Origin of the sequence: uncultured Algibacter sp., assembly GCF_963976535.1 — a bacterium.
Classification (GTDB): domain Bacteria; phylum Bacteroidota; class Bacteroidia; order Flavobacteriales; family Flavobacteriaceae; genus Algibacter_B.
Window position 1 is genome coordinate 1 of record NZ_CAXBLF010000019.1, and the last position, 53799, is coordinate 53799.

Here is a 53799-nt window from a genome sequence, read left to right on the forward strand (position 1 = left end):
CATTAATTGCTGGACGAACACCAGAGTTAAATAAATCTCCATCTAAGAAAATTTGCCCATCTGTAATAGAGATTACATTTGTTGGAATATATGCAGAAACGTCTCCTGCTTGTGTTTCAATAATCGGTAACGCTGTTAAAGACCCGCCACCTTTCACTAATGGTTTTAATGAATCTGGTAAGTCGTTCATGTCTTTAGCAATATCATCATCATTGATAACTTTTGCAGAACGCTCTAATAATCTAGAGTGAAGATAGAAAACATCTCCAGGATATGCTTCACGTCCTGGTGGACGACGTAATAATAAAGATACCTCACGATAAGCAACTGCTTGCTTAGATAAATCGTCATAGATAATTAAAGCTGGACGACCAGTGTCTCTAAAATACTCCCCAATAGCCGCTCCTGCAAACGGTGCGTATACCTGCATTGGTGCAGGGTCTGATGCATTTGCAGCTACTATTGTGGTGTAAGCTAAAGCGCCTTTTTCTTCTAAATTTTTAGCAATTAAAGCTACTGTTGAAGCCTTTTGACCTATAGCAACATATATACAGAATACAGGCTCACCTGCATCGTAAAATTCTTTTTGATTTATAATGGTATCAATACAAACGGCCGTTTTACCAGTTTGACGGTCACCAATTACCAACTCACGTTGACCACGACCTATAGGAATCATAGCATCGATAGATTTGATACCCGTTTGTAATGGCTCAGTTACTGGCTCACGGAAAATAACTCCTGGTGCTTTACGTTCCAAAGGCATTTCATAAGTTTTACCAGCAATTGGTCCTTTACCGTCGATGGGGTTACCTAAAGTGTCCACAACACGACCAACAATACCTTCACCAACATTAATAGAAGCAATACGTTCCGTACGTTTTACAATAGATCCTTCTCTAACACCTACAGAAGGGCCTAACAATACGATACCAACGTTATCTTCTTCAAGGTTAAGTACGATTCCTTCTAATCCGCCTTCGAATTCTACTAACTCGCCATATTGCGCATTAGCTAATCCGTAAGCACGAACAATACCATCACCTACAGTTAATACAGTTCCTACTTCATCCAATGAAGCGCTAGCCTCAAAACCAGAAAGTTGTTGTTTTAAGATTGCTGATATTTCAGCTGGTTTTACTTCTGCCATCTCTTTTAAGTATTTAGACTCTAGACTCTAGACGTTAGAAACGTCATAGAAGAAAAGTCTTTTTTAATTTAATGTAAATTCTCGTTTTAGTTTATTTAATTGATTTGCAACACTAGCGTTGTACTGCACATCTCCTATTCTTAAAATGAAACCACCTAAAATGCTTTCATCAATATTATTTTCTACTTCAACATCTTTTCCTGTAAGTGCTTTAGCTTTTGCTAAAACTTTTTTCTTTAAATCTGCTGTTAAAACTACTGCTGTTGTAACAGTTGCTACCTCAATACCTTTAGACTCATCAAATAACTGATTGTATTTTGAAGCCACATGGCCTAAAATATCAATTCGGCTATTAGTAATTAAAGTATTTATTAAGCTATTGGTTATTTCATCAGAATTTTTAAAAACTTCTAATAAGGTCGCCTTTTTTATTGAAGAAGGGATTACAGGACTTTGAAGTGCTTCGCTTAAATCTTTACTTTCTGCTAAAGTATTAGCGATTAGCTTCAAATCATTATTTACAACCTCAGCTAAATTTTGATCTGATGCTAAACTTAATAATGCTTTTGCATAACGTATTGCTGCTCTTGCTCCTGCCATTTTTTAATGGTATAAATTTTTTCCTTTTTTCTCCCTTTTGGGGAGATTAAGAGGGGATTAGTTTAATGATTTTTCACCTAACATAGTTTCAACCAATTGTAATTGTTTGTCTTTGTTAGATAATTCAGTACGTACTACTTTTTCAGCAATCTCTAAAGATAAGCTTGCTACGTGATTTTTAAGTTCAGCCATAGCTGCTTTCTTTTCACTTTCAATAGCTGCCTGTGCTTGCTCAATAATTTTGCTAGCTTGTGCTTGTGCTTCATCTTTGGCAGTAGTAATCATTTTGTTTTTTATATCACGTGCTTCTTTCAACATGGTTTCACGTTCTGCGCGTGCTTCTTTTAAAATACGCTCATTATCTGCATGAAGGTTTTCCATCTCTTTACGAGCTTCTTCTGCAGATGCTAATGCATTTTTAATTCCATCTTCTCTTTCTTCAACCGCTCCTAAAATAGGTTTCCAAGCAAACTTTCTTAAGATTAATAATAAGAACAAGAACGTTACTAGCGTCCAAAATACCAATCCTAAACCAGGTGTAATTAAATCCATTTTGTTTCTGTTTTAAATAACTTAAATTTTAAAAAGCACTGAAATAACCAACCGTTACTTCAGTGTTTTTAGGTTTTTTACCCTTGTAAGAAAGCAACAACAACACCAAATAGTGCTACTGCCTCTACGAAGGCTGCTAAAATTAATGCAGACGATTGAATTTTTCCGTGCATTTCAGGTTGACGCGCCATAGCTTCCATAGCAGATCCACCAATCTTACCAATACCAATACCAGCTCCAATGGCTGCTAAACCAGCTCCAAGAGCTGCAATTCCAGTAATAGTCATAATATAAAATTTAAATTAATTAATGATGTTCTTCTTCTGTTGCCATGCCAAAATAAAGGGCCGACAATATTGTAAATATATATGCTTGTATTGCTGTAACAATAATTTCAATGACTGTAATAAACAATGAGAATGCTACAGATACTGGTGCAATTGCATAAGACTTAAATACAAATATTAATGACATTAATGCTAATATGATTACGTGACCCGCAGTAATATTAGCAAACAAACGTATCATTAATGATAGTGGTTTTACAAACATACCTATAATCTCAATTGGCATTAAAAATATTTTCATTGGTACAGGCACTCCTGGCATCCAAAAGATGTGTTTCCAGTAGTTTTTGTTACCACTAAAAGTGGTTATGATAAAAGTAATAGTGGCAAGTGTAAATGTGAACGCAATATTACCACTCACGTTTGCTTCATTTAAAAATGGAATCAACCCAAAAATATTATTGACCCATATAAAGAAAAAGATAGTCAGTAAATATGGCATATATCTTTTATACTTGTGCTCACCAATCATTGGAATGCCAATTTCATCACGTACAAAAATAACTAAAGGCTCTACAAAGCTTGCGATACCAGATGGCACAAAATTCTCTGACTTCTTGTATCGACGTGCAGCGGATAAAAATATTAAAAGCAATACCGCAATAGAAACCCACATCATAAAGACGTTTCTTGTAATAGACAAATCTAAAGTTGGCCTGTGTGCATTTGTTGGATGATGCTCGGCATCATAAGTTACAGCCGTTGCGCCTTCATCTAATATGTACATTTTTTCATGTACATTAACAAAACGTAGGCCGTCTTTCTCTACGATGACTTCACCACTATAATCATGTTGAAATTCTGAAGAGGAAAACGTTGTGAAACCATTACCTGTATATGCTATAATAGGCAGTGGGATTGAAACAACGTGACCATCCCAATCAAATAAATGCATTCCGTAAGCATCCTTAACGTGATGTAAAATCATCTCTTTAGGATCAAATTTCTTATCATCTCCGCCCTCTTTAGCGTCCTTGGCAAAACCCAAGCTAAATACTGATAAAAACAGAACGGTAAATACTGTACGTTTAATGGTGTTTAATGTCATTATTTGCGGCTTTAAAATACCTTGCTTTAAATTCGGTGCAAATGTACACACATAAAATGAAATGACAAATAATAATTTAATGATTATTTAGTAGTATGTTTTTAAATATAGTGTGATGATAAAATTGTTACTTTTTTTGAAGAATTCTGGTCACAGAGTACACTTCAAAAGCAAGAAAAATAAAATAAGGAACAAAAAAGTTAGTAAGATCGTAACCTTTTTGTTCTGGTTTAGATAAGATCCACGGCAACAAGAATACTATAATTAATACCATTTTTAAAAGCATTCCTAATATAAAGGCATTGAATACTTCTGTTTTACCAACAGACTCTCGGTAGTTAATTAGTGTATAAATTAGAATAACAGTAATTACATGAAACCCATAGATGTGCCACAACGGAAAAAACAAAATCACTTCTTTAGCAAAATGAAAGCTTAGATAGCTATGAATACTAAATAACAGAACACTTAAAGCAATGAGTTGAATGAGAAAGTTAGACTCTCTCTTTTTAAAAATATTATTCATTTATTGATCTTCATTTGAAGTTGCAATAATACGTCTAATTACATATACAATAGAAATAATTACAGAACTTAAAGTCAAAATTAATGTGAATAAATCGAGCTTATTAGGAAACTTTTCATCTAGCTTAACACCAATAAAAGTGCCTACTGCAATAATAGCAATCATTTGGAAGGCAATACCAGAAAGACGCGCGTAAGTATTAAGCTGTTTTCCCGGTTTCTGGTTTTCTTTGTTGTTGTTGTGGTTGTCCGCCATTATTCATTTCTTTTACGGTGCCCTTCATAACACACGTTACATTAAATGTGGCTCCTGGTTCAACGGCTAATTTACCAACTACTACTTCGCCTTCAATATGTGCAGATGATTTTAAAGTTAATGTTCCTGACAAAGCTAGTTTTCCAGAAAATTTACCTTCAAAATAAGCATCAGTTCCGTGTAAAGTGCCTTTAACTAAGCCTGCTTTACCAACAACCACTTTTCCTGAGGTTTTAATATTTCCTTCAATAGTTCCGTCAATTCTAAAATCGCCTTCGCTGTTAAAATCGCCAACCATTTTAGTGCCTTGGGCAATAATGTTTTGGCTTGATGTACCTTCTGTCATTTGTTTTTCTTTTTTGTTTTCAGAGAACATAATGTGTTAAGTTTAATTATTATCGATATTCAAATAAGCATCCAAATTTTTATGGATTTGAATGATTTGATAATTTGTAGATGATGCTACAAAATAAGGGACTTTTATTTTCTTTTGATCCTTTTCATTTAATAATTGATTAAAGGTTTTTGCTACTTGCGATGTTTTTAACCCATGAACCACTACAAATTTTGTATTCGGATTATAAACATCTATTGAGGCATTCAATTTATAATACCTTACATTTTCCAAAACGGTATCTAAGGTTTCTTTGAAACTTGAAATAGCCTCTGGTTGTGGGTCTTTAAATTGAAATATAACTTTATAATTATCAGAAATACTATCTGTATCTACAACAAATTCTTTAAGTGCTAATTTAGGTAAAATATTAGCTTCAATATTTTGTGCCTGCTTACCTTCAGGCGTATTTGCATAGGTAATTGCTAAATAATTAACCGCTTTTTGGTAAGCTTCATAACCATATAATCGACCTGTAGCTGTAGCTTTTAATAGTTCAAACTTTGGCACCATCGATTCGCCATCAAACGTTTTTATGTACTCCTCACTTTTTGAGACTACATCAACATATTCTTGATTTTCATGCTGAATATACAAGGCTTCATATAAACTTTCAGGACTGTTCTCGTCTCTTTCCGTAACTAATTCCGGATTATTTAATATGGTTGCATATCTAGATTCTGGATATTCACTGATAATATCATTCTTGGCAATTGAGGCTTCATCGTTTTCGCCTAACAATTCATAAATTTTATACAAGTTGTATTTTGAAGGCAATATTAATCTTTCCTCAGGATTACTATTTAATAAATTTTGAAATTTACTTTTTGACAATTGGTATTCCTTAAATTTCTCCTTGTATATCAATCCTAATTGGTAATAAGCATAATTACGTTCTTTAGAAATGCTGTCTATTTCTTTTTCTTCGGAAGGAATTTTAGATATATAAAATTGAGGGTCGAAACGTTCTTCATCTGAAGCAGAGGCAACAATATCAATTGTAGTATTATTATTTGCTCCACTTGAAATGTCTTTGCTAGACCACCTCCAGTTATCTTCTAAAGACCTATCACCCCATTTTTTTACAAATTCGTTTTTTCCGTAAGCTACAGTCGTTGGATTGTAAAAATAAAATACAGTGGATTGGGTTTGATCTCCAACTCTATTTGGTTGCGCACCAAAAGTGTTAACGGTTGCCAAACCAGTATTACGTTCAGCAGCTTCTTGCTTTTCTATTTCTTTTTCGGCTTCAGCTTTTAAGTCTTCAACAAAAGATTCAAAATAAGCCAACTTTTCCGCTTCTGGTAAATTCACCAATCTTAAAACACTATCATTTACTTTGGCAATAGACTCATAAAATATAACGTCTTTTAAGTTATCACGTTTACGTTTTATAACGCGATAAGGTTTCGAGTTAAGCACCAAATTACTCATGGTGCTATCATAATACTCTCCCGCATCGGCGTAAACAGAAGCATCAAAATTCATGTCGCCTAAAGTTTCATAATTCTTAGCCTTTAAGAGCTTATCTCGCGTATTCGTTCGCAAAGATTTATTGTAATATGCTACAGCCAACGAGTCTGAACCATTTTGTAAATGGTACGCCCCTATTTGGTGATAAATTTTATCTAAATATGGGCGGTTTTCTCTATTTTCTTCAAGTTCAGCAAGCAACTCCGTAACTTCCAGCTTATTTCCATTGTCAAAGTCGAAGTTTTTAACTTTTTCCAAATAGGCAGAAATCATATAGATTCTAGGTGTTTTTCTGTTAAGCTCAATCACTTTATCAAAAACGATATTGGCACTGTCTTTATAACCTAGTACATTATACAATTGGCCCTGAATAAAACGGTAACGCCCGCGCTCATCATTGTTTTTTGTGGCATTTGATGCGATTTCTAACTGTGTAATTGCAGTGTCAACAGATTTAGTGTTTAAATAAGCTTGCGCAAGTATAGACGTTGCATCAGCTAAATCTTGACCTTCTAGATCTTCTTGTTTTAAAAGTCGTTTTAGATTTTCTATCGCTAATTCGTTATTATCTAGCCTAATATTTGCTTTTTCTCGCCACACCTTAGCTTGATTAATCTTATCGCTTGCTGGGTATTTATAAAGAATATAGTTAAGTGCTTCTAATGCGGGCACAAAACGCTGATCGAAATATCTAGCTTTACCTAAAAGCAAGTAAGCTTCATCCATTTGCGGATTATTCTCCTTTCCATCAATATTCATATTGTGCTTTTGAATCGCTTTTGCAGCCTTCTCTTCAGCTCTAGTAAAATTTTCGTTTTTAGATTGACCAGGAAGTACTATATCTTCAAAAATTTGCATGCGTTCTATGGGTAAAACTTCCCAATAGTTATCAAAATACGCATCATTAAGATTGCTTTTACCTTGCTCTAAAGCATTGTAACCATTATAAAGCGCATTGAATTCTGCAGTAACCGCATGAAAATTTCTATTTATAAATTTATCCTTTTTCCTAGAACAACTTATTGCAAGAAAAGTTAAGAATACAACTAGTAGTATGGTTTTAGAAGGTGTTTTCATTTACTTAAAAATTTTTATTTCTAAATGGAATAAAATAAAAATTTCCTGCGTAAATCAACCGTTTCGCTTTGTCACAAAAAATTATATTTTTTATGAAATTAAACAAAAAAATAAATTTATTTGTGCTCATTTCAATGCTGGTGTTTTAGTCTAAATAATAACTATAAATGCTTGATATTATTATATAGAATGGTAAAAATAAGCATCTTTTTGTATTTACCTAAAAAACGGATAGAGAAAATGGTCTCGCAAAGACGCTAAGACGCAAAGTTTACACTGGGTTTAAAAGGAATTTCGCTGAGATGCACAGACTTTTCACAGAGATTCGCAGAGAGAAACTAACTAGATTTGAGAGTTAAAATATCTCAAGTTAGAGTTTTATCTGCGTTAAAGAAACAATGCTGGCGGTTAGGTGCGCAAGGGATTGAGGCATTTGTTGAAGCTCTTTTTGTGTTGTTGCACCTATGCAACACAAAAAAGCGACTGCCGAAAGCCCTACCCTAAAGGGATGCGCCCAAAATAAAATATTACAAAACCGTTTCTGAACCAGAAAAATGCGCCTCAAGTTCTTTTAAAGTAGCTGCGCTTGTAGCTAAGTCTTTTACCACTTCGCCTTTTTCTAAAACCACTATGCGCTCGCAAACATCGGTAACATGCGTTAAATCATGACTTGAAATTAATACTGTAACACCTTGTTTTTCAGCTAATTCTTTAATAATATTTTTAAGTCGGATTTGAGTTGTTGGATCTAGGTTTGCAAAAGGTTCATCTAAAACAATAACTTCTGGGTTTCCAATTAGCGCTGCTACAATACCAGCTTTCTTTTGGTTGCCTTTACTTAAATCGCGCAAGTACTTCTTTTGCCCAATTATTTCACCATGGAAAAAGTCTTCAAACTTTGACACAAGTGCGTTAACGTCTGCTTTATTTTGTCCACGTAATTCCCCAATAAAGTAAAAATACTCTTCGGGCGTTAAGTAGCCAATTAAAAAGCTTTCGTCTATAAATGCAGAAGTAAATGGTTTCCAGTCTTCACTTTTATTTACCTGCACATCATTATTCTTTATATAGCCAGTTGTAGGTTGAATTAAATCTAAAAGTAAGCTGAAATAGGTTGTTTTTCCAGCACCGTTATTGCCTACTAAACCGAAGCTTTGACCTTTAGGAATCTCTAAAGATTCAATATTCAAAACTTGGTTTCCGCTGTATTTTTTTGATAAATTAGAAGTTGTTATCATGATATAATCTATTAGTTATTTTGATCGAAAGCATCAATCATTTTATATTTTGAATCTAAATATTTCTGAGTTATTGATTTCATTAATTTCTGATGTAACACGATGCCTATCACTCCAAGAATGACTAAAACTAAACATGCTATTTCAAAGCCAATCAAAAAATAGAATCCTGCAAATAATCCCATTGGCAAAAGCAATAAAGGAATCCCAATTAGCCATTGTACTGCGCCTGTACCTTGGTAGTTAAATGCTGCTTTTTGACTTAAATCTATTTTTTTTCTGTTGAAAGACCCTCCAAGTAAAATAACATGGGTATTAACTCCAATATTGTAAATAGCTGCTGCAAAATGTGCCAATAGTATTTTCCATCCAAAGAATACATAAGGAATACCTAAAACAAACAAAATCATTACACTTACAGCCATTAAAGTGAATTTTGACTTTAAATATTGCTCATATTTTATGTTTTGACTCATTAACAGTTTGTAATAACCACTATCCCAAGCAGGAATAAACTGCCCAAAGTTAATTAGAAAGATACCTGTTGAAAACACACCAATAAAAACAAAAAACCAAGGCATATTTTGATACATAGGCTGCGGATAGAAAAATAAACCATACAATAGACCAATGGCTAACATCCAAACTGAAGATTTTGTACGTTTGTTACGCCAAATTAATTTTAAATCGAGCTGCATAAACGGAGCGATGTCTCCAAAGTTTTTAGTCCATTCCAAATTTGATGCATTTACTTCTTTAATTTTGGTTTTTAACCCACTATCTAAAAACAGCTTTTGTCTCAACAGTTTAAAATTGAACACATAACACAAAACGAGAAGCCCTAAAGGCACTATGATTAAAAAAGGATAGTTATAAATAGCATTGAAACCGCTTCCAATTATTTTATTAAAAGCAATTATATTAAAATGATTAAGTGCGTATAAACCCCCTACAATTAAAATTACTGGTAGAAAGGATAATTCTTTTTCTGCAGAAAAACTTTCAATGATGAAATTTAAAAAGTTTATAATGAGTACAACCAAAATTAACGCAAGCATCCATACCAAAACATTTGCCACTGGATAATCTTTAAATAGTAAGGTAATTCCAAACGGAATAATGGCAAATAGTGGTAAAAAGTTGAAAAATGACAACGCTGATTTACCGAGAACGTAATTTACCACTGTCCCTCTGTTTATTGGTAGTGTTAATAATGGCATTACACTCATTACAGGAAGTTTTTGGAAGAAAAAACGAAAAACTAAATCGGTTAAAATCCAATAAAAAAGAAAACTATTCACAATTAATAAGGGATCTTGATCTGGATAAACCTTCTTAAGACCAGGGAATAATAATAACCCCATACCTAAAAACATGGCGATAAAATACAAGCTTAAAAACCCCATGAAGATTTTAATGCCTAAACTTTTTCCAAAACTGGCAGACCTAAAAAAAGCCTTCCATTCTAAACTTAAAAAACGTTTTATCATATTTGATGGTTTTAGTTTTCTTAAAAGTAAGTGTTATTTAGTTTTAAAATGTTACACTTTTTAAATCATATTTATTGGTTCCATATTATTCATCGCGGAATTTAGGATTTACCAAAGCACGCATGTTTCTAATATAACTTTCTAATTCTGCAAGTTTTTCAACAGTTTCTTTTGTTCCGGCTTCCGTTAATTGGTAGTACTTACGAACCCTGTTACCAACTTTAACAACTTCAACACCCAATAAACCTTGAGCTTCTAATTTATGCAATGCTGGATATAAAGCACCTTCTGTTAATTGAAGCTCATTTTTTGTGATTTCTTTTACCTTTTGAGTTATTTCATATCCATACATTTTATCATTCTCGTTTAAGAGCTTTAAAATAATGGTTGTTAAGCTGCCTTTATATAAATTTGAAGGTTCCATAGTGGTTCAAATATATACATAAAATTCTTATGCATAAAATTACTATGTATTATTTTTTATAGAAAAAATGTGCTATTTTTTATAGGCTTCACTATTTTAGCCGAAAACTATTATATATGTCATCATTTCATAAACTTTCAGTAAAAAACATAAAAAGAGAAACCGATAAAGCCATTAGTATATCTTTTAATCTTCCTGAAAATTTAAAAGATCTTTTTGCCTTTAAAGCAGGACAGTATATTACTTTAAAAACTGCTATAGATGGCAATGAAGTACGTCGTGATTACTCCCTTTGTGTTTCTCCTAAAAGTGGTGAGTTAAAGATTGCGGTAAAAGAAGTAAATGATGGCACGTTTTCCGCTTATGCAAATAACACATTGAAAGTTGGCGATACTATTGAAGTTGCACCACCTAAAGGGCGATTTATATTTGAGCCAAACGATTCTAAAACTAAAAATATAGCGCTTTTTGCTGCAGGTAGTGGCATTACTCCTATTTTAAGTATTGTTAAATGTGCCTTAGAAGAAGAGGTATATAGCAAAGTTATATTGGTTTATGGTAATAAAACCACTGAAGACACCATGTTTCTAAATGAACTTTTGGAACTTCAACATGCGTATAAAGATCGATTTTCAATTCAATTCGTTTTTAGTCAACAAGATGAAGACGATTCTATTTTTGGAAGAATAGAAAAAAGCACTGTTAATTATGTGATGAAAAACAAGCACAAACATGTTGATGTTGATGCCTTTTACCTATGCGGTCCTGAAGCTATGATTCACACCGTTAAAGATGTTCTAACTGAACATGATATTGATGAAAATCGTATTCATTTTGAACTTTTTAAAGCTGCTAAACCCGCAGAAGTTAAAGAAGATGTTGTTACTAGTGGTAGTACACAAATTTCAATTACGGTAGATGATGAGACCACAACTTTTGAAATGTCTCAAAAGCAAACCATTCTTGAAGCCGCATTAGATGAGGATTTAGACGCCCCTTATTCTTGCCAAGGCGGTATTTGTAGCAGCTGTTTAGCTCGAGTTACTGAAGGCGAAGCTACGATGAGGCAAAATAATATTTTAACCGAAAGCGAAGTTGCTGAAGGTTTAATCTTAACGTGTCAAGCGCATCCAACGACGCCTACAATCACTATTGATTATGATGATGTTTAATCCCCTCTGCTCTTTGGGCATCTCCCCGAAGAGGAGAAATTAACCTCAGACCGCTTCGCTGTTAGATTATAGATTTGATTTTTTCAAGAACAGTCTCAGGTGTTATGCTACCCGAAGCTTCCTTATAATTTTCTGGATATTTATTTCCATAGATCGAAGTTGGTATTCGTGGAAACCTTTTTCTTTCAGCCATTAAAGCATGATTTTCGGGCTGATTAAAAGGTGTAAAACCAGCAAACGGATGTGTAACGCCCCAAATAGTAATTACTTTAACACCAAGCATTGCTGCAATATGTGCGTTTCCAGAATCCATAGAGAGCATTACATCAAGATTTGAAATCACATCCATTTCTTCATCAAGGGTGACTTTTCCTGCTAGATTGATTGTGTTGTCAAAGCTATCTTCAAATTTATTGAGAATTTCTGACTCATTTTCACCACCTCCAAATAAAAAAACTTTGTAATCTTTGGATAGGTTTTCAATAACATGCTTCATTAAGTTTAAAGGATATATTTTCCCTTCATGAGTTGCAAAAGGAGCGATTCCAATCATTCTTTTTGAATCATCCCCTATAAGTGTTTGAAGTTTTCTATTCAAATCTACTGGTTTTGGGAAACTAGGGGTAGCCAAATCAACTTTGTAACCTAATTTCTCAAATACATCAGCATATCTCTGATGCGTAGTTTTGAGTTGTTTAAATACTTTACCTGAAGTCAATAGACTTTTTTCTTTTCGCCCTTTATCAATCGTAACTAAACGTTTGCAACTAATGAACTTTTTTAGGATGTTACTCCTAAGAACATTGTGCAAGTCGGCAACTACATAAAACTTTTTTTTATTGAGTTCTCTCGCCAATTTATATAAACCAAAAATACCTTTATGCTCACCTTTAACATCTACAGGAAAAACTTCAACATTTTCTAAATTTCTGAAAAATGGTTTAAAAAAAGCTCGAGTTAAAACAGTTATTCTAAGTTCAGAATGTTGATGAGTAAGTGCACGTAAAACGGGGACTGTCATAGCGACATCTCCCATGGCTGAGAGACGAATTACCAAAATATGTTTAGTTTTTTTAGACATAAAAGTTATTATGTCATGTTGAGCGCAGTCGAAACATCTTTAAAGTGAGATTCTTCACTTCGATCAGAATGACATATTATTATTTCTGAGAACGAAGTACAGGATTCAGCTCATCATCATTATACATCTTCATCTGCTTGTACACCTTCATATACTTATCCCCTTTTTCAATATCACTTAAAAGTGTATCAATTGCAGTTGATAAGTCAACACGTTGTTCTAATAAAATATCTAATTTCGTCTGGCAAGCTGCCTTATGTTCCGCGGAAGCGTCATTACGAGTAGCTTCCTCATTCATATGATACACTTTTAAAGCCAAAATAGACAATCTATCTACGCCCCAAGCCGGACTTTCAGTATTAATAGTGGCATCAGTTTTTACAGAAGCATTCTTATATTTTTCTAGAAAATAACTATCAATGTACTCCACCATATCAGTTCTGTCTTGGTTAGAAGCATCTATTTGACGTTTCAATGTTAATGCAGCAACTGGATCAATTTGTGGGTCACGAATAATATCTTCATAATGCCATTGAACAGTATCTATCCAGCTTTTTCTGTATAATAAATGTTCTAGCAAATCGCTTTCTGGATAAGCGTTTTCAAAAGGCTGATCTACAGTGTTAATAACGTGGTATTTTTCAATAACTTCTTGGAAAATTTTATTGGCTTTATTTGTAAACATATTTGTGGAATTTTAAGGTACAAAAATACGTAAATTATATAAGAATATTGAACAAAACTACTGCTTGTAGCGAATGAAATATGTTTAAGAATAAATTATTACTTGGGTTTTATTAACTTTACTCTTCCTAATTTAGATTTAGACTCATGCACATTCATAATATATCACTTGAAAATTCCATATTGAACAATTTTATTTCTGAAATTAGACATGTTGAAATTCAAAAAGACAGTATGCGTTTTAGAAGAAATATTGAACGTATAGGAGAAATTTTAGGGTATGAAATGAGCAAAAGCTTAAGTTATAATACTGAACCTATTGAGACACCTTTAGGGACATGCGCTATTAATTTACCAGAAAACGAAATTGTACTATGCTCTATTTTAAGAGCAGGTGTGCCATTACATAATGGCTTGCTAAATTACTTTGATACAGCAGAAAATGCTTTTATTTCTGCTTATAGACATCATAAACATAACCCGGAAAGTTTTGAAATTATAGTAGAATATTTAGCCTGCCCTAATTTAGAAAACAAAACACTTGTTTTAGCAGACCCAATGTTAGCAACCGGACAATCTATGGTTGCAACTTTTGAAGCTTTAAAGCCTTTTGGAACTCCTAAAGAAATACACCTAATAAGTGTTATTGGAGCTCAAGAAGGCGTTGATTTTGTTAAACAAAACTTTGATGATAACACACATTTATGGATTGCTGCCATTGATGAAACCTTAAATGATAAAGGCTATATTATTCCTGGGCTTGGTGATGCTGGCGATTTAGCATTTGGTAAAAAACTACAGCAGTAATAACAAAAAAGGAGCAATAACTAATACTGCTAAAAAGATTTCTTTAAACCATTTTTCTTGGATAATATCAATGTAGTTCGCAATAATAATCGCTAAAGGAGCAAATAAAAATAAAAACTCACTTCCATTTTTATCTGGTGCTTGTATCACGATAAAAAAACCAATTATGGCTGCTAAAATGATGGTTTTAAACGATGCCCTAAACGCCTTTTTCTTCTTTTTTATGTTTTGCGAATAAAATATTGAAGACCAAATACCGAAGGATAGCAACAGTGTAATAGCAATTAAATATTGAACGGAATTGTAATTGCTGAAATCGTAACTAATTTCTGGAGACAGATTAATTATTTCGAAAAAACTATCATACAAAACCACTGAAACGCTAAAGGAAAGAATAAAAACAGCAAATACTCCTAAAAAAGGGATGATCCAATGCCTGATATTATTATCAGTATACAGAACAAGTGATAAGATTATTAAAATAAAAAATAGAATAGACCAGAAATAAAATAATGCTGCGATAGCTATCCAAAAAGCAGCATCAAAAAGTTTTTTCTTTGTGTTTTTTGGAGAGCGTAAACTAACAATTCTTCTCAACCCTATTAAAACAAAAAAGTTAGATAGCAATACGTTTGAATGATTTGTTGTTTGTGTAATGAATAATAAGAAGAGACTAAACAATACTATTTCATAGTTGCTTTTGTTAGTCAAACTGTTCTTATTAACAATAAAATTTAAAAGTAAAATAGAAGCAAAAATTATAAACAATAGTAAGGCTTGCTTTAGCACAAATTCGAGAGTTATCGTCTCATTTACTCTATTAATTCTGGCTACTATAAAAGCCAAAAGCGCAATAAAAAAAACAATAATAAAATATATTGGTCTAGATTTATTAAAAAAGCTTGTTATCATTAACTGTTTTTGTATTTTTGCTATGTAAATATACTAACTATATAATGGTTAGTGGATAATAAATAAACACAAAATGAAAGATTTCTTTTACGCTATACAAGATTTATTTGTTGATGTCCTTTTCGCACCTTTTGATGCTTTAAGAGCATTAGAACTTGAAAGTTGGTTTGGAGCAAACGTAGTTTCTTGGATTTTTTTAATTATTGGACTTGTTGCCTTTGTTTACTGGATGTTACAACTTAAAAGTTTCAACGACAACAATGAAGAAGATAAAAGTATTTCTTCTCACTCCTATTTGTAAAACTCCTTTGATTAATAATTTGTATAAAACGCTCTTTTTTGCTTAAAATTTTCAAATAAAAAATTTCTTGAAGCCAACTATCCCCGAGGTAAGCCATAGGGGTATTTCGCTGGTTTCATTTTGGCTCTGGGGACAAAAATTGAAATTTTATATTTTGCCCCACCCGGAATTGCGAAAAGGCAATTCTGACCTCCCCTAAGGGGATGTGAATTCGGAAACCCCGAGGCAGAACCATCGGGGAATTATTTAGATTAAAACAATAGATTTTCATTTTCTACTTGCCTAATATCTTATTCAAATTAGTTTAAATCGAATCCAATATCTTTACGATAATGCATCTTATCAAAATGTAGTTTTTCTATACTTTGGTAAGATTTTTTTATGGCTTCTTGGTACGTGTTTCCATAAGATGTAATAGCCATAACTCGACCTCCGGAAGTTACAATTTTTCCATTCTCATTTTGTGCACCTGCATGAAACGCAATAGAATCTTCAATAGTTTCAATACCAGTAATTTCTTTACCTTTTTCATACGCCTCAGGGTAACCACCTGAAACAGTCATTATTGTTGTAGCAGCGCGTTCATCAATTTCAATATCAATTTTATCTAAATCGCCATGAGCCATAGCTTGTAAGATTTCAACAAAATCATTTTTTAATCTTGGTAAAACTACTTCAGTTTCTGGATCGCCCATTCGCACATTATATTCAATCACTTTAGGGTCGTCACCAACTTTAATAATTCCAATAAATACAAAACCAACATAAGGTAAGTTGTCCTTTTTAAAACCATTAATTGTAGGTTTTACAATGCGCTCTTCAATTTTTTTAAGAAAGGCATCTGTAGCGAAAGGCACTGGAGAAACGGCTCCCATACCGCCTGTATTTAAACCTGTATCACCTTCACCTATACGTTTGTAATCTTTTGCAGTTGGTAAAATTTTATAGTTTGTACCATCCGTCAAAACAAAACAGCTTAGCTCAATACCATCCAAAAACTCCTCAATAACCACTTTTGTACTTGCTTCACCAAATTTAGCATCCACAAGCATGCTTTTTAGTTCCGCTTTAGCATCATCTAAATCCTTTAAAATAACAACACCCTTTCCTGCGGCCAACCCATCTGCCTTTAAAACGTAAGGCGCGTTTAAAGTTTCTAGAAAAGCATAGCCTTTTTTTAAAGTTGCTTTAGTGAAACTTTCATAAGCAGCTGTTGGAATATTATGTCGATATAAAAATTCTTTTGCAAATTCTTTACTTCCTTCTAACTCAGCAGCAGCTTTTTGCGGACCGATAACAGATACATGTTTAATAGCATTATCATTTAAAAAATAATCATGAACTCCTTGTACTAAAGGATCTTCTGGACCAACAACAACCAAATCAATATGCTTATCTATGACTAATTCTTTAATTGCTGGAAAGTCTGTAACGCCAATATTTATGTTTGTTGCAACTTGTGCTGTTCCAGAATTTCCTGGTGCTACAAATAGTTTTTTGCATTTTGGACTTTGTGCAATTTTCCAAGCAAAAGTGTGTTCTCTCCCACCAGAACCAAGTATTAAGATATTCATAGTTACCGTTGTTTCCGCAAAAATAAAATTAATGCCACGAATACACGAATTTTTTTTATTTACTTTACAAACAATCTATTTTTAAGGTGAATTTATTTGATTTGTCATTGCAATTAAACGGCTTTCCCATCAAGGAAGCCTCACGTGTGTTGAAAACAATTCAAAATACCAGTGAAACTAATTTTGAGGCTTATGTTGAAGACAAAAAGCGGGAGATTATTGCATATCACTTAAAAAATAATCCGTTTTATAAGTCATTTGCAAATAAAGTGGATCTTTCAGACTGGAATACCATTCCAATACTGACGAAAAAGGATTTACAAAAACCTTTAGAAGAACGCCTTTCAAAAGGGTTTAAAAAAAATGCTATTTACGTTAATAAAACCTCTGGTTCATCGGGCGACCCTTTTGTTTTTGCTAAAGACAAATTTAGTCATGCTTTAACTTGGGCGGTTATACAAAATCGCTTTGGCTGGCATTACTTAAATTTCAATAGCTCTAAACAAGCTCGATTTTATGGTATTCCTTTAGACAAAAAAGGCTATTATAAAGAACGTTTTAAGGATAAACTCAGCAGCCGATTTCGATTTTCTGTGTTTGATTTAAGTGATGCTGCTTTTGAAAAACATTTAAAAACATTTCAATCAACACCATTCGATTATATTAATGGTTACACAAGTTCTATTGTGCAGTTTGCTAAATTTCTTCTAATAAAAAATTGCGTTTTAAAAGATATTTGTCCTACTCTAAAAGCATGTGTAGTAACTTCTGAAATGCTTTTTGAAGACGACAAAGAGCTCATGAAAAAACAATTTGGCGTGCCTGTAATTAATGAATATGGCGCTTCAGAATTAGATTTAATCGCCTTTGAAAACCCGAACGGAAAGTGGCAAGTAAATAGTGAAACCTTATTTGTTGAAATTCTTGATGGACATAATAATGTTTTACCATACGGCGAAGAAGGACGCATCGTAATTACTTCACTTTACAATAAAGCGCACCCGTTTATTAGATATGACATTGGAGATATTGGAATCCTTTCAAAAGACAGTACCCTTAAAACACCGATTCTTGAAAAATTATTAGGACGTACTAACGATATTGCTATTTTACCAAGTGGCAAAAAAGCCGCAGGGTTAACGTTTTATTACATCACTAAAAGTATTATTGGAGATGATGGTAAAGTAAAAGAATTCGTTATTGAACAACTTAAACACGATACTTTTAAAATTATTTATGTAAGTTCTGAATCGCTTTCAGAAGAAAAAAAGAAGATAATTACAGCTGAAATGGAAAACTATCTTGAAAAAGGGCTTCAAATTAAATTTGAAAAACAAGACCAGTTGATTCGTTCAAAAAGTGGTAAATTGAAACAGTTTTCATCTTATATTCAAAACATATGAATATTACTATAGTTGCTGGGGCAAGACCAAATTTTATGAAAATTGCTCCTATTATTGATGCTATTCAAGAAAAGAAAAAGGAAGGTTTTAACCTAAATTATAGGCTTGTACATACTGGTCAGCATTACGATAAAAATTTAAGTGGTACTTTTTTTGAGGAGTTAAATATTCCGCTTCCCGATAGTAATTTAGAAGTAAAAAGTGGCACGCAGGCAGAACAAACGGCGGCCATAATGATTGGTTTCGAAAATGAATTGAAACAAAACCCGTGCGATTTGGTATTGGTTGTTGGTGATGTTACCTCAACTATGGCTTGTACTATAGTTGCTAAAAAAGCGCATATTAAAGTAGCCCATGTTGAAGCTGGAATTCGCTCTGGAGATATGCGAATGCCTGAGGAAATTAACAGAATTGTTACTGATAGTTTAACTGATTATTTCTTTACTACTTCAAATTATGCCAATGAAAATTTAATCAAATTAGGTGTTTCAAAATCAAATATCTTTTTTGTTGGTAATGTGATGATTGATACGTTACTTAAAAATGAAAATAGGCTTAAAAAACCATCACTTTGGGATGATTTAAACTTATCTAACAAAGAATATTTGGTCATGACGCTTCATAGACCAAGTAACGTAGATGAAGAACATCTATTAAAAAGATTGATTACTCAAATTGTGACATTAAGTAAAGATTATCCTATTATTTTTCCTGTTCACCCAAGAACGGAAAAACTTTTGCGTCACTTAAATTTAAATTTTGAGAATTTGCATTATGTAAATCCGTTGGGTTATTTAGAGTTTAATTATTTAGTAAAACATGCTTTAGCCGTAATAACTGATTCTGGTGGTATTACCGAAGAAACTACCGTTATGAACATACCTTGTATAACGTTACGTGATTCTACTGAACGCCCAGAAACATGTGATATAGGCACCAATATTTTAGTAGGGAGCGATTCTGAAAAAATTAAAAATGCTTTTAATATATTACTTTCGGGTACTTGGAAACAAGGTGAAATTCCAGAATTATGGGATGGAAACGCTGCAAAAAGAATTGTTCATCATTTAGCATCAATGAGACGTTAAAAATGAAAGACATTCTTATAATAACAAATTATTTTCCACCTGAAACTGGTGCGGCTTCAAATCGTATTTTTCATTTGGCTGAAGGACTTCAAAAGTATAATTTTAAAGTTTCGGTTATTACTCCTTTGCCAAATTATCCTAAAGGTAAAGTTCTTGAAGGCTATAGAGGCCGATTTAAGCACACTTCAACTGAAAACAACATAACCATAAGTCGGTTATGGATTTACGCTAGTAACTCTAAGAATAAATTGTTACGTCTTATTGCCATGTTATCGTATAGTTTTAGCTTAATTTGGTTTTTTGCTTGGAATAAAATCCCTAAAACGGTAATCATCCAATCACCTCCCTTGCTAGTTGCGTTTACCTCAGTATTTTTTCTACGTTCAAAAACACGAAAAACAATAGTGAATGTAAGTGATTTGTGGCCTCTTGCTGGACTAGAACTAGGTGCTTTTAAAAAGAATTTCAGTTACAAATTACTAGAAAAAATAGAGCATTTCAACTATAGACATGCAAATTTAGTTTTGGGACAAAGTGAAGAAATACTAACATATATAAAGTCTCTTTACCCTAAAAAGGAAACGTTCTTATATCGAAATTACCCAGATTTCAGTACGCCTTTACCAAATGCTGAAATACATAACGCCGAAAAGATAAAAATGGTTTATGCGGGTTTATTGGGTGTTGCTCAAGGGGTTTTAAAGCTCTGTGAGAAGTTAGATTACTCTAAAGTTCAATTTCACATTTATGGCGCTGGAGCAGAACAAAACGCCATTGAAAGTTTAATTAAAAATCAACCAGATTTAGATATTGTTTATCATGGTGAGGTCACAAGACAGTTATTACATCAAGTATTACCCGAATATGACATGACTATAATTCCATTACTTAATAGAATTTATGGCTCAGTGCCCTCAAAAATATTTGAATTTGCGCGCTTAGGAATACCCATGTTATATTTTGGCGGTGGCGAAGGCGAAACTATTATTAAAAAACATGGATTAGGATGGGTTGCAGAGGCAAGTAATTATGAAGATTTAAACACTGTAATTTCAAAATTAGACACTTCAAAATTACAATCAAAAAATAGAATTAGAATACAAGAAACAGCTTTTGAGAATTTTGGTTTTAGCAATCAATTAATTCAATTTATTAAGCTTCTTTAATACGCTTTTTCTTCACCTTTTAGAGCATTCATAAGTGTTTGAGAAATAATTTTTAAATCAAGCAATAGCGACCAGTTTTCAATATAGAAAATATCATATTTTACACGGCTTATTATATCATCATCTGTTTCAACCTCTCCTCTAAAGCCACTAACTTGAGCTAATCCCGTAATACCTGGTTTAACAAAGTGACGTACCATAAATTTATCGATTCTTTGGGCATATAAATTAGTATGACTTACCATGTGCGGTCTTGGGCCAACTACCGACATATCACCAAATAACACATTAAAAAACTGTGGTAATTCATCTATGCTCGTTTTTCTAATAAAAGCACCCATTTTAGTTATCCTTTGGTCACCTTTTTTAGCTTGAGTCAGGTGTGCATTTTTATTTGGAGTCATAGACCTAAATTTATAACAATCAAACTCCTGATAATTAAACCCATTTCTTGACTGCTTAAAGAAAACAGGTCCTTTGGATTCTAACTTAATCAGTATTGCTAAAATTGGAGTTAACCACGACAACACAAAAACGATGACGAATAAAGAAAATAAAATATCAAAAATCCTTTTTACAAATTGGTTTACCGATTCTTGAAGCGGAATAGCTCGTAATGATAAAATAGGGATATAGTCGTAATATTCATATTTAAGTTTCTTAGAATAAATTTCTTTATTGTCTGGAATAAATTTTAACTCACGTAAATTATTATCCGCGAAATCTATTAATTTATTTATCTGTTTATTAGATAGTTCGGCTACTGAAAAATAAATCTCATCGATATTATTTTCTATTATATAATCGAAACAATTTTCCAAATTAAAATCTGCGTCTTTTCCACTAAATTGAGCATGAAATTTATAACCAAAATCCAATCTTGTATTAAATGTTTTGATTAATTGTCTAGCTTTTTCATTACTGCCAATCACTATAACTTTTCTGATATTCCCTCTTAATATTATTCTATATTTTTTTAATAAAAAGATTGTTAGAAACTTAAATATACAAATTAGTAAAAAAACTAATAATAAGTAGCTCCCTAAAGCTAACCTACTAACATTAGGTTGTTTAAAAAATCCTATAAAAGCATAAAGCGCTATGGCGAAAAACACGATTTGCCTAAACAAAAGTGGAATCATTTGAATTAACCTTGTGTGCCGTTGTACTTCGTAAAAATGATTTTTAACAGCAATAATTATCCAAGAAATAGATACATATAAACAAAAAGCATAAACATTCTTTAAATTTATTTCAAAGTAAAACACAGCCATATTAATTATGACTAAGTCTGTAAAACCGAATAAGGGTTTTATTAAACTAGAATATCTTCCTTTTTTATAGTCCACTTATTTTTTTATATGTGCTTTAAAATCTTTATGAGCACTTTTATATAATTCGTCTTCAGATAAAGATTTAAAATAATCATAAGTTATCTTCATTCCTTCGGCTCTACTAATCTTTGGCTCCCAATTTAGTATTTTTTTTGCTAAACTTATGTCTGGCTGCCTTTGTAATGGATCATCTTGAGGTAATTTTTTATAAATTATCTTTTGATTAGTTCCTGTTAATTTTATAATTTCTTCAGCAAACTCTTTAATTGTTATTTCGTGAGGATTACCAATATTAACGGGGTTTGTATAATTGCTTAAAAGTAACCTATAAATCCCTTCAACTTGATCGTCAACATAACAAAAAGATCGTGTTTGTAATCCGTCACCAAAAACAGTTAAATCTTCTCCTCTAAGGGCTTGACCAATAAAAGCAGGAATCACTCTTCCGTCATTAAGCCGCATCCTTGGTCCGTAGGTATTAAATATACGTGCAATTCGGGTTTCCAATCCGTGAAACCTATGATATGCCATGGTTATGGATTCTTGAAAACGTTTAGCTTCGTCATAAACACCTCGAGGTCCAATGGTATTAACATTCCCGTAATAATCTTCTGATTGTGGGTGTACTAAAGGATCTCCGTAAACTTCTGATGTAGACGCAATAAGCATACGAGCATTTTTAGCTTTGGCCAATCCCAAAAGATTATGTGTGCCTAAAGCGCCTACTTTCAAGGTTTGTATTGGGATTTTTAAATAATCTATAGGGCTTGCAGGTGAAGCAAAATGTAAAATATAATCTAGGTTTCCTCTAAGTTCTATAAAATTGGTTACATCGTGAGCTACAAATTCAAAATGCTCTAAACCAAATAAATGTTCAATGTTTTTTTTATCACCCGTGATAAAATTATCCATAGCCACAACATGGTAGCCTTCTTTAATGAAGCGATCGCATAAATGGGAGCCCAAGAAGCCCGCTGCTCCCGTTATTAGTATTTTTTTCATTTTCTTTAATTCACTGAAAAAATATTAAACTAAATTTTATTTAGACCTATTGTTATAATTTTTGTTCAAATCATAGTAGTCTGATATTACTTTAATTGCTTAATAAGAATATTAAACCATTATAAGATTCGATTCTCATTAGATCTTTACGAATTTAAATATGCCCAATTAGAATTTTAAGCCTCAATTTTTTTATTCATTTAATAAAATATCATCTGCTTTAAATTACTGAAGACTCACTTGTATTATTTAAACCTTTCTTCCAAAACAATACTATAAAACATGCAAATTTAATACTATTAAAAAATAAATTCCACTATTATAACTCAATATATCATTATCACTCAAAATTCTTTTATACTCAGCTTTGTTTCCGATATAAAATATCCACTTATTAATACAAATAAAAGAGGTTGATTGGCATCTGACAAAAAACCACTAGAAAAAAAAGAAGTTAACCCCACAGAGGCTAAAATAAACAAATAGAATTTGCTAAAATTTGTAAATTGATATAATGTTTTAAAAAAAAGATAAAATGCATATATCCCAAAGCATCCAAATAAAAGATATAGATCTATCAGTCCAAATTCCGTTCTAATCTCATAGAATTTTGGTCCACCTAAAATATAATTAGGTAATCTCCATGAGTTTATTACATCAGCATATGTTTTAACCAACAATTGGTCTCTATATGAAGTAACACTAGTTAATAGTCCTTGATCATTATAAATATTTATAAATATTTGAAATTTTGATTCAAAAAAGAATTTTAATTTCAAGAAGAAAATAATAACGAAAATAATAATAACTGATATTAACGAATAAAATTTTAAGTTTTTAAATAGTTTAAATTTGAAAAAATGATACAAACACAATATTATCAAGAAAAAATATATTTTTTTAGTGCCAATCAAAAGAGAAATTAAAAGCACAAAACTAAATTCTAAATGATTTTTTAACTTAAAAAAAACTTTATAATAATAATAAAGTATAAATAATATAAAATAATAACTAGCTTGATTGCTTGTGTTATAAAACCCCATAAATCCAAACCTTTCAAAAGTAAAATAAGTTTTGAACAGATTAATGTTAAAAAAGAAGCTTAATAAAATAACAGCAGCATTTATAAAGAAAAGAATAGAAAAAAATCTTAGATGTTGATTTGAGTAATTACTTGATGTGATTAGAGGCAGAAATGTTATAATCGTAATTGGCCAGTATAAATATCTACTCAAAAACAAAAGATTACCTCTTATTAAGCTTAAAATATTAGAATTGGATTTTATAATAGTTTGACCAAGAAAAAAAACAATTAAAAGTCCAATACTAAAAACAATGAACTTTTTTGTGACCTCTAATTTAGTATACTCTTTTAGATAAACAAAAACAAAAACAATGTAAGTTATTAAAACTATTGTTTTAAAAACTCCCGTATACCTAATAAAATCAAGATTAAAATAAATAGAAGTTTTTCTTAAAACATCTCCTAGCAGAAACATAATTATTGTAAAATACAATAACATGCTTATCCTTTTTATAAAAATCAAGTTCATATATAATAATTAATTGATTGATTTTTTTATTTTTTAAGCATCCATGTTTTCAGAAATAAAAATAAAAATTTTGAATTGGTATAAAAATATCTTTTAGCCATTCTTCTAGGTTCTTGAATTAATCGATATAACCATTCAAACCCATATTTTTGAATCAAAACTGGAGCTCTTTTAACATCGCCAACATAGGTAGGTAAAGCGCCTCCTATTCCAAATAACATAGCGTTAATTTGCTTATAATGATTATGCATCCATTTTTCTTGTTTTGGACATCCTAATGCCACAAAAATAGCGTCTGTTTTAGTTGTATTTAATTCAATAATATATTGTTCATTATTCCATGCTTTACCAAATGGGGGGGAAATTAATGCAGTTACTGCAATATTAGGGTATTCTTCCTCAATTTTGTGTTTAAACTTATTTAGAACATCTTCTGTGGACCCAATGACCGCTATCCTGTATTTTTTGGTCTGACAAACTTCAAGGAAGTTTGGTAAAAAATCCATTCCTGCAATCCTTGGCTGATTTATTTTGTGTAAAAATTTAAAACTTTTTGCTATAGGAAAACCATCGGGGAAAGCAAATGTAGCTTCATTAACTACTTTTGCAAACTCTTTATCATTATGAGCTTCAACAAGCATATGAACGTTTGAAAAACAGACATATGAATTTACCTTTCTGTCAATTAAATCAATAATTTTGTTTTCATAAAAATCCTTATTTCCCTGATTGATATCAATACTTATTATTCTTTTCTTCATAATTTAATTCAACTTCGAATAGAGGTCTTTTAGGTTTTCAAAATTCTTCTGATGGGTATACATTTTCTCATATAGTTTCCTTGCGTTTATTCCATATTGTTTCGTTTCTTTATTAGAAAACTCAAGTACTTTTTCAACCAATTCAATAGGATTATTAGGAGAAAATGTTTCTCCGTTATACCCAGAGATTACGATATCATTAATATTATCAATATTTGAAGCAAGAACTGGAGTTCCTGCAGAAAAAGCTTCAATTAAAGTGTTAGGAAGACCCTCGTACCAAATTGATGGAAAAACCAAAGCTCTAGTTTGGCTAAGCATTTCAGAAATAAACGCTTTATCTTTTGCGCCATGAAATATAATATTTTTATTTGCAGTATTTTTTAGTTCATCAAACAACTCGCCATCACCGATAACATCAAGTTGAATATGAGAGATTTTATTGAAAGCTTCTATCAAAATATTTACTCCTTTTTCTTTAGATAATCTTCCTATAAATAAGTATTTGTTTTTTCTTTCTAAAATATTGACATTTAATAAATCATCTGTACTATTTGGTTTTACTACGATGTTAGTATCTTTAATTTTTAAACTTGAATCAACAATCAATTTTTTAATAAACGGTGTAAGAACAATAAATTTATTAATTGTATTAGACCAGGTTTTAGCTATCTTGTTATACCCAATAAACGACGCTAATAAAGCACTTTTCATATAAGAGTTTTGAAAGCACTTGTGTTTTATTCCATAGTACGGTATAGAAATATTTTTACACTTAGTACAGACCTTGGAATCTCTCAAAAACAGGGCCCCAGGGCACAATAACCTATAATTATGAAGAGTCATTACAACAGGTATATTCCTTTTTTTAGCAGCCTTCAGCACACTAGGTGAAGCTGAATAAAATATATTATGCACGTGGATTACATCTGGATTAAAATCATCTATTTTATTTAGAGTTGTTTGAAACGCTTCAGGACTATGAAAAAGGTTCGAAGGTGATATTTTTTCATTACTAAATAATAGTTGATTTACCTCAAAGCCATTATTTTTAAGAAGATTATATTCGTTATCTACAACAACATCCTCACCTCCATAGTGCCTATATTTATTGTGTATTTGAAGAATTTTCATATATCCGCGTGCTATAAATAAATAATAAAATTGTAAAAAATGAATATACTCTAATCCCCATATCTCTTTCCAAAAAAGATTCTGTTAACCCAGAAACTAAAAATAAGATAACAAAAAGGCAATGAATATAGTTTTTCTTATTAAACGATATTCTTATAATATAAATTAAACTGAACAAATATAAGCTAATTCCTAATATTCCTGTTGTAACAGCAATTTGTAATATATCATTATGTGTGTTATAATTCCTGTGTTTTAGTGCAGATGTCTCAGTATATTCTAAATAAGAAGCGTTTAGTTCTTTCTGTGCATCACCCACTCCAACACCGACAATAGGACTTTTTTTAAATGTGGTATATGAATACTCCCAAATAAGTTTTCTAACTGAGGTGCCTCCCCAACGTTTGTTGACATTATATTGGTTTTCATAATTAATAGCTTCTTTTATTTTTTCTTGTAACAAAGGATTAAAATAAATACTAGAAAAAACTATTATTAATATAGAAGTACTAAACAAAAAGAATTTCAAAATCATTTTGTTTTTTAAAAAATGGACGAGGGGAAATCCAATTATAACTAGCGTCGAAACAACCAAAGAATTACGACTGCCAAGCAAAATTAGAGTAAAAAATAATATTGATACTAGAAAGCTCTTTGTGCTAAATATTCTAATTTTATTTCCTTCATAAAACATTAAAAAAAGAAGAAAGAATATTGCAATAGTTATATATAAAGATAAATATAATTTATGATAAGAAATAAAAGTACTTGCTAAATTTTGATCTGAAGAGCAATATAGTAGAACACTTGGTTTATATGCATAACAGTTATACAACGCTAATAAAATAGAAATAACACAAACAAATGTTACTGAATAGGAGAACACATTCATTGCGTTAAAAACAGTCTTTGTTATTATTCTTTTTCTAAGAATAATAACAAAGACTGTGAGTATAAATATAGGAGATTTTTTATATACTTGGGTATAACCTACTTCTATGTCATCAGAATAAAGAAGACTGAAAGCATAAACAAAAAATAAAATAGAAAATAGAAAAATCCAAAATACAGAATGTGTTATATTTTTTAAAGTTTTATTTCTGTTTTTGATGGCATATATAGTAAGAAAAAACACCATTAATAACAAAGTAAGATTAGCCATTGCATGACCCAATGGTAATACTGCCGCATATAAAACAATTAAAATATTAATTATTTTATCAGAATTACAATAGTTAGCTATAAATTGTTTTAACATTAGAAGACTCTATTGATTTGTATATTATAATAATAAGCAATATGAACTCTGGATACTCAAAATAATTTTCTGTTAAAATGTTTAAGAAGAAGAAAACAAATAAAAACTGAATAAAAAATTTATAGTTGTCATTTTGAGCCTTTAGCCTCTTGTAACTATGCCATAACAAAAGGCATATTAATAGCGTTTGCAAAACACCATACTCTACTATTAATGCCAGTAAAGATGAGAACGGTTCATTTCTTGTGCCATCGTTATATTGAAATGTTATGTTTTTATTCCACAATGGATAAACATCTCTATCTGCATAAAAAGGTCTATTTCTAATATTCTTAAATAATTTGTTTCTTGTATACTCTCCATTTAATAAAAAAGAAACCCTTGAATTATATGTTCCAGGAGAAATTCCAAATAAAAAAAACGTAGGGTTGGTTATGACACCTAAGCCTCCCTCGAATACCATAATTTTCCGAGGTGTTTTAACGGTTTTAAACTTCTTAACATCTTTTAGCTCATTTTCATATGGTCGCTTATTGCTAATAGTATACAAGACTCTATCAATATTATTGTTCATGTATGAAAAAGCGGCGGGGTTTATTTTAGTTGTTATAAATATAACTAACCACACAGATAGAGGTAATAATATAATATACTTTACATACTTCTTTTTTAAATTAATTAAAAAGACAATCGCTAAAGCGCCTATAAAAAGTAAAAGTCCTAAACCGTAAAAACACATAAAACCAGATAACAAGAAAAATACTGCCTTTTTATAATTTTCCTTAGTAAAATAATAAATGCAGTAAATAAAATTAACCAAAGAAAAAGTATGCATGCTTAGTCCACTCCTTCCATAAAGACCATTAAAACCATCATCTAGCAGTCCATTTCCTGATATATATACATAAATAAGATTTATAAATGCAGTAATATTAACCAGTATTAGTACTTTTGAGGAAACACTCATCCATAGCTCTATTGAGACATATTGTCTTTTTGGTTTTAAAAGTAAAACTACAATAGGTAGATATAATAAAAGAATAGAAAAAATATTATTGACTAAATATATTTCATAAAAAAGGTAGTTAATAACTAAGCTAATCAACAACAAAGCGAATGAAAACAATATATTCTTAGTTGGTTTTAGTTTATAAATGTATACTAAAACTAACAGAAAAAAAGGAGCTACAATAATTAAAAAACCACGTAAGAACGTGAATAACATTACTGAAAAAAAAAGTAAAAATATTTTCCTGATCAAACAATTAATGTTTTAATTTTTTTTTGAAAAATCAACTATCTTATCAACATCAACTGATAAGATATTACAATAGTTTTTATCTTTAAACGATTCAAATAATCCACCAACCTTACCTAGTTCACCCGCAGTATAATCTAGTCCAAAAACTGGAATATTTAAACTCTTTAAAAATATACAAGCATGAAACCTCATACATAATCCAAAATCAAAATTCTTTAAAAACTTTATCTTGTCTCGAGCGTGTAACTCCCTACTAAAAACAAAATAATTTTCAATTCCTTTATCATCGCACAAATCCTTAATATCAAGCGCGGGCTCCATATCTGAGAAACCATAATGATCAGTATTAAAAGGAACGGAAACTACAGCAATATTTTTAGGTAGTTTTTCAAGCACCTCTATTACATTTTCATTTATAATTTTGTGCAACTTATCTATAGATAAATTGGATTTATTGTATTTCGACCACATAGGTCTTAAGTTTAATAAAAATAACTTTTCAAAACCCTTCTCTTTAATCTTTTCTATAAACTCGTTAGATTTATTTGCATTCCAATTCCATTCCTGGTCGTCTTTAAAATTTTGACTTAAATAGTCAAAAGCAGGATCTCTATTTACATCATGTTCAATTTCATTTAATTGGCTGTATTCATCTCGCATTTCCACATAGCTTGCACTTTTCAATACTTTTAATGCCAATTTTTTTGAATATTGGGTTTTGAAAGGTCCCCAACCACAACCTACAACTTCAAATTTTAGTTTGGCGACTTTAAAGGCTTTAATTGTGGTATAATGCTCTAATAAATCTATAGGCATTTCCATAATGGGTCCGCCAGCCCAAACAAGTATATCATTTTCACCAGCTACTACATGTTTCAACTCATTAGAGTCTAAAGTTGTAATTTTAACGTTTTGTTGCTCAAAATCTAAACCGTTTACCCAAAATTGAGTTCTATCTACACGTTTACTGTATACTAAAAACTCATCAATTAAATTATGTCTTTTTAGTAATCTTAAAATAACACCTCCTAAAATAGCTGAATCTCCAACATGTTCTCCTCCATAAGCCCCAATTATATGTATTCTTTTACTTCCGCCAAGTTTACTATCTATAGAAACCTTTTTCTTAGTTATATTTAAAAGGTTTTTAGCATTATCTAATCCAAATGTGGTTGTTTTACCTATTAAATCTAGAAACCCTAATTTAGAGGAGAGCTCCTCCTTTATTAAAGTTGTAGGATTCCATGAACCCGATTGATCGTGTATACATTTAGGACACTTATTTGTCATAAGGTCTTTTAATAGTTCAATACTTCTTTTATTGTAATAAATATCAAAAGGAGATTCCTTTCTACAATCACCCAAAATCTTATTATCTATAGAACAATGAAACATTTCGCCATGAGCAGAAATTAAAACACCATTATTTTGAAAATGACAAGGCGCATTTCTGTCCGAATTGGTAATTAAACGTTTTGATAAGTCTTTATAAAATAATTTACGAGCAGGGTTTTGCGTAATATTCTTTATACTTTCTGACCTTAAAAAATCTGCAAAAAAAGAATTTTCTGGGTTAGCAGTATAGAACTCATCCGTTATATCTTTGTTATATAGCCTTTCAATAGTAGTTGCTTTTCTAAATACAACATCTATATCTTTTTGCCTTGCATAGTGTAAAATCTCGTTTACCCCATAAATATTATGCTTGGATATTGTACTTTGAATCTGGAGTTTAATGCCTTTTTCTTTCACTATTTTTATGGTTTCTAATACTTTTTTCCAACCATTCTCAAAGCGCCTTACTTCTTCATGTAAATCACCAATACCATCAACACTTACATTAAGGCTAAAGTTAATTTGCCTTTCATTACACATGTCCTTTATTATGGGTAAAAGCCTATTCCATTTTGTAGGGTGAAATCCGTGAGTGGTAATCGATAAACTCTCCAATCCTTTTATGGACGTAATAATAGATTTAACACAATCTATAAGGTCTTTTCTAAGTGTAGGCTCGCCACCAGAAATGCCTAAATGTCTTGCATTACTAAAAAGTTTATCTGAAAACAACTTTTCAATCTCAGAAGGTGTTAGTTCATTTTCAGACTTATCCTTCCATACATTGCACATCTGACATTTTGAATTACAATTGTCTGTGATAGGGAAATTAACATGAGTTGGTAAAATATATTTTGCCTTCCCAAAACCTGGATTAATATAATATTGGTAGGAGTACTTAAGAGCCTTAGCTAGTGGCATTTATCAGAAGTTTTTAAGTTTAATAGAGCCCAAAGATAAAACATTAATTAGTTAAAACATATATGCTTACTCGCAATGTTTAAAATCATAAGAATTACTGAAAAATAGAGACTTTCATGGCCAATATTTAATAATATTTGATAAGAATTTAAAGTCAGAGAATAGTAATATTATGGCATACCATCTTTTAGCGCCTATTATTATGCTGTACTTAGTTTATTTTTCTCTTCTAAAATAACTTTTACCTTTATTGACTACAATTGCCGTCTATCAAGTTTTCAATAGAAAAGATTGTACTGGTTGACTTTAAAACAACATATTAACTCATTCGTTGTCTACACAAGTATTGGTAGTTTTATTAATTGGTTCTTCAACAGAATCATCATCTTTTTCACAAGCCAACAGCATTATAAGAAGTAGTGTGTAGATTATATGTTTTTACATCCAATTACGTATTTATTCTACTAAAAAGATACTTTTTAAATAATTTTTATAATGTATATTCGTTATAAGTTTAAAAAACAATTTTAATGAAAACTTTATTATTAAATTTAGCTTTACTAATATTACTTGTAGCTGTATCTTGTAAGAAAAAGCAGGAAACTAAGCCTGTTACTCATGAAGAAATTACCGAAAGCATCGTAAAACAAGATATTAGCATTGAATATACCCCTATTTATTTAAGTCCTAAAGCTAGACCTATAGTTGTTGCGTGGAAAGAGTATATAGATGTTCAAAACAAAGTATATGAACTTAAAAACACGGATACTGTAAAATTAGAGAAACAATTAAACGACTTAGATGATTTAATGATGAAACTATTAAATTCTGAGACTCCAGCAAAACTACAATCTCATTTGTTTGAAAGAAAGTTAGATCTTTTAGGTGAATCTGTAACTGATTTAAAAGTTTTGCTAGGAAAAGAATCTACACAACTTGAAGATATTAAAAAAGGAGTTTATAAAATACTACAAGGTTATGGTGTCTCTAAAAATCAAATAAATGCGATATATGGTGGCTAGTTGATATTGCTTATTTTAAAATGTAATAAATTGATAAAAATTGTTTTTTGATTAGAGGTCTCGTTTCTTTAAAAAAGAAATTTGAAAAGAAAGATGACACAGAATATGATATAAGTGTTGCCCAAGCTGCCCCTTTAATACCGTATCTAGGTATTAGTAAAAAATTAAGGATAATATTGGAAGTTAAGCCCATTAGTTCGCGTTTAAAAATAATGTCTTGCCTATTAATTTTTAAAATATATTTACTACTTGTAACTAACAAACTCATTAAAATAATACTCCATGCATGGATTTTTAAGATTTCAGAAGCTTGAATATATTCTTTTCCATACATAACTTCAATTATTATGTCTGAAAATGTAGAAATTATTAATACGCATATTATCGCAAGAATCAATACTATAGCAAACATTTGATATAGCATCTTATCTATATTTTCTTTAGTAAATGCTTTCATTATTTTAGGAAAAAACACATTTGATACTATTACAGGAATAGCATATAAAAACTCAGATATTCTTGCAGAAGCCGCATAAATACCTACATCATTATTATTGGTGAAAGATGCAATAAAAAGCTGATCAATTTTAAGATATAACGTTGTTGTTATTGCAGCTAACATTAAAGGCAACCCTTCTTTAAGAAGTGAAGGCGTTATTTTTTTTCTAATGTATGTTGAAGGTAATTTTAATTTATGATCTTCTTTTATTTTAATTATTATAAAAAATAGTAGATACTCTAATAATGTTAACAAAGCGAAATAAACAATATCTAAAGCCCATTGTATTGCTAATAGTTTTAAAATAAAAAAAAGCGTTAAAGAAATACTTCTTGCTATAACCGTTTTTCTATTTTGAAGATTAGCCTCGTTTTTTTGTATATAAATATTAGAATTCATTACAATTTGTGAACTGAATAATAAAATAATTACAAGAATCAAATCACTATTAAAATTGATATTTAATATAGTATAGGTAATGAAAAGAATAATAGCTGTAATAGTACCAGTAAACAATCTTAAATAAAATGAAATGGATAATATTTTATCTGATAAAAGAGGGTTGCTTTTTAAGCGCTTAATAATAATGTAATTTAAGCCTAATGACGCAACAGCTGGTAGTAATGAGGCAAATGAAATTATATAATTCCAAACACCAAAGGTTGTAGTACCAAAATAAGTTGCCAGTTTAGCATATATATACAACGTAAGTAGCGCACCATAGCCTTTGTCTAAAAAAAGCCAAAAAATGTTATTAAAAACAGGGTTATTAAGTAGCTTCTTCATTAATTCTGTAAATAAAAGGCTTATGAAACTTTAGTGTTTAAAGTATACCATTTGTATATCTTTTTAACGCCTTCCGCTAACTCAATTTTATGCTTCCAACCTAAGCTATTCAGTTTTGTCACGTCTGTCAGTTTTTGCATTGTTCCGTCTGGTTTTTCTGTATTGAAAAGTAGATTTCCTTGGAAACCAATAATTTTTTGTATGGTTTCGGCCAATTCTTTTATTGAAATATCTTTACCCGTACCAATATTAATATGCGTGTTTCTAATTTCTTTTTGGCTATCAAGATAAGTGTCCGAAAAATTTCTATTTTCCATAATAAACACACAAGCATCTGCCATGTCTTTACTCCACAGAAATTCACGTTTTGGTTTTCCAGACCCCCAGATTTCAACACTATTATCTGATACTCCAAACCTATTTAAATAGGCTTTAGCTTCCTCAATATTGTTAACACCTAAATCTTTAACGACTTCATCAAATTTAGACTCTGATAGCAATTTTGCTAAATGAATTTTGCGTATTAAAGCTGGTAAAACATGTGATTTTTCTAAATCAAAATTATCATTAGGCCCATACAGATTTGTTGGCATTACCGAAATAAAGTTTGTGCCGTATTGTAAATTATAACTCTCGCACATTTTAATTCCTGCAATTTTAGCGATAGCATAAGGTTCGTTAGTGTACTCTAAAGTATCTGTTAACAAACTATCCTCTTTCATCGGTTGCGGCGCATTTTTAGGATATATACAGGTGCTTCCTAAAAACAATAGCTTTTTTACCTTGTTTACATGGCTTTGATGAATCACATTATTTTGAATCATCATATTTTCATAAATAAAATCTGCTCTATACACATTGTTAGCTACAATTCCGCCAACTTTAGCTGCAGCCAGAAACACATATTCTGGTTTTTCAGTCCTGAAAAATTTAGCAACCTCCGATTGATTTGCTAAATCTAGTTCTTTATGTGTACGTGTAATAATATTAGAGTACCCTTTACTTTTTAGGTTTTCTAATATGGCACTTCCTACTAAACCTCTATGGCCAGCTAGATAGATTTTGGCATTTTTATCCATGAAATTTATTCGAAGTAATTCATAATTTTATAACCGCCTTCTTTTAGGAAACTATCTTTTTCCATCAATCTAATATCACTAGACATCATGTCATCCACTAAAGCTTGTAAATCATATTTAGGTACCCATCCTAATTTTTCTTTTGCTTTAGTTGCATCACCTATAAGTAATTCAACTTCTGTTGGTCTAAAATATTTTGGATCGACTGCAACAACTTCTTTCCCAATTTCTAATTGATACTTAGAGTTACTACAGCTTTTAATAAATCCTTTTTCATTCTCACCGGTTCCTTTGAACTCTAATTCTACGCCAACATGTGCGAAAGCCATTTTTACAAAATCTCTAACCGTGGTTGTTTTGTTTGTTGCAATGACCCAATCTTCTGGTTCATCAGCCTGAAGAATCATCCACATCATTCTAATATAGTCTTTAGCATGTCCCCAATCTCTTTGAGCATCAAGGTTGCCTAGATAAATCTTTTCTTGTAAACCCATTGCTATTTTAGATGTAGCTCTTGTGATTTTTCGAGTAACAAAAGTTTCTCCACGTATAGGGGATTCATGGTTAAACAATATCCCATTACAAGCAAACATCCCATAGGCTTCTCTGTAGTTTACCGTTATCCAATAGGCATACATTTTTGCAACCGCATAAGGGCTTCTTGGGTAAAACGGTGTGGTTTCTGTTTGTGGCACTTCTTGCACTTTACCATATAATTCTGAAGTTGAGGCTTGATATATTCTTGTTTTCTTTTCTAAACCAAGTAGCCTTAAAGCTTCTAACAATCTTAAAGTACCAATTCCATCTGCATTTGCCGTGTATTCTGGCATTTCAAAAGAGACATGTACATGACTCATTGCAGCTAGATTATAAATTTCATCAGGCTGAACTTCCTGAATAATTCTTGTTAAGTTAGTGCTATCCGTTAAATCGCCATAGTGTAAAAAGAAGTTTTGGTTTTCTATATGAGGGTCTTGATATAAATGATCTATTCTATCGGTATTAAACAATGATGATCGTCTTTTTACTCCATGAACTTCATATTCTTTTTTTAGAAGGAATTCACTTAAATAAGCACCGTCTTGTCCGGTAACTCCTGTTATTAATGCTACTTTTTTCTGCATATTAATTGATCCTATTTTTAATTAATACCTATGGTTTCAATTCTTTAAAACTGAGCTTTTAGGTCGCCTTGCAAAAGTACGATAATTGTTTGCTTTAACAAGATTTATATTATTAGAGAGGTTGTTTTCTATGAGTATCTGTTCAGCAAAATCATACCAAGTCATGACTTTTTCATCACAAAAATGAAAAAATCCAAAAACGGGACTGTTTTCTTGGATTAATTTAATAATAAATTTTGATAAATTAACAGTGTCTGTCGGACAACCTTTTTGTTCCGTAGTAATTGATAGTTGGTTCTCGGTTTTGGCCTTTTTGAGAATCGTTTTATAGAAATTATTACCGTGTTTTTTACTGTATAACCATGACGTTCTGATAACAAAATATTTAGTTAACATACTTTTTATATGATTTTCACCTTCTAATTTAGACTTCCCATATTTATTAATAGGATTGGTTTCATCACTTACAATATAAGGTGTTTCCTTTTCTCCATCAAACACATAATCGGTTGAAATATGAATTAAGATAACGTCATTTTCTTCACATGCATGGGAAAGATTCTTAACTCCTTCAGCATTAATTTTATAGGCTATTTCTGGTGTTTTTTCTGCTTGTTCAACGTTGGTGTAAGCTGCACAATTTATGCAGTAATCAAATTTTTGTTTACTAAAAAGAGCATTGATATTCTCTTTTTTAGTAATGTCAAATGCCTCTCTAGAAACAAAAACAAACTCTAATCCAATATCGTTTTTTTTGTATAGTTCATTAATGGTTTTTCCTAATTGACCATTGGCTCCTGTAACTAAAACTTTTTTTATCATTTAAATAGATTTTCAAACGTTGTTAAGTTTTTGTCTTTTTCAGATACAATCATTTTTCCTTCAGGGAAATTCCAATTTATATTTAAAGCCTTATCATTGAATATGATACCAGATTCCGAAGTTTTATCATAATAGTTATCACATTTATATAAAAAAACGGTATCATCTTCTAATACTATAAATCCATGAGCAAAACCTCTTGGCACAAATAATTGCTTTCTGTTTTCTTCCGATAATTCTACCGCTGTATATTGCCCAAAAGTTTGAGATTCTTTTCTAAGGTCTACAGCTACATCTAAAACTTTACCCTTTAAAACACGAACCAGTTTTGCTTGAGCATGAGCACCTGTTTGATAATGTAGTCCTCTTAAAACTCCTTTTGATGAAAAAGACTCATTATCTTGAACAAAATTAATATTAGTTCCTATTAATTTGTTAAACGTTTTTTGATTGTAACTTTCTAGAAAATATCCTCTTTTATCTTCAAAAATTTTTGGTTCTATTATAAAACACCCTTTTAGTTTGGTTTCTTTTACAGTCATTATTTTTTTTTCAGTAGTCCTAATAAGTTTTTACCATACCCACTTTTAAGCAATGGTTTTGCTAATGCTATAAATTGTTCTTCATTTATGTACTTCATTTCAAACGCAGCAGCCTCTATTGAGCCTATTTTTAATCCTTGCCTTTCCTCTATAACTTCAACAAATTGAGAGGCCTGCATTAGTGATTGGAATGTACCCGTATCTAACCAAGCTGTTCCTCTATCTAAAACGCTTACGCTTAACTTTTCTTTTTCTAAGTAGGCTTTATTTACGTCTGTAATCTCTAGTTCTCCTCTATGGCTAGGTTTTATGTTTTTTGCTATGTCAACAACAGAATTGTCGTAAAAATAAATACCTGGAACGGCAAAATTGGATTTAGGTGTTTTAGGTTTTTCTTCAATTGAAACCACTTGCTCTTTTTCGTTAAATTCAACAACACCATATCGCTCTGGATCATGAACTCTGTATGCATAAATAATACCTCCATCTGGATTGTTATTTGCTTGTAAAAGCTTACTTAATCCTGTTCCATAGAAAATATTATCTCCTAAAATTAATGCTACTTTATCATTTCCTATAAAATCCGCACCAATTATAAAGGCCTCGGCTAATCCATTTGGGGCATTTTGAATTGCGTATTCAAATTTACATCCATATTTTTTTCCATCTCCTAAAAGATCTTTAAAAAGGGGTAAATCTTTTGGGGTAGAGATTATTAATATTTCATTTATTCCCGCATACATTAAGGTAGAGAGCGGATAATAAACCATTGGTTTATCATAAATAGGCATAAGTTGCTTACTTACTGATAATGTTAATGGGTGTAATCTTGTGCCAGATCCTCCTGCTAGTATAATACCTTTCATTAGTTTTATAATCTAATTATATTGTTTTTTATAATAGGATTGGTATTGGCCACTTGTTACATTATTCAACCAATCTTCGTTACTCAAATACCATTTAATTGTTTTTTCAAGACCTTGTTCAAATGTTACCGAAGGTTTCCAGCCTAATTCATTCTTTATTTTTGATGCATCAATAGCATAACGTAAATCATGCCCTGGGCGATCTTTTACATACGTGATTAATTGTTCTGAAGTCCCTTTTGATCGTCCTAATTCAACATCCATTTGTTGGCATAATAACCTAACTAAATCAATGTTTTTCCACTCGTTGAAGCCTCCAATATTGTAAGTTTCACCATTAATTCCTTTGTGATATACTAAATCTATTGCTCTGGCATGATCTTTTACATACAACCAATCTCTAGTATAGTTTCCATCACCATAGACAGGTAATGGTTTGTTGTTAATAATATTATTGATAAATAAAGGAATTAACTTCTCTGGAAATTGATTTTGACCATAGTTATTAGAACAATTGGTTATAACATAAGGTAATTTATAAGTTTCGCCATAAGCTCTTACAAAATGATCTGAACTTGCTTTTGAAGCTGAGTATGGAGAATTCGGGTTATAAGCTGTAGTTTCAGTAAATAACCCCGTTTGTCCTAATGTACCGTAAACTTCATCGGTACTTACATGATAAAAACGTTTGTTTGTAAAATTACCATTCCAATACTTTTTAGCAGCATTCAAAAGATTCATTGTTCCAATAACATTGGTTTTAACAAATGCTAATGGATCTTGGATAGACCTATCTACATGAGATTCTGCAGCTAAATGAATTACACTATCAAACTTGTGCTCTTCAAAAAGTGCATTAATAAAATCTTCGTCTGTTATATCTCCTTTTATGAATGTGTAATTAGTATTGTGTTCAATATCTTTTAAATTCTCTAGGTTTCCTGCATAGGTCAATGCATCTAAATTATAAATATGATAATTCGGATATTTTTCCACAAATAGTCTTACAACATGTGAACCAATAAAACCTGCTCCACCTGTTACTAGAATAGTATTCATTGTTATATCTATAAATTTAACCTCTTATCTTCCTCGGATAAGTACTGCCCGAAACCAATTAACAAAAAGCCAATAAATGTGAGTATAAAAAATAATATTGGTAACACAAATTTTTTCTTGTCTTTCCATTCAGAAATATCATAACCCGCATCAGGAAAATCTGCTATAACATTAACAATATTACCATTAATTACAATAGCTTTTTCAATTTCTCTTCGTTGTGTTTCTAGACTTGAAATATTGTTTATTAAAACCGTTTCATTCATTAACAAATCACTTTGTTGTTGTCCGTTAGCCATAAAGAAATTAGTCCCAGAACCAACTACAGCCTCTTTTTTAGACTCACGGTCTCTAATACTTAAATAAATGCCCACCAAAGAATCCATTTTTTGTTGTTCTACTTGAAGTGACATATCCAGAGTTTTATAATTCTTTAAGGCTACGTTTTTTAATTTAATTAAATAGTCATTATCAGTAATTGCATTAATTAATTTACCCCGAAGTTTGCCGAATATAAAACGATCTGTAGATGCTATACCTATTTTGTGCCGCTTGAAACTATAAAAATTTATGGAAGCGTTAAAAGTTTTATAAGTATACTCCTCTCTTGCTAGAGAATCCAAGCCTTTTTTAAATTCAACAAACATTTTTATTTTTTCATTCTCATCGATGTCTGGTTCAATATAAAAGCCTTTTAATGTGGCCGCATCCACAACGGGTATCTTTAATTTTCTTGCTAATTCTATAGAATCTTGATCTTTATATGCCAATTGATGTAAGTATTTCATGTTTTCATACACCTGATGTGAGGAGCTGTAATTGGTTTCAATAAATACATTAGCACCGTATATCTCTTCACTAATTTTATCTAAGACAAATCCCAGAATAACACCTAAAGAAATTGCTAAAGCATACCATTTTAATCGATTATAAATATGGATTAAAAACAATAAGACAACTTTATATAAGCCTTTAAAAATTGAAGCTATAAAATCAAAAAATCTTTGAAAGGCATTCCCTATAACTTTAAACAATTGCCCTAAATCAACTTCTTCAGATTCTGGTTGTGGTGATAAATCTTTACTCATAATTTTTTGTTAATTAAATATTTGCTCTAATATTGTTCTTGTTATTAAATAGGTTGGTTTAACGCCCGAAGTTCCTAAACCACCTGAAGCCAACGTACCTCCCGTTTTTAAAGGATTATCACTAGCATAATATGCGTATCTTACTTTTACATCTGGACTTATACTGCCTCGGACTTTAGACGCTGCTTGAATAGCTTTTTGGTAATGTGCGCCTTCCATTTCTAAACCAATTACATTCCAAGTGGAATTATAAAAGAATTTTAAAATATCTTTATTTTGAAGTGATGTTCCTAAAACCGTAATCATAGAGCCCTCGCAAATATTAATACCCTGGCCTTCTAAATCTTCTCTTTTTAATTCATTTTTAAAAGGATAATTATCGGCTGTACCTTCAAAAATGTGAGCAGACGGAATCATAATATCGCCTTTTCCGCCTTCTAAAATTCCCGCCTTACCCATAATTGATATAGATTCTACATTAAGAAGATGTTTTTTTCCTTTTTGCTTGTATGGTTTAAGTAATTCATCAATAGTTTCATAAGCTTGTTCTCCAAAAGCATAATCCATGACTAAAATAACAGGGGGGTTTTGTTTTAGACTTGATTCAGATACTTTAATGTCCATTTTAGAGACATCAAACTTAGTTGAATCAAATATTTGAACATCAATATTGGCCCCAGAAGTATCTTCAATATAAATCATGCCTTTTTGCAACGCTTCCTTAGTTACTTTATTGCGTAAAACTTCGTTTTCTTTTTTACTTAAAGATTGGTATATATCAAATATATCGGTCTTTTGGGTATTTGGCTTTAGAACATTAAAAGCATAAAGTGTATTCATCACACTATGCATGTTGGCGCTAATAATATGAATTGGTCTTTCTAACAAACCATTTTTATGCAGCGTATCTTTAATCTCATCAGACCAAATTTCGCCATGAATGTGATGCCCAATTCGCTCTCTTAAAACCGGACTAAAAGTAACGGTTCGTTTGTTGTTATTTATCAATTCTTCAATAGCAAGTTTTCCCAGCCAATACACAATATGTAGCAACCTTTCAGGTTGTGAAGGAATAGCAAATTCGTTATAAACAGTACTTAATTCATTAAATGTTCTTCCTAAAATATTAGCTACATGCGTAATAGCAACTTCACGCTCTTCTTGGGTAAGTTTCTTTTTAGATAAAACGGCTTTTTCAAGTTTTATCCAATCTCTTGTTGTAGCACCTTGTTCGTTTATTACAACACGTTTACTTATTTTGTGCGATTCAATAAAAAGAAAAGTAAGATGCGTAAGAATATCATAGATTTCTGATCGACCTCTCGTTATCTCAATATTCATTTGTTCATCGTCTATTCTGTAACAATTACGACGCCGTTTTTCTGGAATTATAGGTTTAAAATGAGAAGTAGAATACCCTTCATCACTTGTTAAATTGATAAATGTGCACTCTTCAATACCTTTTGGTAATCTATCTATAACATAAAGTAAGCCTTCTAATTCAGCTTTTTCGTCACCTATAGACCCATAAATCTCAGGTCTTAATAATAATAATGACTGTCGTAAAGTTTCACCAGAAATACCCATAGGTTTATAAAACCCCCTGTTAAATAAATGACGCATAGTAACATACATTCGCTCAATAGCGTTTGAGCTTTCTTGAGCACGGGTTCTTTCGTGATGTTTTTTACTACTCATAATTTAATTTGGTTGTGGCAAATATACTACTATTTGGTTTAATTTATAGGGGGGAAACTAGCAACTAATTTTCTGTCATTCGACAATCTGGGAAGCTTGTTTTGTCCTCCTAATTTACCAACAGATTTCATGTACTCTTGAAAGCCTCCTTTTTTAACTTTAGTGATTTTTAAAGGTTGCAATACTTTGCCTTTAATCAAATCGAAATAATAACTATTTTGTTTTTGAAGTGATTCATCAATTTTTTTCGCTAAAGCGGAAAGGTTTTCTGGTTCGTTTTCAAATTCAATAAACCATTCATGATATGGAAGTCCTTCTTTAGGACTTATTTGTGGCGCTACAGTAAATTCTGAAATTCTAACATTAGAGTTTAATGTAGCGTCTTGCATGGCCTGCTCAACTTCCTTACCAATAACATGTTCCCCAAAAGCTGAAATAAAATGTTTTATTCTTCCAGAAACAATAACTCTAAATGGTTTTATAGAAGTAAACTGAACTGTATCTCCAATATTGTAAGCCCATAAACCTGCGTTTGTTGAGATTATCATGACATAGTTTACCCCAACTTCAACGGCCGCAATGGTGATTCGTTTTGGGTTTTCATCAAAAAAGGCATCTGCCTTAATAAACTCATAAAAAATGCCTGAATTAAGCTGAAGCAACATCCCATTCTCATTCTGTTTATCTTGAAAAGCAAAAAATCCTTCGCTTGCCGGATATAACTCTATACTATCTACTTTTCTGCCAATAAGGTTTTCAAATTTTGCTCTATAAGGTTCGTAATTAACGCCTCCAAAAATGAATAGATTGAAATTTTTGAATACATCACCTACTTTCTTTCCTGTTTTTTGCTGAAGTTTTTCAAAATACATTTGAACCCAAGATGGGATTCCAGAAATAATCGTCATATTCTCTGGTAAAGTTTCTTCAACTATAGCATCAACTTTAGTTTCCCAATCTTCAATACAATTGGTTTCCCATGAAGGTAATCTGTTTTTTTGTAAATATTTCGGCACGTAATGGGCTACAATACCTGATAGTCTTCCTAATTGCACTCCATTTTGCTCGTTCAAAATAGGGCTTCCTTGTAAAAAAATCATTTTACCATTTACAAATTTACTATTACCCGTTTCATGAATATACATCAAAATAGCATTTCTTGCTGCTTCAACATGACTAGGCATACTCTCTTTTGTAATAGGTATATATTTTGAACCTGATGTTGTACCTGATGTTTTTGCAAAATAAATGGGTTTATCTTTCCAAAGAATATCTTCTTCACCTGCAACCATCTTTTCAACATAAGGTTTAAGTGCTTCATAGTCTCTTACAGGAACACGTTTTACAAAATCTTTATAATTATTTATGCTCACAAAATCATGGTCTTGTCCAAACTGAGTATTAGTTGCTTCTGAAATTAAATCTTGAAATACTCTATTTTGAGTTTCAATAGGATTATTTGCCCATTTTTGAACTTTCTTATAAATACGTTTGGCAAAAAGTTTTGCTAGAACTGACTTTATTGATAGCATAGTCTATTTAAAATCTATAAAATTTGTTGGATTAATTGGGTAACCGTCGTTCCAAAGCTCGAAATGCAAATGTGGTCCTGTTGATAATTCACCTGTATTTCCTGCGGTAGCAATAACTTCACCAGCTTTAACTAAATCACCTTGTGTTTTTGTTAAAGCTGCATTGTGTTTATAAATTGAAATTAATCCATAGCTATGTTCAATAATAATTACATAACCTGTACTAGCAGTCCATTCAGCAAAAATTACAATACCATCTGCAGTGGCTTTAATTGGTGTGTCTTTTGCTACAACAATATCAACAGCATAGTGTTTTTCTTTAGCATTATAAGCCTCACTTATGGTGCCACTTACTGGCGGAAATAACACAAAATTAGTTGCTGTAGTTGCAGATTCGAAGAGGTTATACTTATCTTCTTTATCAACTTTTTCGCGAAGTAATGAATCTTCAGCTATTGGACTTAAATCTACTTCGCTTGCTTCTAATTTTACAGCTTGAATGATGGAATCTTTATTAAAATCCACGGCATTCAAATCGCCCGTAAGCACTTTTTTTATGGATTCATAATAGCGATCATTCATAACAATAACACCCTGTAACGAATCTGTTTTATAACTTAACTCTGTCGCTTTCTTTTTTAATGCTGTAGATGAATATCCAGGAATGTATTCTTTAAGTGGTGTAAATGCAATGAGTAAATAGGTTAATGCTATAAAAAAAATGGCCATTAACGAGGTTATTACAAAAACATTTAATCTGGTTAGTTTAAATGATAAACGCTCTTCAAAAGTGTTTTCATTAAGTATCATTAACCGATACTTATCTAGTAGTTTTCGTTTTATCTTTTTTGGTTTCTTTTTTTTGTCTGTCATGTTGAAACAAAAATAAATAAATTTATAACAAGACTTCGTTGTCGGTATGCTAAAGTTGTGCTTAAAACGGATTTATTTAACTTTAATTATTAACTTTGCTTTTTAAAATCATTATTATGAGCTTATATATGTTACCCTTAGCAATAGGACCTTGGCAAATAGCATTAATTGTTATTGTTGTTTTACTTTTATTTGGAGGTAAAAAAATACCTGAATTAATGCGCGGGCTAGGAAGTGGAATAAAGGAATTTAAAGACGCTAGCAAAGAAGAAGAAGAATCTACAGAAGATAAAAAAGGATAAATTCAATTTATCTGATAACTAAAAACCAGCTCAATGAGCTGGTTTTTTGTTTTTAAAATAGACTTTTAATTACTGAATTTTAACCGATCTAATAATCGCTTCAAGTTCTAGCATATAATTTCGTTTTTCGACTGAAGGTGCAAAAGCAAACCCTTCAACAACCACCCAACGTTTGTTAATTTTATCTTCAATGGCATAATTTATAAACGGCCCTCCCATAAAGGCATTTTTAACATCCCAAATACCTTTAGTTTCTAACGTTGGTTTATTGTCTATAATAGTTTCCCCATGAAAAGGCGTATATGCATTTTCAGTAATTAAATAAGAGCCTTCAACAGGCCCTTCAATATAGGTTTTGCCAATAGAATCTCTTATCTTGATTATTTGATTAACCACACTATCGTTTCTTTTAATAGCATTATAAGGCAACTCATAAATCATCAAATTACTTGTGCCTGTTGTGATATCTCTTCTAATCCAAAAGAAGTTATCGGTTTCTTTTGCCTTTCTGTAAACGGAAGCAAACTCAATAGTTAGCCCTAGTTTTTCTTTAATAGTCTCAAAACTGTGTGGCGATTTTGCCATTTGGCGCAATCTTGCATTTATTTCTTCATTTTTAAAAGTATCTACAATCTTTGTTTCATTTGCTTTAAGTACTTCAATGATTTCTTCTTTAGTTTTTCCTGATACCACTATAACTTTTTGAGGTTTAGCATACACATTATCAGAAATAATTATACCTGCTTCTTTATGAGTTTCAATTTTCAAGACCGTTCTGTTTTTAGTAACAAAACCAGAAAAAACTGATGTTGGAATTTGACTAATTGTAAATGTTGGTTCATCTTGTGGTAAACCGTAAATAGGTTTTGCAAGCACATTTCTTATCGCTTCACCAACACGACCGTCCCACAAATCATTTTCTGTTACAACAGATACATTGTTAATGGCTCCAGATGCATCAGGAAGATATTTTTCTTTAGACGCGTTTTTATTACCACATGACATTAATAGCGTTAAGGATAATACTGATAAAAGAAAATGTCGCATAATATATTTTAAGTTTAAGAGTCTGTTTTAAGATTTCGTTAATTATTTTTTTATACCTCTTTTTGTGCATTATTTTGTTAAAATTTTGAACCGTAACTAGGCTATGTTTAAAAATTTTGCCTCATACTGCATCAAAAATAGCCTATAAAAATTCTAATCACAAATTCTTAAACAGACTTTAAGAATTTAACCCTTAGAAATTTTAAGTTTCATTCCTGGTTTTAATTTACTACCACTAATACCATTCCAATCTTTAATATTTTGAATAGAAACTCCAGGAAATTTTTGAGAAATACTCCAAAGCGAGTCTCCACTTTGAACCACATAAGTGATAACTTTCCCAGAAATGGGTTTTGGTTTTATTGTCGCTTTCGCGGAAGAAGAAGTCGATACGTGAGGTTTTCGTGGGTAAATAATTAGTCGTTGCCCAATCTTTAAATTATTACTTCTTAATCCATTCCACTTTTTTATATTGCTAACCCTAACCCCATACATTCTAGATATTTTACCTAAGTAATCACCAGACTTTACGCGGTATGTCACTTTTGCATCAGCTTTAGAAAATTGCGGCATGGGTTTTTCGCGTTTATCAAATTCTGCTTTAGCAAATGCATAAATTCTATCTTCGTTGTTTACAAATTTACCCACCACATCAATAGGTAATCTTAACACGTAATTTTTGTCTTTAATAAACGGAATAATATCTAATTTGTAAGACGGGTTTAAAAACTGAAGTTGCTCAATTGGTGTTCCTGTGGCTTCTGAAACTTGATCTAGCGTAATCATCTGTTTTACCCTAACTGTGTCTGTCTCAAAATAAGCTAATTCTGGTTTATACTTTTTAAAACCGTGAGCTTCAGCATATTCAAAAATATACATATTGGCTAAAAATGCTGGTAAATACCCTGCAGTTTCTCGTGGTAAATTATGACGAATGTTCCAATAATTTCTATAACCTCCTGAACGTCGAATAGCCTTACTAACATTTCCAGGGCCCGAATTATACGCTGCTAGAGCCAAATCCCAATCGCCAAAAATTTTATATAATCTTGCTAAATATTTTGCAGCCGCTTCGGTAGATTTTATTGGGTCGCTACGTTCATCAACATAACTACTTACATCAAGCCCATATTCTTTACCTGTACCAAACATAAACTGCCATAAACCGGTAGCACCTACTCTAGATCTTGCTCTTGGTTTTAATGCAGATTCTACTATAGCTAAGTATTTTATTTCTAAAGGAATATCATGTTTATCTAACTCGCCTTCAAACATAGGGAAGTAAAATGCGCTTAAGGTTAAAAGGTTTTGTATGGCGTTACGCCTGTGTTTTAAATACGATTTTATAACACTTTCTAATGATGGGTTGTACTCCACATTAAAAGGTGTTCTGGCATCTAATTCTTTTAATCGTGCTTTAAGTGTATCAGTCGATAACTCTGGGTAATCAACAGGTTGATAATCTAACTCTGTAACCGATTTATATATCGTATCAAATAAACGGTTGCTATATAACTCTTCAAACCATGCTTCGTCTAGTTTAAGAGCGAATTCATTGTCTTTTAAATTGTTAATTGATGTACTGTCTATTTCAGCTTTTATAACTTTAACAACAAGCGTATTATCTTCAACTATAGAGTCTTTAATAATATTTTGGACAATAATGGTGTCTTTATTTTTATTATTTTGAATAGAAATAGAGTCTTGTGTTTGTGAAAAACAAGTGCTTATACAAAAAAGACATGATATTATAAAAAAACGAAAAGCCATAAAATCTATTCAATTATGAACGCTATTATGGCTAAAATCGTATTTTAAAAGGGAATTTGAAAGCTTATTTCAATTTATTCTAAAATAGCAGCAATTCCAGGAAGTATTTTTCCTTCTAAGCTTTCAAGCATAGCGCCTCCGCCAGTACTTACGTAGCTTACTTTGTCTTCAAAACCAAACTGTTTAACTGCTGCAACAGAATCACCACCTCCAACTAGTGAAAAGGCTCCTTTTTTAGTTGCTTCAGCAATTGAATTTCCTAATGCTATTGTTCCTCCAGCAAAATTTTCCATTTCAAACACACCTAGAGGCCCGTTCCAAAGAATAGTTTTTGATTGCATAACTACATCATGAAAAAGTGCAATAGACTTTGCTCCAGCATCAACACCTTCCCATCCATCAGGAATTTCATTAATATCAACAATTTGCGTATTAGCATCATTACTAAAAGCGTCTGCTGCAATGGTATCAACAGGAATATGAATTTGAACGTTTTTAGCCTTTGCTTGTTTTAAAATCTCTAAGGCTAAAGGCATTTTATCATCCTCACAAATTGAATTTCCAATTTTTCCACCTTGTGCTTTTACAAACGTAAATGCCATGCCTCCACCTATAATTAAGTGATCTACTTTATCTAAAATGTTTTCAATAATCGTTATTTTTGAAGATACTTTTGCGCCACCAAGTATCGCTAAAACTGGTTTTTCGCCTGTTGCCATGACTTTGTTGATACTTTCAATTTCTTGAGCCAATAATTTACCGAAACATTTTTTACCTTTAAAAAACTGAGCCACAATAGTTGTTGAAGCATGCGCTCTGTGTGCCGTACCAAAGGCATCATTAACGTAAATATCACCTAATTTTGATAATTTCTCAGCAAACCCAACATCTCCAGCAGTTTCCTCTTTGTAAAAACGTAAATTCTCTAATAACAAAATTTGACCTGGTTCTAAACTTGCTGCTGCCACTTCAACATCTTCACCAATACAATCAGCAACTGTTATTACTTCGACACCTAAAATATCCTCAACTTTACTTGCAATATGTTTTAATGAAAACTCATCTTGAAATCCTTTTGGACGTCCTAAATGCGACATTAAAATACAGCTTCCACCGTCTTCTAAAATTTTAATAATTGTTGGTTTAGCAGATACAATTCTTGTTGCATCCGTAACTTCAAATTTATCATTTAATGGCACGTTAAAATCCACACGGATTAAAGCTTTTTTGTTTTCGAAATTATAATCGTTAAGCGTTTTCATGTATGTATATGTTTTTGTTTTTTAAGTCTTTGGTTTACAAATGTAACTAATTAAACAGCCATATAAAACGTGTTTTTTTACGAAAACGATATAGCTTAAAAGATTTTATGAATTACACCAAATGAATTTTAAAATAGTCGGTTTTTAAAACTTTTATGCGGTTTGTTTGCGATAGGGATTGAGGCATTTGTTGAAGCTCTTTTTGTGTTGTTTTAAAATGATTATTTTTCAAAGATAGAATTTACTATCTTTTATGAATGTAAAGATATGAGCCCGACCCTTGTGGTAACGTCCAAATAATTATTTAAAAGCACAAAATATGCCTGTTAGAAACTATACTTATTATGATTTTACGTTAAGCCTGTGCCCTGAGTGTTTAAAGCGGGTGGATGCTAAAATTGTGTTTGAAAATGGAAACGTTTATATGCTGAAACGTTGTAACGAACACGGGAATTCTAAGGTGTTAATTGCTGATGATATTGCGTACTATAAAAATATTAGAAATTACAATAAGCCTAGTGAAACGCCTTATAAATTTAACACCCAAACGCATTATGGTTGCCCTTATGATTGTGGGTTGTGTCCGGATCACGAGCAGCACTCTTGCCTAACGGTTGTTGAGGTTACAGATCGCTGTAATTTAACCTGCCCTACTTGTTATGCGGGCTCCTCGCCAACGTATGGTAGGCATCGTACTTTGGATGAGGTTAAAGCTATGTTAGACACTATTGTTAGGAATGAGAAAGAGCCTGATGTGGTACAGATTTCTGGTGGCGAGCCAACTATTCATCCGCAGTTTTGGGAGATTATGGATTATGCAAAATCGCTTCCTATTAGGCATTTAATGTTGAATACTAATGGGATTAAAATTGCAAAGGATATCGCTTTCGCGGAAAGACTAAAAACTTACGCTCCAGATTTTGAAATTTATTTACAGTTTGATTCTTTTGAAAATAGCGTGCTGCGAGAATTACGTGGTGCCGATTTAAATCATTTCCGTGAACAAGCGATTGAAAATTTGAATGCTGTAAACCTTTCTACAACCTTAGTTGTGACGCTTCAAAAAGGATTAAACGACCATGAAATTGGAAAAATTATTGATTATGCGCTAAAGCAAAAATGTGTGCGAGGTGTAACGTTACAGCCTACTCAAATTGCTGGACGCTTGGAAAACTTTAACCCAGAAACCGATAGAATGACGCTTACCGAAGTGCGTAGAAAAATTATGGAACAAATGGATATTTTTAATCCAGATGATTTATTGCCTGTCCCCTGTAATCCGGATGCTTTGGTTATGGGTTATGCGCTTAAATTAGATGATGACGTATTTCCGTTAACACGCTATATTAATCCAAATGATTTGTTAGATAATAGTAAAAACACCATTATTTACGAGCAAGATTCGCAATTACAAGATAAAATGATTGAACTCTTTAGCACAGGAAACTCTGTTGAAGTTGCTGAAGAAAATTTAAAAAGTATCATGTGTTGCTTACCAAATATTGATGCGCCTAACTTGGGTTACGATAATTTATTCCGTATTATTATCATGCAATTTATTGATGCTTATAACTTTGATGTGCGTGCTATTAAAAAATCGTGTGTGCATATTGTGGATAAAGACAATAAAATTATCCCTTTTGAAACGATGAATTTGTTTTATAGAGATGATAAAAAAGCACGATTGGAGGAACTTAGAAACGAAATTGTATGACACATTTTTTAGAAGTGGGCAATGAGATTGTATGGGTAATTTTAATTGTTCTAATTTTAGCATTAAGCCCTGCGATAATAATGACAATTATAGGTTTAGTAATTAAAAAAAAGAATCTAAAAGCAGCAAAAGTTTTATTTATAATTTCGACGGTTTATATTATTATAGGTCTTGGTGTATGTGGAGTCTTATCTTTTTGAATATGATTTATTTTTTAGGTCCAAATATGAATTTAGATGGTTTAGTTTATCTAATCATTGCCATTATGTTTGGTCCAGCCATTTTGTTAACTATTATTGGCTTTGCGATTCTTAAAAAGAATAAGAAAGCAGCTAAAATATTATTTATTCTTGCTGCTGTTTACGTGATTATAAGTTTAGGTGTTTGTGGCACTTTGATATCGGGATTTTAAAACCCAAAGCCCATAAAATCCTAAAAATAATTCTGCGAAAGTCCCGAAAAGATATCCAAAAGTGGGCGTGCCATCAAGTATCAAACTTAATACTCTTCCAAAGCCTAAACCGAGCATAAAAATAAGATTTGTAATTAAGGCAAGCTTCAGATAGTTAGCTTTAAATATTCCTAAAATCCATAGAATTGAAAACCCCAAATACAAGCCCATTATGGCTTTAAAAAAGTTGTGCTCATCAACGGTGTTTAAATGAATATCAAATTCTGAACTTGGATTAAATCCATAAACAAAAGACACAGGAACAACAATTAAAACTGAAATTATTAGGTGTATTTTATTGATGAATTCTTGTTTGGATATGCTCATGGTGGTTTTTGTTTAAGACCTCACAGGTTTTAAAAACCTGTGAGGTCTATTCAAAATAGATCTAAAAGTTAATCTCTGCCTCAACCATGTCTCCTTTTCTATCTACGATTACTTTAGTCGTATTTCCTTTTTCGAATGTCGCTAAAACCCTCATGTAGCTCATCATATCTACAACTGCACTATCGCCTAATTTTACAACAATATCGCCTTTTTGTAAACCTGCCTTTTGTGCTGGTTTATCTTCACTAATACCGTCAATTCGCATGCCTTTACCATCAAAAAGATAATCAGGAATAACACCTAGTCCAACTTTGAATCTTGGCGTTTCTTCACTTTCGTTCTTTGTTTTTCTGAAAGGTAATTTTCCGTTGTTATCCAAATCTGTAATAACTTCAAAAATATAATTAGAAATGGTTTGCATGCCCTTGTAATTCAGCTTTTCAAAATCGTCGCTTGGTTTATGATAATCTTCATGCTGACCAGTAAAAAAGTGCAGCACAGGTATATCAGCATTGTAAAAAGATGTGTGGTCGCTTGGGCCAATTCCCGATTCTTTTTGAATCAATTTAAAACTGCTGTTATGTGCTTTTAAAGTTTGTTTTAAAATGGGTGAAGTCCCAACACCATAAACAGCTAAGGTGCTATCTGCTTTTAATCGACCTACCATGTCCATATTAATCATGTAGTTTATTTTTTCGGTGTCTATTGTAGCGTTTTTCACAAAGTAGTTAGACCCTAATAAACCCATTTCTTCTCCAGAAAATGCCATGAGCAGATAGTTGTTATTTGTGTTATTTCCTTTTAGTTTTTCAGCTAAATTCAACATTACGGCAACACCACTTGCATTATCGTCTGCACCATTATGAATGGCTTTTTCACCTCTATATAACGACCCTTCTGCTCCATAACCCAAATGATCATAATGTGCGCCAATAACTATCGTGTTTTTTGCATTATTATTTATAAACCCTAAAACATTTGTTCCTGTAATGGTGCTATCGCCGTCTTTTACCGTGTAGTTTACCTTTTGATGTGGATTTGTTTTTGGCTTAAACGAAAACACTTGAAAATATTCATTTGTTCCTTTGCCTTCTAACCCTAAATTTTCTAAACGTTTTGCAATGTATTCAGCGGCAGCTTTTTCGCCCTTTGTTCCAGTTTGACGCCCTTCCAAAGCATCGTCAGACAAGAAAGTAACATCGGCTTTTATGGTTACTGATTTTACGGTTTCTTTTTTACATGAATTTAAAAAAACTAAAAAAAGAAGTGCTATTAAGTATTTCATAGTTATAAATATTAATTTTACTCAAATTTAATCATTATACCAAATGAATTTTAAAATGATTGATAGTAAATTTGAGTTATCTTTTCTTTAGATGAAATAGAAAATATAAGCATAGCCATAGTTACGGTTATATTTTATATTGAAATATAAAGGGAATAGAACCGAATTTAATCAGTTATTTTGGGACTTATTTGGTATTAACTATATATTTTTCAGAATGAATCGAATATACCTTATCGCAATAATTTTATTAGTTTTTGCATGTAAAGACGAAAAAAAGAAACATGTTGAAGACCAAAAGCAAGTTGAGACTGTAAAAGACTCATTAATATTTCCTGAAGAAAGTCATTTTAAATCTATCAGACAAATCACATTTGGAGGTGATAATGCTGAAGCCTATTGGAGTTTTGATGATAAACAAATCGTATTTCAATCTAATAACAAAAACTGGAATGTAAGTTGCGATCAAATGTTTTTAATGAATTTTGACGAAACTTTTAAGGATAAAATTCCGCCAATGGTATCAACAGGAAAAGGACGTACCACTTGCTCATATTTCTTACCAGACAACAAGCATATTATTTACGCATCAACACATTTAGGTGATGAAAAATGTCCTGACACACCCCTTCGAAAAAACGGAAAATACATTTGGCCTGTTTATGATACTTTCGACATTTTTGTAGCCGATTTAGAAGGAAACATAGTAAATCAATTAACCAATGAAAAAGGCTATGATGCTGAACCAACAGTATCACCTAAAGGCGATAAAATTGTATTTACCTCAACCAGAAGTGGTGATTTAGAATTATATACAATGAATCTTGATGGCACAGATGTTAAACAAATTACTAATGAATTGGGTTATGATGGTGGCGCCTTCTTTTCGCCTGATGGTACAAAAATCATCTTCCGTTCATCAAGACCTAAAACAGAAAAAGAAATTGCAGCATACAAAGAACTATTAGCTGAAGGCTTAGTTGAGCCTACTGATATGGAACTTTACATTTGTAATGCTGATGGGAGCGATTTACGTCAATTAACCGATTTAGGAAACGCCAATTGGAGTCCGTTTTTTCATCCGTCAGGGAAAAAGATTTTGTTTTCATCTAATTTTGAAGCAGAACGTGGTTTTCCATTTAATTTATACTTAATTGATATTGACGGTAAAAACCTAGAACGTGTTACCCATAGCGAAACCTTTGATGCTTTTCCTGTGTTTTCAAACGATGGTAAGTATTTGGCATTTTCATCAAATAGAAATAACGGTGGCGGTCGAGACACCAATTTGTTTATTGCAGAATGGAAGGACTAAAAGGACGCACATTCT

50 protein-coding genes are annotated in these 53799 nt (G+C 31.5%); 11 read left to right on the forward strand and 39 right to left on the reverse strand.

Going from position 1 to position 53799, the window contains the following annotated elements:
- The 12 genes from atpA to AAC024_RS07285 all read right to left on the reverse strand — a co-directional run.
- A partial coding sequence (atpA, locus tag AAC024_RS07230) for a F0F1 ATP synthase subunit alpha (protein ID WP_339894617.1) occupies nt 1-1150 on the reverse strand: 1150 nt, incomplete at its 3' end.
- Nucleotides 1151-1213: 63 nt separating this feature from the next.
- Entirely contained in the window at nt 1214-1750 is a 537-nt protein-coding gene (gene atpH, locus AAC024_RS07235; RefSeq protein WP_339894618.1) for an ATP synthase F1 subunit delta, read from the reverse strand.
- Between the two features lie 57 nt (nt 1751-1807).
- Nucleotides 1808-2302, reverse strand: a complete 495-nt coding sequence (locus tag AAC024_RS07240) for a F0F1 ATP synthase subunit B (protein WP_339894619.1) — start codon at nt 2300-2302, stop codon at nt 1808-1810.
- Nucleotides 2303-2379: 77 nt separating this feature from the next.
- Nucleotides 2380-2589, reverse strand: a complete 210-nt coding sequence (gene atpE / locus AAC024_RS07245) for an ATP synthase F0 subunit C (protein WP_339752741.1) — start codon at nt 2587-2589, stop codon at nt 2380-2382.
- Between the two features lie 19 nt (nt 2590-2608).
- Nucleotides 2609-3697 (reverse strand): F0F1 ATP synthase subunit A, encoded by a 1089-nt coding sequence (gene atpB, locus AAC024_RS07250; RefSeq protein ID WP_339752738.1) that lies wholly within the window; start codon nt 3695-3697, stop codon nt 2609-2611.
- A gap of 127 nt (nt 3698-3824) precedes the next feature.
- Nucleotides 3825-4223 (reverse strand): hypothetical protein, encoded by a 399-nt coding sequence (locus AAC024_RS07255; protein ID WP_339894620.1) that lies wholly within the window; start codon nt 4221-4223, stop codon nt 3825-3827.
- Nucleotides 4224-4478, reverse strand: coding sequence for an AtpZ/AtpI family protein (locus tag AAC024_RS07260; RefSeq protein WP_339894621.1), 255 nt, complete (start codon nt 4476-4478; stop codon nt 4224-4226).
- Entirely contained in the window at nt 4423-4854 is a 432-nt protein-coding gene (locus AAC024_RS07265; protein ID WP_339894622.1) for a polymer-forming cytoskeletal protein, read from the reverse strand. Before AAC024_RS07265 ends, AAC024_RS07260 begins: the two co-directional genes overlap by 56 nt.
- Before the next feature lie 12 nt (nt 4855-4866).
- Nucleotides 4867-7422 carry a hypothetical protein gene (locus tag AAC024_RS07270; RefSeq protein WP_339894623.1) on the reverse strand — a complete coding sequence of 852 codons (2556 nt, stop codon included), beginning with the start codon at nt 7420-7422 and terminating at the stop codon, nt 4867-4869.
- 527 nt (nt 7423-7949) lie between these two features.
- Nucleotides 7950-8660 (reverse strand): ABC transporter ATP-binding protein, encoded by a 711-nt coding sequence (locus AAC024_RS07275; protein ID WP_339894624.1) that lies wholly within the window; start codon nt 8658-8660, stop codon nt 7950-7952.
- Nucleotides 8661-8671: 11 nt separating this feature from the next.
- The gene (locus AAC024_RS07280; RefSeq protein ID WP_339894625.1) at nt 8672-10150 is read right to left on the reverse strand and encodes a DUF5687 family protein; all 1479 of its coding nucleotides are present in this window, start codon (nt 10148-10150) and stop codon (nt 8672-8674) included.
- 85 nt (nt 10151-10235) lie between these two features.
- Nucleotides 10236-10574 carry a PadR family transcriptional regulator gene (locus tag AAC024_RS07285; RefSeq protein WP_339894626.1) on the reverse strand — a complete coding sequence of 113 codons (339 nt, stop codon included), beginning with the start codon at nt 10572-10574 and terminating at the stop codon, nt 10236-10238.
- 116 nt (nt 10575-10690) lie between these two features.
- On the opposite strand from AAC024_RS07285, the gene AAC024_RS07290 reads away from it, so the two are divergent.
- Nucleotides 10691-11746, forward strand: a complete 1056-nt coding sequence (locus AAC024_RS07290) for a ferredoxin--NADP reductase (protein WP_339894627.1) — start codon at nt 10691-10693, stop codon at nt 11744-11746.
- A 61-nt stretch (nt 11747-11807) separates the two neighbouring features.
- Here the strand turns inward: AAC024_RS07290 and AAC024_RS07295 are convergent, their stop codons facing one another.
- Both AAC024_RS07295 and AAC024_RS07300 read right to left on the reverse strand, forming a co-directional pair.
- Complete coding sequence (locus AAC024_RS07295; RefSeq protein WP_339894628.1) at nt 11808-12827, reverse strand: glycosyltransferase family 9 protein; 1020 nt, start codon at nt 12825-12827, stop codon at nt 11808-11810.
- A gap of 79 nt (nt 12828-12906) precedes the next feature.
- On the reverse strand, nt 12907-13512 hold the full coding sequence (locus AAC024_RS07300; RefSeq protein ID WP_339894629.1) for a DUF4254 domain-containing protein: 606 nt from the start codon (nt 13510-13512) through the stop codon (nt 12907-12909).
- 146 nt (nt 13513-13658) lie between these two features.
- Between AAC024_RS07300 and upp the strand changes: the two genes are divergently transcribed.
- The gene (upp, locus tag AAC024_RS07305; protein ID WP_339894630.1) at nt 13659-14318 is read left to right on the forward strand and encodes a uracil phosphoribosyltransferase; all 660 of its coding nucleotides are present in this window, start codon (nt 13659-13661) and stop codon (nt 14316-14318) included.
- Here upp and AAC024_RS07310 read toward each other — a convergent pair.
- Nucleotides 14307-15230 carry a DUF6427 family protein gene (locus AAC024_RS07310; RefSeq protein ID WP_339894631.1) on the reverse strand — a complete coding sequence of 308 codons (924 nt, stop codon included), beginning with the start codon at nt 15228-15230 and terminating at the stop codon, nt 14307-14309. The genes upp and AAC024_RS07310 overlap by 12 nt on opposite strands.
- Before the next feature lie 73 nt (nt 15231-15303).
- On the opposite strand from AAC024_RS07310, the gene AAC024_RS07315 reads away from it, so the two are divergent.
- Nucleotides 15304-15531, forward strand: coding sequence for a uracil phosphoribosyltransferase (locus AAC024_RS07315; protein WP_339894632.1), 228 nt, complete (start codon nt 15304-15306; stop codon nt 15529-15531).
- Between the two features lie 299 nt (nt 15532-15830).
- On the opposite strand, the gene purD is transcribed toward AAC024_RS07315, so the two are convergent.
- The gene (gene purD, locus AAC024_RS07320; RefSeq protein ID WP_339894633.1) at nt 15831-17105 is read right to left on the reverse strand and encodes a phosphoribosylamine--glycine ligase; all 1275 of its coding nucleotides are present in this window, start codon (nt 17103-17105) and stop codon (nt 15831-15833) included.
- Between the two features lie 86 nt (nt 17106-17191).
- Between purD and AAC024_RS07325 the strand changes: the two genes are divergently transcribed.
- The 3 genes from AAC024_RS07325 to AAC024_RS07335 are packed head-to-tail and all read left to right on the forward strand — an operon-like array spanning nt 17192 to nt 20762.
- Nucleotides 17192-18508: a phenylacetate--CoA ligase family protein gene (locus AAC024_RS07325; protein ID WP_339894634.1), complete on the forward strand. Its 1317-nt coding sequence runs from the start codon at nt 17192-17194 to the stop codon at nt 18506-18508.
- Entirely contained in the window at nt 18505-19596 is a 1092-nt protein-coding gene (gene wecB / locus AAC024_RS07330; RefSeq protein WP_339894635.1) for a UDP-N-acetylglucosamine 2-epimerase (non-hydrolyzing), read from the forward strand. The genes AAC024_RS07325 and wecB overlap by 4 nt, the downstream gene beginning before the upstream one ends.
- Before the next feature lie 2 nt (nt 19597-19598).
- Nucleotides 19599-20762: a glycosyltransferase family 4 protein gene (locus AAC024_RS07335; RefSeq protein WP_339894636.1), complete on the forward strand. Its 1164-nt coding sequence runs from the start codon at nt 19599-19601 to the stop codon at nt 20760-20762.
- On the opposite strand, the gene AAC024_RS07340 is transcribed toward AAC024_RS07335, so the two are convergent.
- The 7 genes from AAC024_RS07340 to AAC024_RS07370 form a co-directional block, all read right to left on the reverse strand.
- The gene (locus tag AAC024_RS07340; RefSeq protein WP_339894637.1) at nt 20759-22111 is read right to left on the reverse strand and encodes an undecaprenyl-phosphate glucose phosphotransferase; all 1353 of its coding nucleotides are present in this window, start codon (nt 22109-22111) and stop codon (nt 20759-20761) included. The genes AAC024_RS07335 and AAC024_RS07340 overlap by 4 nt on opposite strands.
- Entirely contained in the window at nt 22112-23098 is a 987-nt protein-coding gene (locus tag AAC024_RS07345; protein ID WP_339894638.1) for a UDP-glucuronic acid decarboxylase family protein, read from the reverse strand.
- 1579 nt (nt 23099-24677) lie between these two features.
- Nucleotides 24678-25412, reverse strand: coding sequence for a WecB/TagA/CpsF family glycosyltransferase (locus AAC024_RS07350; protein WP_339894639.1), 735 nt, complete (start codon nt 25410-25412; stop codon nt 24678-24680).
- 3 nt (nt 25413-25415) lie between these two features.
- Nucleotides 25416-26546 carry a glycosyltransferase family 4 protein gene (locus tag AAC024_RS07355; RefSeq protein ID WP_339894640.1) on the reverse strand — a complete coding sequence of 377 codons (1131 nt, stop codon included), beginning with the start codon at nt 26544-26546 and terminating at the stop codon, nt 25416-25418.
- Entirely contained in the window at nt 26521-27804 is a 1284-nt protein-coding gene (locus AAC024_RS07360) for an O-antigen ligase family protein (protein WP_339894641.1), read from the reverse strand. The genes AAC024_RS07355 and AAC024_RS07360 overlap by 26 nt, the downstream gene beginning before the upstream one ends.
- Nucleotides 27782-28771 carry a hypothetical protein gene (locus AAC024_RS07365; protein WP_339894642.1) on the reverse strand — a complete coding sequence of 330 codons (990 nt, stop codon included), beginning with the start codon at nt 28769-28771 and terminating at the stop codon, nt 27782-27784. Before AAC024_RS07365 ends, AAC024_RS07360 begins: the two co-directional genes overlap by 23 nt.
- Before the next feature lie 306 nt (nt 28772-29077).
- Nucleotides 29078-31321, reverse strand: a complete 2244-nt coding sequence (locus tag AAC024_RS07370) for a radical SAM protein (protein WP_339894643.1) — start codon at nt 31319-31321, stop codon at nt 29078-29080.
- Nucleotides 31322-31851: 530 nt separating this feature from the next.
- Between AAC024_RS07370 and AAC024_RS07375 the strand changes: the two genes are divergently transcribed.
- The gene (locus AAC024_RS07375; protein ID WP_339894644.1) at nt 31852-32343 is read left to right on the forward strand and encodes a hypothetical protein; all 492 of its coding nucleotides are present in this window, start codon (nt 31852-31854) and stop codon (nt 32341-32343) included.
- Between the two features lie 10 nt (nt 32344-32353).
- Here AAC024_RS07375 and AAC024_RS07380 read toward each other — a convergent pair whose 3' ends face one another.
- Genes AAC024_RS07380 through AAC024_RS07430 form a run of 11 tightly spaced genes read right to left on the reverse strand, consistent with a single transcriptional unit; the run spans nt 32354 to nt 44311 of the window.
- Nucleotides 32354-33628, reverse strand: coding sequence for a flippase (locus AAC024_RS07380; protein ID WP_339894645.1), 1275 nt, complete (start codon nt 33626-33628; stop codon nt 32354-32356).
- A gap of 20 nt (nt 33629-33648) precedes the next feature.
- Entirely contained in the window at nt 33649-34707 is a 1059-nt protein-coding gene (locus AAC024_RS07385) for a GDP-L-fucose synthase (protein ID WP_339894646.1), read from the reverse strand.
- Between the two features lie 5 nt (nt 34708-34712).
- A complete protein-coding gene (gene gmd, locus AAC024_RS07390) occupies nt 34713-35831 on the reverse strand; it encodes a GDP-mannose 4,6-dehydratase (RefSeq protein ID WP_339894647.1) in 1119 nt (372 codons plus the stop codon).
- 36 nt (nt 35832-35867) lie between these two features.
- Entirely contained in the window at nt 35868-36653 is a 786-nt protein-coding gene (gene rfbD / locus AAC024_RS07395; protein ID WP_339894648.1) for a dTDP-4-dehydrorhamnose reductase, read from the reverse strand.
- Nucleotides 36650-37195 (reverse strand): dTDP-4-dehydrorhamnose 3,5-epimerase, encoded by a 546-nt coding sequence (gene rfbC, locus AAC024_RS07400; RefSeq protein ID WP_339894649.1) that lies wholly within the window; start codon nt 37193-37195, stop codon nt 36650-36652. Before rfbC ends, rfbD begins: the two co-directional genes overlap by 4 nt.
- Entirely contained in the window at nt 37195-38061 is an 867-nt protein-coding gene (rfbA, locus tag AAC024_RS07405) for a glucose-1-phosphate thymidylyltransferase RfbA (RefSeq protein ID WP_339894650.1), read from the reverse strand. The genes rfbC and rfbA overlap by 1 nt, the downstream gene beginning before the upstream one ends.
- A 12-nt stretch (nt 38062-38073) precedes the next feature.
- Nucleotides 38074-39120, reverse strand: a complete 1047-nt coding sequence (gene rfbB / locus AAC024_RS07410) for a dTDP-glucose 4,6-dehydratase (protein WP_339894651.1) — start codon at nt 39118-39120, stop codon at nt 38074-38076.
- A gap of 8 nt (nt 39121-39128) precedes the next feature.
- Nucleotides 39129-40208, reverse strand: a complete 1080-nt coding sequence (locus tag AAC024_RS07415) for a hypothetical protein (RefSeq protein ID WP_339894652.1) — start codon at nt 40206-40208, stop codon at nt 39129-39131.
- 9 nt (nt 40209-40217) lie between these two features.
- Nucleotides 40218-41906 carry a hypothetical protein gene (locus tag AAC024_RS07420; protein WP_339894653.1) on the reverse strand — a complete coding sequence of 563 codons (1689 nt, stop codon included), beginning with the start codon at nt 41904-41906 and terminating at the stop codon, nt 40218-40220.
- 38 nt (nt 41907-41944) lie between these two features.
- Nucleotides 41945-43438 (reverse strand): GH3 auxin-responsive promoter family protein, encoded by a 1494-nt coding sequence (locus AAC024_RS07425; protein ID WP_339894654.1) that lies wholly within the window; start codon nt 43436-43438, stop codon nt 41945-41947.
- A gap of 3 nt (nt 43439-43441) precedes the next feature.
- Nucleotides 43442-44311 (reverse strand): M23 family metallopeptidase, encoded by an 870-nt coding sequence (locus AAC024_RS07430; protein WP_339894655.1) that lies wholly within the window; start codon nt 44309-44311, stop codon nt 43442-43444.
- Nucleotides 44312-44427: 116 nt separating this feature from the next.
- On the opposite strand from AAC024_RS07430, the gene AAC024_RS07435 reads away from it, so the two are divergent.
- The gene (locus AAC024_RS07435) at nt 44428-44613 is read left to right on the forward strand and encodes a twin-arginine translocase TatA/TatE family subunit (RefSeq protein WP_271560418.1); all 186 of its coding nucleotides are present in this window, start codon (nt 44428-44430) and stop codon (nt 44611-44613) included.
- A gap of 69 nt (nt 44614-44682) precedes the next feature.
- Here the strand turns inward: AAC024_RS07435 and AAC024_RS07440 are convergent, their stop codons facing one another.
- The 3 genes from AAC024_RS07440 to AAC024_RS07450 form a co-directional block, all read right to left on the reverse strand.
- On the reverse strand, nt 44683-45660 hold the full coding sequence (locus AAC024_RS07440) for a DUF4837 family protein (RefSeq protein WP_339894656.1): 978 nt from the start codon (nt 45658-45660) through the stop codon (nt 44683-44685).
- Nucleotides 45661-45846: 186 nt separating this feature from the next.
- Nucleotides 45847-47430 (reverse strand): LysM peptidoglycan-binding domain-containing protein, encoded by a 1584-nt coding sequence (locus tag AAC024_RS07445; RefSeq protein WP_339894657.1) that lies wholly within the window; start codon nt 47428-47430, stop codon nt 45847-45849.
- Between the two features lie 74 nt (nt 47431-47504).
- Nucleotides 47505-48692 (reverse strand): phosphoglycerate kinase, encoded by a 1188-nt coding sequence (locus tag AAC024_RS07450; RefSeq protein WP_339894658.1) that lies wholly within the window; start codon nt 48690-48692, stop codon nt 47505-47507.
- Nucleotides 48693-49011: 319 nt separating this feature from the next.
- On the opposite strand from AAC024_RS07450, the gene AAC024_RS07455 reads away from it, so the two are divergent.
- Both AAC024_RS07455 and AAC024_RS07460 read left to right on the forward strand, forming a co-directional pair.
- Nucleotides 49012-50406 carry a radical SAM protein gene (locus AAC024_RS07455; protein WP_339894659.1) on the forward strand — a complete coding sequence of 465 codons (1395 nt, stop codon included), beginning with the start codon at nt 49012-49014 and terminating at the stop codon, nt 50404-50406.
- 202 nt (nt 50407-50608) lie between these two features.
- Complete coding sequence (locus AAC024_RS07460; protein WP_339894660.1) at nt 50609-50818, forward strand: hypothetical protein; 210 nt, start codon at nt 50609-50611, stop codon at nt 50816-50818.
- Here the strand turns inward: AAC024_RS07460 and AAC024_RS07465 are convergent.
- Together AAC024_RS07465 and AAC024_RS07470 are read right to left on the reverse strand one after the other, a co-directional pair.
- Complete coding sequence (locus AAC024_RS07465) at nt 50783-51184, reverse strand: DUF4345 domain-containing protein (protein WP_339894661.1); 402 nt, start codon at nt 51182-51184, stop codon at nt 50783-50785. The genes AAC024_RS07460 and AAC024_RS07465 overlap by 36 nt on opposite strands.
- Before the next feature lie 61 nt (nt 51185-51245).
- A complete protein-coding gene (locus AAC024_RS07470; protein ID WP_339894662.1) occupies nt 51246-52469 on the reverse strand; it encodes a M20/M25/M40 family metallo-hydrolase in 1224 nt (407 codons plus the stop codon).
- A 217-nt stretch (nt 52470-52686) separates the two neighbouring features.
- On the opposite strand from AAC024_RS07470, the gene AAC024_RS07475 reads away from it, so the two are divergent.
- On the forward strand, nt 52687-53784 hold the full coding sequence (locus AAC024_RS07475) for a hypothetical protein (protein WP_339894663.1): 1098 nt from the start codon (nt 52687-52689) through the stop codon (nt 53782-53784).
- Nucleotides 53785-53799 lie beyond the last annotated feature (15 nt).

Bases quoted from the DNA above. Each gene is read 5' to 3' on its own strand.
- AAC024_RS07300 (WP_339894629.1), bottom strand. From the start codon at position 13,512: ATGTTTACAAATAAAGCCAATAAAATTTTCCAAGAAGTTATTGAAAAA.
- AAC024_RS07425 (WP_339894654.1), bottom strand. From the start codon at position 43,438: ATGCTATCAATAAAGTCAGTTCTAGCAAAACTTTTTGCCAAACGTATT.
- AAC024_RS07435 (WP_271560418.1), top strand. From the start codon at position 44,428: ATGAGCTTATATATGTTACCCTTAGCAATAGGACCTTGGCAAATAGCA.
- atpH (WP_339894618.1), bottom strand. From the start codon at position 1,750: ATGGCAGGAGCAAGAGCAGCAATACGTTATGCAAAAGCATTATTAAGT.
- AAC024_RS07440 (WP_339894656.1), bottom strand. From the start codon at position 45,660: ATGCGACATTTTCTTTTATCAGTATTATCCTTAACGCTATTAATGTCA.
- AAC024_RS07375 (WP_339894644.1), top strand. From the start codon at position 31,852: ATGAAAACTTTATTATTAAATTTAGCTTTACTAATATTACTTGTAGCT.
- AAC024_RS07360 (WP_339894641.1), bottom strand. From the start codon at position 27,804: ATGTTAAAACAATTTATAGCTAACTATTGTAATTCTGATAAAATAATT.
- AAC024_RS07415 (WP_339894652.1), bottom strand. From the start codon at position 40,208: ATGAGTAAAGATTTATCACCACAACCAGAATCTGAAGAAGTTGATTTA.
- upp (WP_339894630.1), top strand. From the start codon at position 13,659: ATGCACATTCATAATATATCACTTGAAAATTCCATATTGAACAATTTT.
- AAC024_RS07270 (WP_339894623.1), bottom strand. From the start codon at position 7,422: ATGAAAACACCTTCTAAAACCATACTACTAGTTGTATTCTTAACTTTT.
- rfbA (WP_339894650.1), bottom strand. From the start codon at position 38,061: ATGAAAGGTATTATACTAGCAGGAGGATCTGGCACAAGATTACACCCA.
- AAC024_RS07465 (WP_339894661.1), bottom strand. From the start codon at position 51,184: ATGAGCATATCCAAACAAGAATTCATCAATAAAATACACCTAATAATT.
- AAC024_RS07275 (WP_339894624.1), bottom strand. From the start codon at position 8,660: ATGATAACAACTTCTAATTTATCAAAAAAATACAGCGGAAACCAAGTT.
- AAC024_RS07385 (WP_339894646.1), bottom strand. From the start codon at position 34,707: ATGGATAAAAATGCCAAAATCTATCTAGCTGGCCATAGAGGTTTAGTA.
- gmd (WP_339894647.1), bottom strand. From the start codon at position 35,831: ATGCAGAAAAAAGTAGCATTAATAACAGGAGTTACCGGACAAGACGGT.
- AAC024_RS07255 (WP_339894620.1), bottom strand. From the start codon at position 4,223: ATGAATAATATTTTTAAAAAGAGAGAGTCTAACTTTCTCATTCAACTC.
- AAC024_RS07470 (WP_339894662.1), bottom strand. From the start codon at position 52,469: ATGAAATACTTAATAGCACTTCTTTTTTTAGTTTTTTTAAATTCATGT.
- AAC024_RS07365 (WP_339894642.1), bottom strand. From the start codon at position 28,771: ATGAGTGTTTCCTCAAAAGTACTAATACTGGTTAATATTACTGCATTT.
- AAC024_RS07380 (WP_339894645.1), bottom strand. From the start codon at position 33,628: ATGAAGAAGCTACTTAATAACCCTGTTTTTAATAACATTTTTTGGCTT.
- rfbC (WP_339894649.1), bottom strand. From the start codon at position 37,195: ATGACTGTAAAAGAAACCAAACTAAAAGGGTGTTTTATAATAGAACCA.
- AAC024_RS07310 (WP_339894631.1), bottom strand. From the start codon at position 15,230: ATGATAACAAGCTTTTTTAATAAATCTAGACCAATATATTTTATTATT.
- AAC024_RS07280 (WP_339894625.1), bottom strand. From the start codon at position 10,150: ATGATAAAACGTTTTTTAAGTTTAGAATGGAAGGCTTTTTTTAGGTCT.
- AAC024_RS07345 (WP_339894638.1), bottom strand. From the start codon at position 23,098: ATGAAAAAAATACTAATAACGGGAGCAGCGGGCTTCTTGGGCTCCCAT.
- AAC024_RS07420 (WP_339894653.1), bottom strand. From the start codon at position 41,906: ATGAGTAGTAAAAAACATCACGAAAGAACCCGTGCTCAAGAAAGCTCA.
- AAC024_RS07260 (WP_339894621.1), bottom strand. From the start codon at position 4,478: ATGGCGGACAACCACAACAACAACAAAGAAAACCAGAAACCGGGAAAA.
- AAC024_RS07350 (WP_339894639.1), bottom strand. From the start codon at position 25,412: ATGAAGAAAAGAATAATAAGTATTGATATCAATCAGGGAAATAAGGAT.
- wecB (WP_339894635.1), top strand. From the start codon at position 18,505: ATGAATATTACTATAGTTGCTGGGGCAAGACCAAATTTTATGAAAATT.
- atpE (WP_339752741.1), bottom strand. From the start codon at position 2,589: ATGACTATTACTGGAATTGCAGCTCTTGGAGCTGGTTTAGCAGCCATT.
- rfbD (WP_339894648.1), bottom strand. From the start codon at position 36,653: ATGATAAAAAAAGTTTTAGTTACAGGAGCCAATGGTCAATTAGGAAAA.
- AAC024_RS07445 (WP_339894657.1), bottom strand. From the start codon at position 47,430: ATGGCTTTTCGTTTTTTTATAATATCATGTCTTTTTTGTATAAGCACT.
- AAC024_RS07335 (WP_339894636.1), top strand. From the start codon at position 19,599: ATGAAAGACATTCTTATAATAACAAATTATTTTCCACCTGAAACTGGT.
- AAC024_RS07455 (WP_339894659.1), top strand. From the start codon at position 49,012: ATGCCTGTTAGAAACTATACTTATTATGATTTTACGTTAAGCCTGTGC.
- AAC024_RS07450 (WP_339894658.1), bottom strand. From the start codon at position 48,692: ATGAAAACGCTTAACGATTATAATTTCGAAAACAAAAAAGCTTTAATC.
- AAC024_RS07355 (WP_339894640.1), bottom strand. From the start codon at position 26,546: ATGAAAATTCTTCAAATACACAATAAATATAGGCACTATGGAGGTGAG.
- AAC024_RS07265 (WP_339894622.1), bottom strand. From the start codon at position 4,854: ATGTTCTCTGAAAACAAAAAAGAAAAACAAATGACAGAAGGTACATCA.
- AAC024_RS07460 (WP_339894660.1), top strand. From the start codon at position 50,609: ATGATTTATTTTTTAGGTCCAAATATGAATTTAGATGGTTTAGTTTAT.
- AAC024_RS07315 (WP_339894632.1), top strand. From the start codon at position 15,304: ATGAAAGATTTCTTTTACGCTATACAAGATTTATTTGTTGATGTCCTT.
- AAC024_RS07295 (WP_339894628.1), bottom strand. From the start codon at position 12,827: ATGTCTAAAAAAACTAAACATATTTTGGTAATTCGTCTCTCAGCCATG.
- AAC024_RS07290 (WP_339894627.1), top strand. From the start codon at position 10,691: ATGTCATCATTTCATAAACTTTCAGTAAAAAACATAAAAAGAGAAACC.
- AAC024_RS07240 (WP_339894619.1), bottom strand. From the start codon at position 2,302: ATGGATTTAATTACACCTGGTTTAGGATTGGTATTTTGGACGCTAGTA.
- AAC024_RS07285 (WP_339894626.1), bottom strand. From the start codon at position 10,574: ATGGAACCTTCAAATTTATATAAAGGCAGCTTAACAACCATTATTTTA.
- AAC024_RS07430 (WP_339894655.1), bottom strand. From the start codon at position 44,311: ATGACAGACAAAAAAAAGAAACCAAAAAAGATAAAACGAAAACTACTA.
- atpB (WP_339752738.1), bottom strand. From the start codon at position 3,697: ATGACATTAAACACCATTAAACGTACAGTATTTACCGTTCTGTTTTTA.
- AAC024_RS07370 (WP_339894643.1), bottom strand. From the start codon at position 31,321: ATGCCACTAGCTAAGGCTCTTAAGTACTCCTACCAATATTATATTAAT.
- purD (WP_339894633.1), bottom strand. From the start codon at position 17,105: ATGAATATCTTAATACTTGGTTCTGGTGGGAGAGAACACACTTTTGCT.
- rfbB (WP_339894651.1), bottom strand. From the start codon at position 39,120: ATGAATACTATTCTAGTAACAGGTGGAGCAGGTTTTATTGGTTCACAT.
- AAC024_RS07475 (WP_339894663.1), top strand. From the start codon at position 52,687: ATGAATCGAATATACCTTATCGCAATAATTTTATTAGTTTTTGCATGT.